Raw genomic sequence first — 57,671 nt, forward strand, 5'->3', positions numbered from 1 at the left:
GACTGAGAGTTCTACGGACCGTGTGGTGAGAGTTTTTGCCCCACTGAACGGAGTGGAATTACTTAGCCGGTGCGGGCCGTTGCGGCGTGCTACTGTCGATCTCAGTTGCAGTTGTGGTTCCCAAAACTTCGAGTGCTCCCACTCGGCTTCTGTCGAGGAGAGTGCTTTTGTATTTCCGGTCATTTTCCGGGCGGGGCAATCATCGCGGCGACACGGTATTCGCACGGTGCGGACGCCGGTGTACTGCCCCACAGGAGATATGACATGGCTGCTGGTACCGTGAAGTGGTTCAACGCGGAAAAGGGTTTCGGCTTCATCGAGCAGGACGGTGGCGGCGCTGACGTGTTCGCCCACTTCTCGAACATCGCCGCCCAGGGCTACCGTGAGCTGCTCGAAGGCCAGAAGGTGAACTTCGACATCGCGCAGGGCCAGAAGGGCCCGACGGCCGAGAACATCGTTCCGGCCTGACGCACACCTGTAGCTGGGGCCCGCATCCTTCGGGGTGCGGGCCCCAGCTGCACGCATTTCCCGCAGTGGTTTCACATGCGGGACAGCTCGGAGGAATCCGCGGTCTCACGCGGCTCCTCCTTCGGGGATGCAGGCACATCCTGAAGAGCTGAACCGTACTTCGACGCCCGGATCTCACGTCCCCGCCGCGTCACCCATTTCAGTATTTGCGCCCGCCGTGGATTCCCCCGTGAATTTCCGTCGGCCGGATTTGCTTTGACATCGGTCCATACTCGTAATTCCGTGCAGCTCATCGCTGGCGCGAATTCCTTGATATGCGCCGCATCGAGGAAGGCTCAGTATGAACAGCACACGTACGAACGACCGATCGACCCGCACCCGTAATGGCAGTACCGACGTGGGAAGGGGCGGCAGCCGCTTCGGCTCGCCGGCAGCGCGCCGTTCCGGCGGTTACGGCCGCCGACCCGCCGCCGTGCAGGGTGAGTTCGCGCTTCCCACGACGATCACCCCCGCGCTGCCCGCCGTCGAGGGCTTTGCCGAACTCTCCATGCCCGGGCAACTTCTGGCCGAACTCGGCAGGCAGGGTGTGAGCACGCCGTTCCCGATCCAGGGCGCGACGCTGCCGAACTCCCTGGCGGGCCGTGACGTCCTGGGCCGCGGGCGCACCGGTTCCGGCAAAACCCTCGCCTTCGGCCTCGCCCTGCTCGCTCGTACCGCCGGACAGCGTGCTGAGCCTCACCAGCCGCTGGGGCTGATCCTCGTACCGACGCGTGAGCTGGCGCAGCAGGTCACCGACGCGCTCACTCCGTATGCCCGGTCCGTCAGGTTGCGACTGGCCACGGTGGTGGGCGGGATGCCGATCGGCAGGCAGGCCGGCGCGCTGCGAGGCGGGGCCGAAGTCGTCGTCGCGACCCCGGGCCGGCTCAAGGACCTCATCGACCGTGGCGACTGCCGGCTGAACCAGGTGGGCATCACGGTGCTGGACGAGGCGGACCAGATGGCCGACATGGGATTCATGCCGCAGGTCACCGCGCTGCTCGACCAGGTGCGTCCGGACGGGCAGCGGATGCTGTTCTCCGCCACCTTGGACCGCAACGTCGACCTGCTGGTGCGCCGCTACCTGACCGACCCCGTCGTCCATTCGGTCGACCCCTCAGCCGGTGCGGTCACCACGATGGAGCACCACGTCCTGCACGTCCACGGCGCCGACAAGCACGCCACCACAACGGAGATCGCCGCCCGCGACGGCCGCGTGATCATGTTCCTGGACACCAAGCACGCCGTCGACCGGCTGACCCAGAACCTCCTAGACAGTGGGGTACGGGCCGCCGCGCTGCACGGCGGCAAGTCGCAGCCGCAGCGCACCCGCACGCTGGCGCAGTTCAAGACGGGGCACGTCAGTGTGCTGGTAGCGACCAACGTCGCGGCGCGCGGCATCCACGTCGACAACCTCGACCTCGTCGTGAACGTCGACCCGCCGACCGACCACAAGGACTACCTCCACCGCGGCGGCCGTACGGCACGGGCCGGTGAGTCCGGCAGTGTCGTCACGCTCGTCACACCGAGCCAGCGCCGCGGCATGGTCCGCCTCATGTCGGACGCCGGGATCCGGCCGCAGACCACCCAGATCCGCTCGGGCGAGGAGGCTCTGCACCGGATCACCGGCGCCCAGGCCCCTTCCGGCGTCCCGGTCGTCATCACCGCACCGGTGGCCGAACGCCCCAGGCGCAGCGCCTCCTCCTCCCGAGGCCGGCGCCGTCCCTCCTCGACGACGCGGCGCGCGCCCGTACGCGAGACCGCCTTTGACGCGGCGGCCTAGAACCTTCGTGATCAGGAAGCTGACCCATCTCTGCAGGAGGCACCTTTTGACGCTGGTTCAGATGCAGCCCCGTCCGGTGGGCGCCGGCCCCGGGCACAAGACGGTGGCTGAGGTCATGGACGCGGCCGGACCGCAGGTCTGTGACGACATGAGCGTCGAGGTGGCGCTGTCCGTGATGGCCGCCGCCCGCACGGGCCGGCTGGTCGTCTGCGACCAGGACGGCCAGTGCACCGGCCTGGTCACCCACGCCGAACTCGCCGCCGTCCGCGACAGCTCCGCCTACACGGACCACGTCCGCTTGCGCGACCTCCTCGGCGGCCACGGGTCGTTCACGTCACCCGTGACCATGATGGCCGACGCCGAGCGCGCGACGCGCACCCACCGGCTCGGTGCCCTGCCGGTGGTCGACGTGCAAGGCAGCGCCCTGGGCGTACTCGCCCTCTCCCGCTGAACCGTCTCACCCCGGCCGGACCGTTCTCCCCTTCTCTCACTGTGAGGTCACATGCGCTGCGTCATCGCCCGCTTCCCCTTCGAGCTCACCAAGAGCAGCGTGCTGGACTCGATGAAGGGCATCAAGCCCGAGCCGGGCACCGGCGAAACGGTGATCATCGGCCGCCGCCACTACCCCGTCAAGCAGGTCGGCCAGGTCATCACCCGCCAGGATCGCCGTGATTTCAGCGCCGGCGAAGTCCTCCGGGCCATGACACAGCTCGGCTTCACCTGCCGCACCCTCCCCAAGACAACACCCGCTCGCATCCTCAACTCGCTCCAGCACGCTTCCGCGATGCTCGGCACGCCCGTGTCCGTCTGACCGACGAGATGGGCAACGAGCCGACACCCGGACGGCGGTGGGGGGCCCGTCCGGCGCGCGTGACGGACCCACACCACACTTGCAGCGGATCCTTGCCGCGTGGTTGCTCAGCGGTCGGAGCAGCTGAAGTCGCCCACGGACGAGCGCCGAGGCCTCGGTCCGCCCCCTGGCGCACCGCGGAGCTGTCGGTACCGCACATCGATGGTGCGTCTCTGTCAGTCGTGGGCCGGATGACGGACAACGCTCGTCATACGCTCGTCCAGGCGTCGAGGAAGGCTTTGCGGCCGACGAGATCGTCCGACCTGCGGTCTGCGTGCAGGACGCGCCAGGCGGTGAGTTCGAGATCCCGGAGCCACAGTTCGCCGATGACCTCTGTCTTGAGGTCGGGAAAGTCGTCGGATTCGACGAGGGCCTGACCGATCACTTCGCCCGCCGCGATGCGCTGGGGCGGGGTCATCTGATCGACGGCCGAGAGGATCTGCCGGGCGAGAGCAGTTCCCTCTCCGGCCAGCGAACGCAGTACCAGGGCCTTGATGTTGGCGGGCAGCAGATACGCGGTCCCCGAAGTTCTCCACAGCTCCGCCCAAAAGCGTTCGCCTGTCTTGGTGGGGGCGGGCAACGCGGCCAGCAGCCCGAGGAGGTGGCCGGTGGCGGCATAGCCGTCGGAGTGGGCAGCCGCGACGACCGCGATGCCGGCGACGCGCTCCACGTCCAGATGACCCGCTTCAAGATGCGGAGCCAGGCCCAACTGGTGTTCCACCTGGTGTACGAGGGGGGCGGATACGTGGGGGCGGACCTCAGGAAGCATCGGCGATCCTTGTGCGTAGGCGGCGAAATCGTCTGTGCGGCAAGTTCTGATCGTTCCCATGGGCTGCCGGTCTACTCGGCTCCGACAGACCCAATTGACACCAGGATCAACGAGGTCGGCGTTCAATCGGTTGTGGAACACCCTGTCGGCGACGGTGCGAGCGGGGTTCGCTACCGACCTCCCGCAATGCTGTTCGGGTGTCGTCTTCTAGCATGCCCTCATGATCACCGGTGACGCCGAGGAGTCCGAGGGAGGACGAGAAGCTGTGTCCCGCGACGCCGCTGAAGCTGAATACATCCACGTCGCCTCAGGGTGCGGAGAGGGTCGTGAAGACGGTTCGCCCGTCGGAGCACAGGACGACGGAGCGGGGAAGATCACTCACTCGGTTGCCGCTCTCGTGGAGCGGGCGGCCGACCTGGCCGAACCGATCAAGCCGAGGTTGCGTGGCTGGCTCCATGCCGCGATGGTCCCCGCCTCACTGATCGCAGGCGTCGCACTTATCTTTCTGGCCCGTACTCCGCAGGCGACCCTGGCCTGCGCGGTGTATTCGGTCACCGCCTGGATGCTGTTCGCAACGAGCGCCATATACCACCGCGGCACCTGGGGACCGCTCGGCGAGGCTCTTCTACGACGTCTCGACCACGCCAACATCTTCCTGATCATCGCCGGCACCTGCACGCCCCTCGCCGTTCTCCTCCTCCCGCCGGACCAGCGGTCCGTGCTGCTGTGGATCGTGTGGGCGGGCGCGTTGGCCGGCGTCGCGTTCCGGGTGCTGTGGGTCGCAGCTCCGCGCTGGCTCTACACCCCGTGTTACCTGGCCCTGGGGTGGGCACCGGTGCGCTACTTGCCCGACTTCCTGCACACCGGCGGAGCGGCCGTACTCGTCCTGATCGTGGCCGGCGGTCTCCTCTACAGCGCGGGCGCGGTGGTCTACGCGCTCCAGCGGCCCGACCCCTCACCCCGCTGGTTCGGTTTCCACGAGGTCTTCCACGCGCTGACCTTGGCGGCATTCACCGCGCACTACATCGCCATCTCACTGGCCGCCTACTGACCACGACTGCGCAGCTTCTCCCACGTGGCCACGGGCATGTTCTTCCTCGAGTCAGTGCCCGGGAGTGGTCGGCACAGTCCGTGATGCCGCGGAGGCATCGGAGAGATCGGCACCGGTGTCGGCGTCACGCTGGGACTGGCCGGTGCCGTGCCAGTCCAGGCACATGACGGTGGCGTCGTCCTCCAGGTGGCCGCCGTTGGTGTCGACGATTGCCGCGATGAGGGTACGGGCGGCCTCGCGGGGATGCAGCTCGCGGGTACGAATGATCAGGTCCGACAGGCCGAGACTGTGGGCGTTGCGCTCAAGCATGCCGTCGGTGAGCATCACCAGCCGGTCACCCGGCTGCAGGTCCAGCGATTGGACCCGGTAGGTGTGGGGGGTGTGGAAGCCGAACGGCAGATCGATTTTCGGAACGATCTCCTGCACCTGTCCATCCCGCATGCGCAGGGGCCAGGGGTGCCCGGCGTTGACGAACTCGGTCGTGCCGTCGATCAGACTGATGCGCAGGAGCTGGCCGGTGACGTAGCCCTGGCGGCCGTGTTCCCGCATGGCCTGGTCAGCCTGGCGAGCCTGCTCGGCGAGGTCCGCACCGGCTCGCCGTGCCCGACGCAGGGCGCCCACAAGGAGGGTGGCGAGCAACGAGGCCTCGACATCGTGCCCCATCGCGTCGGTGACGGAGAGCTGCACGGTGTCCCGGTCGATCACGTAGTCGAAGGTGTCGCCTCCGACGTGGTCGGCCGGTTCCAGCGCCCCGGCCACCGCGAACTGGGCGGCCTCACAGGCCAGCGACGACGGGAGCAGCCGGTGCTGGATCTCCGCGGCCAGGCTCAGGGGGGTGGTGCGGCGGCCCCACTGGTACATGTCGGTGAAAGACCGGTTCGCGATGACGATGTACGCCAAGGCGTGCGCGGTCTCCCCGATCTCCCGCATCACCTCCGCATCCGGAGGTACGGGCAGGAACAGTTCGAGGAGCCCGATGGCGTCCCCCCGGTTGGTCACCGGGGCGACGATCTGCACAAGGGCACCCTCACCTTTGTCCTCCACCCTCGGCTGCTGGGTGCGAATCACATCGTCATAGAGGGTGCCCCGCAGTGTGATGCGCGAGGCGGGCCCGTCGGTATCGATGCTGTTGGCCGCCCCCAGCCGTACGACCGAGCTGCCGGTGAAGTCGGTGATGAGAAACGACACCGACGCGGCCCCGAGACGTCTTCTGAGCATGTGTGCGACAACGTCGAGCGACTCCACGGGCGCCGCGGTCTCAGCCGCCGCCAATGTCCCCGCCAAGGTCATCGCCCCGCCCCGGCCACCCCCATTCGCGGAAGCACGAGTGGTCGGCTCACCCTCGCCGTCAGGTCCGCACACGGTCACGGTGACTCCTCGCTCGCTGGTGCTCCGGGCTCCGTCCCAGGTGTGCGAGGGTCCGACGCCGAACCCGCTGCCGGGCAGAAGCCATTGCATCACAGAGCGCCTGAAGGAGTGCGCCTGTCGGCCAACCGCTCGCGGGCGGACCTGCACCGTCGACATGCGGGACGTCCGGGCCTGTCGGGACACGACCGTCCGTCGCCAGGCACCGCGGGACCGGCGTCGCGGTGGTGAGCGGGACGTCGCGGTGTCAGCCGGCGACTCGGATGACGATTTTGCCGAAGGCGCCGCGTGCGAGGTGCTCGTACGCCTGGTGGGCGTCTTCGAAGGCGTAGACGGTGTCGATGACCGGGTCCAGGCCGTTCTTCTCGATCCAGGCGTTCATGTCGAGGAAGGCGCGGCGGTGGCCGACGGCGATGCCGCGGATGGCGGCCTGGCTGTAGAGCAGGGACAGGACGTCCAGAGAGGCGGTCATGCCGCCGAGGAAACCGACCAGGGAGATGTGGCCGGCGGCCCGGGTGGCGTGCACGGACTGGTTGAGGTTGTCGCCGCCGACAACCTCGATGACCTGGTCCACGCCCTGTCCGTCGGTCAGTTCGCGTACCTTCTCGGCCCAGTCGGGGGTGGTGCGGTAGTTGATGAGGTCGGTGGCGCCCAGGGTGGCTGCCTTCCGCAGCTTGTCGTCGCTGCTGGATGTGGCGATGACGCGGGCTCCGAGCGCGGTGGCGATCTGGATGGCGAACAGGGAGACGCCGCCGGTGCCCTGGACCAGGACGGACTGGCCGGGCTGGAGGTTGCCGTACTCGACCAGGGAGAACCAGGCGGTCAGCGCGGCGATGGGAAGAGTGGACGCCTGTTCGTCGGTCAGGTTGGCCGGGGTGGGCACGGCCGAGTCCGCTTCCAGGATCATGTACTCGGCAAGTCCCCCGTCGATCGGGCCGCCGAGCTGCCAGTCGGGTTCGTCCCGGGCGGGGGCGCCGTCGAGCCAGTGCGAGTAGAAGTGCGAGATGACGCGGTCGCCGACCTGCCACTGGCTTACGCCGGGGCCGACCTCGGCGACCACGCCGGCCGTGTCGTTGACCGGGATGAGGTTCTTCGGCATCTTCTCCGGGTTGTAGACGCCGTCGACGATCGCCTTGTCGCGGAAGTTCAGGGAGACCGCGGAGACCTTGACGAGGATCTCGCCGGGGCCGGGCTTCGGGGTGGGGCGCTCCTTGAGGCGGAGGTTGTCCAGGCCGAAGTCTTCAAGCTGCCAGGCACGCATGACACGTGCTCCTTTTCTCGCGCGTCTGGGGGGAGGGGGGCCAGGGATGGAGGCCGGGGAGTCGGTGGCGGGGGAGCGCGGTGTCTTGCCGCTCCGGCGCGGCCGGGCTCAGGAGTGCCGCTCCGGCGCGGACGGGCTCAGGAGGTGGTGCCGCCGTGAGTGACGGTGACGACGATCTTGCCGACCTGGCCGTTGGCCTCCATGTAGCGGTGGGCCTCGGCGATGTCGGTCAGGTCGAAGGTCTTGTCGACGACGGGGGTGAAGGAGCCCGAGGCGAGTCCGGCGTTGATGAACGCGACCGCGCGGCGGAGCCGCTCCGGGTCGGTGGTGATCTCGAAGAGGGTGTAGGTGCTGCTGTTCAGCGCGGGGTAGGACTGTGCGTTGGGCAGCGGGGTGGTGCGCGGGTCGAGAGCGCCGTAGACGACCAGGTATCCGCCGGAGGCGATGCCCTTGGCGAGGGTTTCGACGCCGGGGCCGGCGATCGGGTCGAAGGCCAGGCGCACGCCCTTGCCGCCGGTGATCTCCTCGATGCGCTCAGGCAGGTCCTCGTCGTCGGTGACGATGACATCGGCCGCGCCCGCGTCCAGGAGGCGCTGCTTCTTGCCCGCGCCGCGGGTGGTGGCGATCGGGATCGCGCCGATGTGGCGGGCGATCTGGATGGCGGCCAGGCCGACGCTGCTGGAGGCCGCGGTGATCAGGACGTGATCACCCGGACGTACCCGACCGCTTTCGGCGAGGGGGCCGTAGGCGGTGATGTAGGCCATCCACATGGCCGCCGCGGTGACGGCGTCCACGTGTCCGGGACGAGGAACCACGGCTGCGGCAGGCAGGACGACGCTCTCGCCGTAGGTGCCGTACTCGCTCTGCAGGAACGCCGGCACGACGGCCACCGGGTCGCCCGCCGAGAAGTCGCTCACGCCCTCGCCGACCGCCTCGACGACGCCCGCGGCCTCGTATCCCAGCGTGGAGGGGAAGACCGGCTGGTAGAAGTAGGTGCCTTCCCGGTACATGATCTCGGCCCGGTTCAGGCCGATCGCGTCGACCCGGATGCGTATCTCTCCCGCGCCCGGAGCGCGGGAGGCGGCATCGCGGAGGGTGAGCACCTCGGGTCCGCCGAGCCGGTCGAACTGTACGAGCCTTGCCATGGTGCACCAGTCCCGGGGTAGAAAACGGGAGAACACCGGATGATCCCGGCGCGCTGTCCACCCTGCCTCAAACTTTGACCACGGTCAAATTACGAGACTCATCGAAATATGTACCTGGTGTACCGCCCCTGGGCAGGCTCAGGCCCCCTCTGCGGCCTCCGCGGCCAGCACGGCTGACAGCAGTCCTGGGAACCTCGTGTCCATCTCGTCGGTGCGCAGCGCGTTCATCTTCGTCGTCCCCACGTAGTACTGGCGGATCACGCCCGCCTCGCGCAGCACATTGAAGTGATGCGTCAGCGTCGACAGCGACACCGGCGCGACGAAGGTCCCGCAGCTCAGGTCCTGCCCAGCGCCCACCAGCTGAGCCACCACTGTCCGGCGTACCGGATCCACCAGAGCCTCCAGGGCCTGCTGCAGAGAGACCTGCGACAGGTCGGGATGCTCCACCGTCCGGGGGGCGGTACGGGGACGGGCCACGGTGACTCCTTGAGGTGGCGAATTGATGCGGCCGTCCCATACTACGACCACCATCAAAGCAAGGGTCGGTCCTTCTGCCCGGCCTGCCGCTCCGGCGCGGTGTCCGTCTGGACGGCCCCGGTCAGTCGTTCGAGTCGTCAGCCCTCCCTGCCTTGTTGATCGGGATCAGCGAACCATTCGTAGGTCGGCTCATCCGGGGGGCGGGTGTGGCTTTCGGCTCTCTGTCACGTGCGGCCGGTGGAATTCTTCTACCGCTCCGCCTTCGACCTGCTCTGCCGGATCCGACGCCGGGCTCTGGAGCGTGGCGGTCACTGGGAAGTGATCTGTGTCCGTCCCTGGCACCTGCGGATCCTCAAATCCGCCAGGCTCGGCACGCTCTTCGTGCTCTTCGCAGCCGTGGAAGACGTCTAGAGAGACGGGCAGTGCCCCCTACGGCTCTCGGCCCAGGAAGAACTCCAGGTCATACTGACGTTCCTACGAAGATCACCAATCTGCCCCGGCATTTTGCCGGGATCGGCTGAATCGCGTGCTGCCCTCATTGCCCCGACCCGGTATACGCTCCCGGCAGGGTCTCCGCACGTTTCGCCGGCTCCGGTCGACGGCAGGCTGTCGGCCCCGTTTTCGGCCCCCAGCCCCCGGGTCTCAGTGACTATCCGACCACTGTGAGCGGCTGGAGCCGCATCGCCGACAACGCAGCTCCAGCCCTTCGTCCTCTCCAGCCTTTTTCGAGACCGGGGTGAACTCCCGCGCACCCCGGATGGGTGGTGAGGACGGTCAGTGTGAGGCGGCGACGTCAAGGCAGCCCGTGCCGTCTCGCACCTCGCGGCCGTCGCTGGTGCTCGCCCACATCCAGCGGCGGCCGTTGTCGACTTCCAAAGCGCCCCGGCACGCGCTTCCGCCTGGGCAATGATCCCAGCGGCAGCCTGCATCCCTCGCGGCTCGCGACCGGGACGTACTCCCGCAACATGGCCCACAGCGCGCCGAGTGCCGTGAGATCGGCACTCACCCCGAACCGCCCCGGCGAAATGCCGTCCCGCAAGTGCCTTCTGGTTCCCCCAGAGCTTCGCAACGGCCCGGGGCCGGACCTCGTCAAACGGCATCTCGCATGTGGCATCGAACGCCACCAGCCGTCATCCTCGCGCCTCCTAGTGTCCTCCTACTCGGCCCGTCGGAGTACTGCTTGACGACAGTTGGCGCAAACAGACGTCATCCAGGGAGATGAGGAAGTCTTTCTCGCCGGCACGCCAGCCGACCAAGCTGTCACGCCAACGATCTTCGGGACACCCGCTTCTCCGCACGTACGGCGTCGTTGGTACGTACGGGGGACCTGACGCATGCGTTCGGAACCCCCTGCCAACTCGCCTCTGGACAGCGGGAGGACCGGAAGTCGTGGCCGTGACCGAGTCTGCGGTGGTGCCGGTTGGACGGGTGCGCGAGGAGACGCGGGAGGGGGCGTGGGATGGCTTGCCTGATGTGCCAGGAGTTCCAAGTGCGCCCGGTGTGAGGGGTGTTCCGGCGGAGTCGCGTGTGCCCTGTGCTTCCGGCAGGGCGCGGGAGGTTGTGTCCCGCGAATCCGAGGCGGCACGCGCGGCGTACGGGGGGATTCCGCGACGCCAGTCGGCGCGCGAGTCGGCGACCCGCACCTGCGCACACGCGTCACTGAATGTTCCCGTGCGGGCACGCGGGTTGACGATCGAGGGTGCCGACGGGCGCCGCAACTTCAACTGCTCTTCCGGAGCGGGGTTCTTGCCCGCCGCCCCCGAACTCGCCGCCGCCCTCCAACGGGAATGCCTCCGCCGCAGCTTGATCGAGGTACCGAGCGGTCGCCACGCCGCCGTCCTCCTCCTCCCTCCACTGACCATCAGCGACGAACAGGTGAGCGCCGTGGTCGACCGGCTCACAGACGCGGTGGAGGCGGTATCGCGAGAGCGCCGAGGGACCTCTTAGGGCCCGCCGCGCCGGATTACTCGAAGGCGCCGTGTCGGAGTCCGAGGCGACGTTTCGGAGTGGGTGCCCGAAGGCGTCGCGCGGCGCCGAGCCTGCCGTACGGCCCTGAGTCTGCTGTACCCGTACGCCGCTGGGGTCACGGGACACAGGCGACGCGGGGCCACGTACCCCGACGCACCGCCGCGCTCCTGCGGGACGCACTCAGTCTGCGCTCACTCCAACCGGTCCTCGGGGCTCCAACTTCCGCTCTCCCCGAACCCCACTTCCACCAGGCCCCACCCGGCCCCGGCCCTACTCAGATCAACCAGGACGCCAAAGGCCCAACGCACCCCATAACGCCCCGGCTTGTCACCGCACAATCCCGAACGACCCCACAAGGAACTCTCGTGAACGCCACCCCCGCCCCCGACGGCCGTCCCCACACCCACGAGCGAGCTGCCCAGGACACGCAGGCGCCGCTCGTACCCGCGGCCGAATCGGTCCCCCGCCAGAAGGGAGGAGCATCGGGGTCGGAGTGGCTGCACGGCGTCACCGCCGACCTGTTGGAGCACCCCGACGCGCATACCGCGGCCCAGGCTGCGGCCGTAGAGAACCTGCTGCGGTGCTGGGTACGGGAGAACAACCTGCCCGCTCCCGAGGACGGCACCCTCCGCATCCCGCTCGCCGCCAGCGGCACCGCCCTCCTCATCCCCGTCCACTACTGGTCTCCCACCGGTTGGCACCGCCTCGGTCTCCCCTACTTCGCCGACGTTCCCGATGAGGCCCCGCCCGCCGACGCGGTCACGGTCGCGGCCCTGTTCGCACGGCAAGCGGTCATCGGCGCGATGACAGGGGGCAGCGCCCCCGCGCCGGTCTCACCGGGCGGACTGACCCGTGAAGCCGGCGCGTCTCGCCCTGAACCGGGGGGCTCGCGCAGCTCCGTCGGTGACGGCGCCGACCTGGTCGGTCGCGTCGCTGATTCCACCCGGCGCACCGCCGTGTTCATCGGTGACCGCAGGGAACACCCCGCCGACGAGCCCGACCTCTTCCTCGCCGCCGAACAGGCGCTCCTGCTCGGCCACCCGCTGCACCCCACACCGAAGAGCCGCGAGGGACTCTCCGAGGCCGAAGCCCGCTCGTACTCACCGGAGTTGCGCGGCTCTTTTCCGCTGCACTGGATGGCTGTGGCCCCGTCGGTGCTGGCAAACGACTCGGCATGGACAGAAGGGGGCCGCCCCGTCACCGCGGAACACCTCACGGCACGGCTGGCCGGCAACGGACTGCCCCTGCCCGACGGATACGCCGCCCTGCCCATGCATCCCTGGCAGTTGCGCGAGGTCCGGCACCGTTCCGAGGCCGCGGCTCTGCTGGACGGGGGACTGCTCCAGGACCTCGGCCCGCACGGCTCCGCCTGGCACCCCACCTCATCGGTCCGCACCCTCTACCGCTCAGGTGCCCCCGCGATGCTGAAACTGTCGCTCGGCCTGCGCATCACCAACTCCCGTCGTGAGAACCTCCGTAAGGAACTCCACCGTGGTGTGGAGGTCCACCGTCTGCTGCGCAGCGGTCTGTCCAAGCAGTGGCGCGCCGTCCAGCCGGGCTTCGACATCGTCCGTGATCCCGCCTGGCTGGGAGTCGACGGCCCGGACGGCGCCCCCTTGCCGGGGCTCGACGTGATGATCCGTCACAACCCTTTCGGTCCGACGGACGACGTCGGTTGCGTCGCGGGACTCGTCTCGCCCCGGCCTCACACCCGACCCAGCGACGCACGGAACCAGGCTGAGGGCAGGGCACCGGCGCGGTCCCGGCTCGCCGAGATCGTCACCCGTCTCGCGGGTCGCACAGGTCGGACCCGCGGCGCCGTCGCCACTGAGTGGTTCCTGCGCTATCTGGAGCAGGTCGTACGCCCCGTGCTCTGGCTGGACAGCGAGGCGGGGATCGCCCTGGAAGCGCACCAGCAGAACACGCTGCTCCTGCTGGACCCCGAGGGGTGGCCCATCGGCGGCCGCTATCGCGACAACCAGGGCTACTACTTCCGCGAGTCGAGGCGCGCGGAACTGGACGCCCGGCTGCCCGGCATCGGCGAGCATAGCGACACGTTCGTCTCCGACGAGGTAACCGACGAACGCTTCGCCTACTACCTCGCGATCAACAACGTGCTCGGCCTGGTCGGCGCGTTCGGCTCCCAGCATCTGGCGGACGAACGTCTGCTGCTCGCCGCCTTCCGCCGCTTCCTCTCCGACGTGGCCACCGGCCCGGCTCGGCTGCGCACACCCCTGCCCGCGTATCTGCTCGACTCGCGCGTCCTGCGCTGCAAGGCCAACCTCCTCACCCGACTGCGAGGCCTCGACGAACTCGTCGGTCCCGTCGACACCCAGTCCGTCTACGTCACCATCGCCAACCCCCTTCATTCCTGAGGAACATGACCCACCCCGTCTCCTGAGAGGAGCGTCGCCGTGCCTCCCACAGATGCGAGCGCCGAAGCCGACGCCGGCACCGCCCCCGTCACCGAACTCCGTACCGCGGTCGTTACCGCACTCGGCACCGAAGCGCAGCCCGGTTCGAACCTCGGCGCGAGCTCGGACAGCGAGGACACCCTGAACCTGCGGCTGCCCGACGAGTTCATCGCGCTCTTCGCCGAGGAAGCCAGGGCGCACGGGGCTACCGGAGGCCATCGGCAGACCACGGCGGAGAAGGCCTGTATCAACCCGGTCGGTGATGACCTGCTCGACCGTGTCGGTCACTGGGGGCCGACCAGTACTCCTGCGGGTGCCTTCCACCTTGTCCCCGTACGCCTGGAGAGTGATCTCCCGCTCATCACCCGTTGGATGAACGACCCTGCCGTCACCGCGTTCTGGGAACTGGCGGGGGCCGAGTCCGTGACCGAAGAGCACCTGCGTCGTCAGCTGGAGGGGGATGGGCGCAGTGTGCCCTGCCTCGGTCTGCTGGAGGGCACGCCCATGAGCTACTGGGAGATCTACCGCGCGGACCTTGATCTCCTGGCACGCCACTACCCCGCCCGACCGCACGACACCGGAATTCACCTCCTTGTCGGTGGTGTCGCCAACCGGGGGCGAGGGCTCGGTTCCACCCTGCTCAGAGCTGTCGCCGACCTCGTACTGGACAAGCGCCCGTCGTGCGCCCGCGTTGTCGCCGAACCCGACCTTCGCAACACCCCTTCCGTCTCTGCCTTCCTGAGCGCCGGCTTCCGGTTCTCCGCCGAGGTCGACCTGCCCGACAAGCGGGCAGCCCTCATGGTCCGAGACCGGGCCCTGCACGATCTGTTGTAGCGCCGTCACATGTAGTACACCGCTCGACCCGATCCGGTTCCCATTCGAGGAGCACCCGTGCGCGATTCGTCCGCCACCCCGGTATCCGGCAGGCCACCAGCTCCGCAGGACCCTCCTGAGCTGCGCAAAGAGCGGTGGGAGGGGGCGGGCTGCGGCCTGCTCGCGAAGATGGCCGGCGAGTTCGCGTACGACGGGATCGTCGAGATGGGGACGGAGCCGAAGCCCGAGCTCGAACCTGAGCCCGAGGTTGAACCCGAGTCCGAGCCGGGACCCGAGCCGATGGTGTCCCGGGCCAGGGACCGGCGCTCGCTCCTGGACCGCATTCATCCATATCGAGCCGCACGCAGAAGGATTCCGCTATCTCGCACCGCTCTGCGAGGAGCAACCCGGCGTCGCGAGGGACGATTTCTCGTCCCTCGTTCGAGCGGAGATCGTCCGCCACCAGACGCGCTTCCCCGAGCTCAGGGCACGCTTCGAGATGGTCAACCCGCTCACCGCGCGTATCGAGCGCCAGTGCCTCAACCGCAACCGACTGCACCTCGACGGCTACCGGAACCGCCCCGAGCGTCCGCCCCCCGCTGTGCACGGCACGGTTCCCAACCCCGTCCACCAGCCTCGATTGCCCGTCCAATGCTCGTCCTGATCACGCCCGTCCTGCTCACCTGGGGAGCCGGGTTGTCAGTGGCGCACCGTAGGGTGGCAGAGCTATGACACAGCCCTCACTTCCCGAACTCCTGCATGCTGCCGTCACTGCCGTCGGCGGCACGGAGCGCCCTGGCCAGGTGACCATGGCCGAAGCTGTCGCGGGTGCCATCGACGACAGCTCCCACCTGCTGGTCCAGGCGGGCACCGGCACCGGAAAGTCGCTCGGGTATCTGGTGCCCGCGCTCGCCCACGGGGAGCGTGTGGTCGTGGCGACCGCCACCTTGGCGCTCCAGCGGCAGCTCGTGGAGCGCGACCTGCCGCGGACGGTGGACGCGCTGCATCCGCTGCTGCGCCGTCGCCCCGAGTTCGCGATGCTCAAGGGCCGGTCGAACTATCTGTGTCTGCACCGCCTGCATGAGGGCGTCCCGCAGGAAGAGGAGGGCGGCCTCTTCGATCAGTTCGAGGCAGCTGCTCCCACCAGCAAACTGGGCCAGGACCTGGTGCGGCTGCGTGACTGGTCGGGCGAGACCGAGACCGGCGACCGGGACAACCTCACGCCCGGCGTCTCCGACCGCGCCTGGGCCCAGGTATCGGTGTCCTCCCGGGAGTGCCTGGGCGCCACAAAATGTGCCTACGGGGCGGAGTGCTTCGCCGAGCTGGCCCGCGAGCGCGCCAAACTCGCCGAGGTCGTCGTCACCAACCACGCGCTGCTCGCGATCGACGCCATCGAGGGCGCGCCGGTCCTGCCGCAGCACGAGGTACTGATTGTCGACGAGGCCCACGAACTGGTCTCCAGGGTCACCGGCGTCGCGACCGGCGAGCTCACGCCCGGCCAGGTCAACCGTGCCGTCCGGCGCGCCGCGAGGCTGGTCAACGAGAAGGCCGCCGACCAGCTCCAGACCGCCGCCGAGGGATTCGAGCGGCTGATGGAGCTGGCCCTGCCCGGGCGCCTGGAGGAGATCCCGGAGGATCTCGGGTACGCACTGATGGCGCTGCGCGACGCCGCCCGTACGGTGATCTCGGCGCTCGGTTCCACGCGTGACAAGTCCGTCCAGGATGAGGACGCGGTACGCAAGCAGGCCCTCGCGGCGCTGGAGAGCGTGCACGACGTGGCGGAGCGGATCACCAACGGCTCGGAGTGGGACGTCGTCTGGTACGAGCGCCACGACCGTTTCGGGGCGTCACTGCGCGTGGCTCCGATGAACGTCTCCGGGCTCCTCAGGGAGAAGCTCTTCACGGACCGCTCTGTGGTCCTGACTTCGGCGACGTTGAAGCTCGGCGGTGACTTCAACGGAGTGGGGGCGTCGCTGGGGCTAGGCCCGGAGGGCGCAGAGGGCGAGGATCTACCGCAGTGGAAGGGCGTCGACGTCGGCTCGCCCTTCGACTATCCGAGGCAGGGCATTCTCTACGTCGCCAAGCACCTGTCACGCCCCGCGCGCGACGGCGATCGCGCGGACATGCTGGACGAACTCACCGAACTGATCCAGGCCGCCGGCGGTCGCACGCTCGGCCTCTTCTCCTCCATGCGGGCCGCCCAACTCGCCGCCGAGGACCTGCGCTCGCGCGTCCCCGAGTACCCCATCCTGCTCCAGGGCGAGGAGACACTCGGCGAGCTGATCAAGAACTTCGCGGCCGACCCGAAGACCTGCCTCTTCGGCACCCTCTCCCTCTGGCAGGGCGTGGACGTCCCCGGCCCGAGCTGCCAGCTGGTCGTTATGGACAAGATCCCCTTCCCTCGCCCGGACGACCCCTTGATGAGCGCTCGCCAGAAGGCGGTCGAGGACAAGGGAGGCAACGGTTTCATGGCCGTCGCCGCGACCCACGCGGCCCTGCTGATGGCCCAGGGCGCCGGCCGCCTCGTACGAGCGTCAGGGGACCGTGGCGTCGTCGCCGTACTGGACCAGCGCCTGGCCACGGCCCGCTACGGCAGTTATCTGAAGGCGTCACTGCCCGACTTCTGGTTCACGACGGACCGTAACCAGGTACGCAGGTCGCTGGCCGCGATCGACGAGGTGGCGCGGAAGTCGGAGGAGGAGGACGCGTAGCGACTGCGCGGCGGGTGCGTGAGATGCCGCGAGGGCGGCCCTATCGGCCGCCGACGTCGGGATCGACCGGACGCGCTGTCGCGTCCAGGTGATGCGCCCAAGCGCCCTTTCGAACAGGGAGGCCGCCCATCGAACTTTCGGGTCCGGGAGCCTCTGTCGGCCGGCAACCACCGCGTCCCAGGGCACGATTCGAACGCAGATCCCGAACCGCATCGGCGTCGTCACGTCGCCGCGCATCGAACGCCGTACGCCATCCTCCCGGGCCAGGAAGCTCAGCAAGACGGAGCCCCGGACCAGGCAGGGTATAGGTCAAAGCACCTCGGCCCGAGACCCAAAGAGCGTCCGTGCTGGGCATGCACGGCCAATGAGCCCGCCCGGGATAGACACCGACCAGGGCCCTTGAAGCGAGGACAGGCACGCCGCAAAGCTCTGGTCTGAGCAGGCGCCCGCTCACGAGCCCTTCAGCCAGGTCATACACCGCACGGGACTCTCGACCTTGAGGGACACCCGCCGCAAACCTCGGCCAGGACGGACACCCGCCGAAGCCTTCAGTCGGGACGGACACCGGCCGCAAACCTCAGCTGGGATGGACACCCGCCCAAGCCCTCAGCCAGGACGAACACCCGCCCAAGCTTCAGCCAGGACGGAATCACCCACGACTCACGGCCAGGTCAGCCACTCTCAAGGCCTCCGGCCAGCCCAGCAACCCCCAAGGCCCCCGGCCAGAAAACGCACAGGGCCCCGGAACCGGCGCAGTTGGTCCCGGGGCCCGGTCAGGGGCGCGGCGGAGTGTTCCGCCCGTACGCGCGTGCTAGATCCGCCGCAGGACTGCCACGACCTTGCCGAGGATGGTCGCCTCGTCGCCGGGAATCGGCTGGTACGCGGAGTTGTGCGGCAGGAGCCACACATGCCCGTCCTCGCGCTTGAAGCGCTTCACCGTGGCCTCACCCTCGAGCATGGCGGCCACGATGTCACCGTTCTCCGCGACCGGCTGGCGGCGGACCGTGACCCAGTCTCCGTCACAGATGGCGGCCTCGATCATCGAGTCACCGACGACCTTGAGGACGAACAGCTCACCGTCTCCCACCAGCTGGCGGGGGAGGGGGAACACGTCCTCAACCGATTCCTCGGCCAGGATCGGCCCACCGGCGGCGATACGGCCCACGAGTGGGACGTACGACGCGGCCGGCTTGCCCGCTGTGTCCGTGGGCTGCGCCGAGGACTGGTCGGAGCCCCGGACCTCGTACGCGCGCGGGCGGTGCGGATCACGGCGCAGGAAGCCCTTGCGCTCCAGTGCCATCAGCTGATGCGCGACGGACGAGGTGCTGGACAGGCCGACCGCCTGTCCGATCTCGCGCATCGACGGCGGGTAGCCGCGCCGCTGCACGGAGTCCCTGATGACCTCGATCACCCGGCGTTGCCTGTCGGTGAGGCCCGAGCTGTCCGCTCGGATACCTGGAGGTCGGCCCGGCAGGGAACGCTTGGGCCCCTCATGATTCGCAGCTTCGTTCATCGCATGCACCGGCTCGAGTCGGCCCTGGGAGCGGTCCTGGGCAGTGATGGTGGCACTGTCTGCGGTGGTGGTCACGTCGGCCCCTCTCGATGGTCTCCCTGCTGGACAACGGTAGTGGCTTTCGAAAGGTTGCGCCAAACACACGTTCGAGTGAAAAAGTGTGGATTAGCTGTCTTGATCATGTGTCTGGGTGTATTGCTAGCGCTGCCCTAGCGGACAAAAGGGCTCATTGCTGTACTCTTCACCGCCGAGGTGACGATCGAGCCGGTCGATCAGGGCCGCTGCCCAGTCTGCCATCCGGTAACCCGTCGTTCGGGAACCGCCCCCTTTGCTGCGCCGGCCACGCTATCTCCGCGTGTCTGGAATCGGTATGGCCGTGCGGCACATGCCAATACGTGGGCGACACGCGCGCCATGGGCGAATTTGCGGGCCAAGCCCCACATGTAGTGGTTGGATTGCGGCAGCAGCCCAGAAGTTGTGGTCCCCCGGGTCTACGGCCCCTCGGTCATCGCCTATGCTTGAGGCTGCTTCGAGGGATCCAAGGGGTCTTTCGAGCTCTATGAGTCGTGCTGTTAAGGAGGGTTGGAGCCATGCACTGCCCCTTCTGCAGGCACCCCGACAGCCGCGTCGTCGACAGTCGTACGACCGATGACGGCACGTCGATCCGCAGGCGCCGCCAGTGCCCCGACTGCTCCCGTCGTTTTACGACCGTGGAGACGTGCTCGCTGATGGTCGTCAAGCGCTCCGGCGTGACCGAGCCCTTCAGTCGTACCAAGGTCATCAACGGCGTCCGCAAGGCGTGCCAGGGGCGGCCCGTCACCGAGGACGCGCTCGCCCAGCTCGGCCAGCGGGTCGAGGAGGCGGTGCGTGCCACCGGAAGCGCCGAACTGACCACCCATGACGTGGGACTGGCCATACTCGGCCCCTTGCAGGAACTCGACCTCGTCGCCTATCTGCGGTTCGCGTCCGTCTACCGGGCGTTCGACTCGCTCGAGGACTTCGAGGCCGCCATCGTGCAACTCAGGGAAGAGACGAGGCAGCGCCCCGCTGCGGACGAGGCGGACGACGAAGACGCCTCCGCGGAGCGCCCGGAAAGCAACCGCGGGTCCGGAGAGGCCGTCCAGGCCTCCGTGCCCGCCAGCGCCGCCGGCTGACGGAAAGGCCGACTCGGGTCGGCCGGTCGGCGGCGACCACAGACCTGCCGCGCCCGCCCGCTCATTGCGGCCCGCGCAGCATCAGACACACACCGTGCCACGGGAAGAACGAGGCACTTCTGGGCGTTTTAGCCCGTTACAGGGAGGCGGCATGACAGAGACGGCGAGCGGTCCGGCACGAGGTTCCCGCACCAAGGGAGCCAAGGCCAGCAAGGGACTGCGCATCGAGCGCATCCACACCACTCCAGGCGTGCATCCGTACGACGAGGTGGACTGGGCGCGCCGTGACGTCGTCATGACCAATTGGCGCGACGGCTCGGTCAATTTCGAGCAGCGTGGCGTCGAGTTCCCCGACTCATGGTCGGTGAACGCGGTCAACATCGTCACCAGCAAGTACTTCCGAGGTGCGCTCGGCACCCCGCAGCGCGAGGTGAGCCTCAGGCAGCTCATCGACCGCATCGTCAAGACGTACCGAAAGGCCGGCGAGGACTACAGGTACTTCGCCTCGCCCGCCGACGCCGAGATCTTCGAGCACGAGCTGGCGTACGCGCTCCTGCACCAGATCTTCAGCTTCAACAGCCCCGTCTGGTTCAACGTCGGGACCCCGCAGCCCCAGCAGGTCTCCGCCTGCTTCATCCTGTCCGTCGACGACTCCATGGAGTCGATCCTCGACTGGTACAAGGAAGAGGGCATGATCTTCAAGGGCGGCTCCGGCGCCGGCCTGAACCTCTCCCGCATCCGCTCCTCCAAGGAACTGCTCTCCTCGGGCGGCAACGCCTCGGGTCCCGTCTCCTTCATGCGCGGTGCCGACGCCTCCGCGGGAACGATCAAGTCGGGTGGCGCCACCCGCCGCGCGGCCAAGATGGTCATCCTCGACGTCGACCACCCCGACATCGAGGGCTTCATCGAGACCAAGGTGAAGGAAGAGGAGAAGATCCGCGCCCTGCGTGACGCGGGCTTCGACATGGACCTGGGCGGCGACGACATCACGTCCGTCCAGTACCAGAACGCCAACAACTCGGTCCGGGTGAACGACACGTTCATGAAGGCGGTCGAGGCGGGCGGCAAGTTCGGCCTGACGTCCCGTATGACCGGCGAGGTCATCGAGGAGGTCGACGCCAAGTCGCTCTTCCGCAAGATGGCCGAGGCGGCCTGGGCCTGTGCCGACCCCGGCATCCAGTACGACGACACGATCAACGCCTGGCACACCTGCCCGGAGTCCGGCCGGATCAACGGCTCGAACCCGTGCAGCGAGTACATGCACCTGGACAACACGTCCTGCAACCTCGCCTCGCTCAACCTGATGAAGTTCCTGAAGGACGACGGCAAGGGACACCAGTCCTTCGACGTCGAGCGCTTCTCGAACGTCGTCGAGCTGGTCATCACCGCGATGGACATCTCCATCTGCTTCGCGGACTTCCCGACCCAGAAGATCGGCGAGAACACCCGCGCCTTCCGTCAGCTGGGCATCGGTTACGCCAACCTCGGCGCCCTCCTGATGGCGACCGGGCACGCGTACGACTCCGACGGCGGCCGCTCTCTCGCCGGCGCCATCACCTCGCTGATGACCGGCACCTCGTACAAGCGTTCCGCCGAGCTCGCCGCGGTGGTCGGCCCGTACGACGGCTACGCACGCAACGCGCAGCCGCACCAGCGCGTCATGAAGCAGCACTCCGACGCAAACGCCGTGGCCCCTCGGGTGGACGACCTGGACAGCCCGATCTGGGCCGCCGCCACGGAGGCCTGGCAGGACGTGCTGCACCTCGGTGAGAAGAACGGCTTCCGCAACGCGCAGGCCTCGGTCATCGCCCCGACCGGCACCATCGGTCTCGCGATGTCCTGCGACACCACCGGTCTTGAGCCCGACCTCGCGCTGGTCAAGTTCAAGAAGCTGGTCGGCGGCGGTTCGATGCAGATCGTCAACGGCACCGTTCCGCAGGCTCTGCGCCGCCTGGGCTACCAGGAGGAGCAGATCGAGGCGATCGTCGCCCACATCGCCGAGAACGGCAATGTGATCGACGCCCCGAGCCTCAAGCACGAGCACTACGAGGTGTTCGACTGCGCCATGGGCGAGCGTTCCATCTCCGCGATGGGCCACGTCCGCATGATGGCCGCCATCCAGCCGTGGATCTCGGGCGCGCTCTCCAAGACGGTCAACCTGCCGGAGACGGCGACCGTCGAGGACGTCGAAGAGGTCTACTTCGAGGCCTGGAAGATGGGCGTCAAGGCGCTCGCGATCTACCGCGACAACTGCAAGGTCGGCCAGCCCCTCTCCGCCAAGACCAAGGACAAGGCGAAGGACGAGGTCACCGCCAAGGCCGAGGAGACCATCCGTACCGCGGTCGAGAAGGTCGTCGAGTACCGCCCGGTCCGCAAGCGTCTCCCCAAGGGCCGTCCCGGCATCACCACATCCTTCACGGTGGGTGGCGCCGAGGGCTACATGACCGCCAACTCCTACCCGGACGACGGTCTCGGCGAGGTCTTCCTGAAGATGTCGAAGCAGGGTTCCACCCTCGCCGGCATGATGGACGCCTTCTCCATCGCCGTCTCGGTGGGTCTCCAGTACGGCGTGCCCTTGGAGACGTACGTCTCCAAGTTCACGAACATGCGCTTCGAGCCGGCCGGCATGACGGACGACCCGGACGTGCGGATGGCGCAGTCGATCGTCGACTACATCTTCCGCCGCCTGGCGCTGGACTTCCTGCCCTTCGAGACGCGTTCCGCGCTCGGCATCCACTCCATCGACGAGCGGCAGCGTCACCTGGAGACCGGGTCGTACGAGCCGTCCGACGACGACGTGGACGTGGAGGGCCTCGCCCAGTCCGCGCCCCGCGCGCAGGAACTGAAGGCCGTCGCCGCCCCCAAGGTGGAGGTCGCGGTGTCCGAGGCGGCCAAGCCCGCCCCGCAGCAGGCCCACACCAGTGCCGAACTGGTGGAGATGCAGCTGGGTATCCAGGCGGACGCCCCCCTGTGCTTCTCCTGCGGCACGAAGATGCAGCGGGCCGGTTCCTGCTACATCTGCGAGGGTTGCGGCTCGACCAGCGGTTGCAGCTGATCCGAAGCACTGAAGGGCGGCGCGGCCACAGGCCGTGCCGCCCTTCGGCATTTCCGGGTCCCTACAGGAGTCCCCGGAGAGTTATCGCTGTCCTACGGAGAGGCCTGTTTCGAAAACATGGCCCCCAGGGAGCCCTGTTTTCGAAACGCGGTCCCCAGGGAGTCCGTTTCAGGAGTTCTCCGCGGTTCCCATGACCCTGGCGAACGTCGCCGGGTCCGTGTCGTATCCACGGATGCCGGGGTGGAAAGTCCACTCCCCGGAGTCGTCGCGTAGGAACTCCCCGACGGTCGCGGCCGTGGACCCGAGGACGTCCCCGAAGTCGTCCTCGGCGAGCACGGTGTAGCCCTCGCGCATGCGCAGGTTGGGATTGGCCACGCCGACGAACGTCTTGTGGCCGCCGCGCTGTTGGATGAGCACGCCGACCACCACGCGCCCGTAGCGCCTGTCCAGGCGGTTGAGCTCGAGTGTCATGACCTCGTCCCAGCCGAAGCCCTTGCCGTCCTTGCTGTCCCGGTTCAGATAGATGGTGCCGTCCGGGGAGCGGCTGTCGAAGTGCACTACGTAGTCGGGTTTTCCCAACGGGTCGGCAGCCACGTAGGTCGCCGCGATGATGTCCAGATCGGTCGGGGGCTCCCCTACGGGACTCGGATCCCACTTCACCGAGAGCTCGACCTTGCGGATGCCCTTATTGAGACCGTTCACCGGATCTCCCCTCCCCGTTCCCCATGTGCTTCCCGACTCAACTGCTTTGAAATCAGCGCTGGTTGCCCATCGTGCCACGCGCGCCGGGGCGCTCGCGCGGGTGTACTCCGCCGGAGCGTGACCGGCGCCACGTTCTGTGGCCTTACGATGGCGCGGTGCTGGTCAAGTGGATTCGCTGCACCGTGGTCGACCGCCGCGGTTTCGAGCGGGGGCAGCGAAAGTGGGCGGGGCTTCTGGGAGAGCCGGGTTTCCGGGGACAGGGCGGGGGATGGAGCCGGGGGCGGCCCGGCGTCGCGCACGTTTTCGCCTTCTGGGAGAGCCGTGCCTTCTACGACTCCTTCATGGCCCGCTCCCACGACAGGCTCGCGGCGACGCAGTCGGGCACCTTCAAGGATTCCCAGGTCAAACTGTTCGACCACCGTTTCGACGTGAAGACGGGCTTCGAGCCGCGCTTCACGGACACCGACCTGGTGCGGGTGGCCCACTGCCGTATCCACGAGGAACGGGCCGAGCACTTCGCGCTGATGCAGGAGAAGGTGTGGAACCCGGCGATGGCGGGCTCACCCGGCATGGTGCGGGGCCTGTTCGGGGAGGCGCCGGGCCACGAGTTCCTGATCCTGTCCATGTGGCTGTCGGCGGCCGAGCACGGCAAGTACCGCTCCGAGCGGGTGGAACGCCTCGCGCTGCGCGCGCAGACCGAGGCCGACGTGGCCGCCCTCGCGGGCGACATCGTGGAGCTGGAGCCCGCCTGGACGGTCTGACCGGGGCACCTGGCGTGCGCCCGGATATGTGCCGGTCCAGTGTGACGTACGCCGTATGGAGCCCGTAGGAGTGCTCGATCTGGGGTCACCCCATTTAGGGTCTTGGCATGGTTCGACCACGGCGCATCGTCCTTGTCCGGCACGGCGAGTCAACGGGCAACGCCGATGACACCGTGTACGAGCGCGAGCCCGACCATGCCCTCGGGCTCACCGAGCTGGGCTGGCGGCAGGCGGAGGAGACCGGGAAACGGCTGCGGGAGGTGTTCGGGCGCGAAAGCGTAAGCGTTTACGTCTCCCCGTACCGCCGCACGCACGAGACCTTCCGTGCCTTTCACCTGGACCCGGAGCTCGTACGGGTGCGCGAGGAGCCGCGGCTGCGTGAGCAGGACTGGGGCAACTGGCAGGACCGCGACGACGTACGCCTTCAGAAGGCCTACCGGGACGCTTACGGGCACTTCTTCTACCGCTTCGCCCAGGGTGAGTCCGGCGCCGACGTGTACGACCGGGTCGGCGGCTTCCTGGAGAGCCTGTACCGGAGCTTCGAGGCGCCCGACCACCCGCCCAACGTGCTCATCGTGACCCACGGCCTCGCCATGCGGCTGTTCTGCATGCGCTGGTTCCACTGGACGGTCGCCGACTTCGAGTCGCTGTCGAATCCGGGGAACGGGGAGACGCGGATGCTCGTTCTCGACGAGGACGGCAGGTACACGCTTGACCGGCAGTTCGAACGCTGGCGTGATCCGGAACCGTACGGAATCACCGGATAGAGTGGCAGAGCGATGACCGCTGACACTTCTCCCCCCGGACGCCTGGACCGTGCCATGGCCAGCCTGCGTGGACTCGCGGTGGGGGACGCGCTGGGCTCGCAGTTCTTCGTGCCCGCGAACTACCCGCTGCTCAAGCGCCGTGAGTTGCCGCCCAGGCCCTGGCAGTGGACCGACGACACCGAAATGGCCTGCTCCGTAGTGGCCGTTCTGGCCACGCACGACCGTGTGGACCAGGACGAGCTCGCCCGCTCCTTCGCCGAGCACCACGACTTCGACCGGGGCTACGGGCCCGCGGTCAACCGGCTGCTGAGGCTGGTCCGGGAGGGCGGCGACTGGCGCGAGCTGTCGTCCGCGCTCTTCAACGGACAGGGCTCTTGGGGCAACGGGGCCGCGATGAGAATCGCCCCTCTGGGGGCCTGGTACGCGGACGATCCGGAGCAGGCCACGCACCAGGCCGAGATCTCCGCGTATCCCACCCACCAGCACCGCGAGGCCGTGGTCGGCGCCATGGCCGTCGCTGCGGCGGCGGCGCTGGCAGCCGATCCGGCCGGCCAGCCGAGCCCGTCGGCCCTGCTTGACGGCGTCATCGCGCTCGTCCCGCGCAGCGCCGTCGGCGCCGGGCTGCGGCGTGCCCGGGACATGCTCGACTACGCCGACACCGCCACCGTCGCCGCCGTTCTCGGCTGCGGCCGACGCACCACGGCCCACGACACCGTGCCGTTCGCACTCTGGTCGGCGGCCCGGGCCCTCGGCGACTACGAGGAAGCCTTCTGGGCGACCGCCCAGGTGGGCGGCGACATGGACACGACCTGCGCCATCGTGGGCGGCGTCGTCGCCTCCGGGAAGGCCGGGACACCGCCTGGGGCATGGCTGGAGCGGACGGAAGCTCTGCCGGACTGGATGCCGCGGGCGGCTTACGGGCGTTTCTCACCCGGAGCCTAGGAGCGGTCCGTAGTTCGCGGTCCGCGTAAGCGGACCTTCGGGGCCGCCGGGTGACAGCAGGTCGTTTTCTGCCCGCGCCTTTGTGGCCGTTCTGGACGTGGTCCCCCGGGGAGAGCCTCGGGGTTTTGGGGGTCCCCTGAAGGTGGGGCGTTGGCCCGTGTGGACGGCCGCGTAGGGTGCGGCCTCCACTGTCACAGGCTTGCTACAGCGCCACCGGCACGGCCTGGAGCAGGTAACCCGTGGATACCCTTTCGGCCACGCCGCCTGTTGATCATGCCGGGCGGGCGCCGAACAAGACACCGGTCACCAGCCCTTCCGCCGCAGCGGCGTGTTGTGGGCTGCGTCAGGGCCGGCAGGGAGGGGGTTCCGTGTCCGACATACCGTCCACGCCCGAGCCGAGAGATCAGGGGGCCACGCGGCCGGGAGAGGCCGAGCCCGATGCGCCGCAGAGTGCCGGTTCGAGCGTAAAGAGTGATCCTGAGGACACTGTCCCCGAGTCCGCCTCCAAGTCAGGCTCGAAGAGGGTCGCGAACGAGGGCACCTACCGGGTGCAACCGCCGCCCGCCCCTGTTCCTTGGCTGGCCGAGCTCCAGGTAGCGGCACCCGCTCCGGTGCGTACGGCCACACTGTGGGCCGTGCTGGCCACCGGCCTGCTCAGCATGCTGCTCCTGGGGGAGGGGCTGGCGGTCAACCTCGTGCTCGTCGCGGTCCCGGCCGCGCTCGCCGCGTACTTCGCCGGCCAGGCCGCGGGACGACGCCCGCGCGCGTGGGCGATCGTCTGGGGCATCGGCGGAATCGGGCTGCTGACCGTGCCCGCCCTGCGCGACGCGGGCTGGGCTTCGTTCCTGGCGGTGGTCGCCGCGGTCGCCCTGGGCTCGATGGCGCTGCACGGCGGTCGCACCTGGCCCGCCGTCCTGCTGGGCCCCATCGGGATACTCAACGCTCTCGTCACCGGCCCCACGTGGGGGTGGCGCGGGCTGCGCGAACGGTCCGGTGGGAGCCGCGGCAACGTGGGCGCCGGACTGCGCGCACTCGCCGTGACCGCGGTGCTGCTGCTGGTCTTCGGAGCGCTGTTCGCGGGTGCTGACGCGGCCTTCGCGGATCTGCTCGGTGATCTGGTGCCGGATACCTCCGTCTCCGGCGGACCCTGGCGTCTCCTGCTCCTGGTGCTCGGTCTGGTCGGCGCGCTCGCGGTGGCGCACACGGCCGCCGCGCCCGTCCAGTGGGACCGGGTCGAGGTCCCCGCGGGCAGGCCCCGCGGCCGAGTCGAGTGGGCGCTGCCGCTCATCGTGCTGACCGGGCTCTTCGCGACCTTCAACGCCGTCCAACTCGCGGTGCTCTTCGGCGGATACGACGCCGTACTGAAGAAGACCGGCCAGACGTACGCCGAATACGCGCGCCAGGGCTTCTGGCAGCTGCTTCTCGTCACGCTCCTTACCCTGCTCGTCATCGTCTTCGCCCTGCGCTGGGCACCACGTGACGGAGGGCAGGACCGGAAGCTGGTACGCGCTGTCCTGGGAACTCTGTGCGTGCTGGCGCTCGTTGTCGTGGCATCGGCGGTGCGGCGTATGGACATGTATGTGGAGGCTTATGGACTGACGCGGCTGAGGGTCTCCGTGATGGCCGTGGAGCTCTGGCTGGGCCTCGTCATCGTGCTCATCATGGCGGCGGGAGTGTGGGGCGCACGGTGGCTGCCCCGGGTGGTCGCGGCGAGCGCGGCCGCGGGGGTGCTCGCGTTCGGGCTGATGTCACCCGACGGCCTGATCGCCGAGCGCAACGTCCAGCGGTACGAGGACACCGGCGACTTCGACCTCTACTACGCGCTGAACCTGTCCGCCGACGCCGTACCAGCCCTCGACGAGCTGGAAGAACCGTTGCGGTCGTGCGCGCTGCTGTCCATGGCGGCCGAGCTGGAGGAGGACGACGCACCCTGGTATGCCACCAGTTGGGGCGAGACGCGTGCCCGGGATATCCTCCGCGAGCGGCCGGTGTCGAAGGACGCGGACTGGAGTTCGTGCACCACACTGGCCGACGAGCTCATGTACCGGTGAGTTCAAGCATCGGTGACCTGAGTCTGTGTACACGTGACCGCGTGCGCCGGTGACTCGATGCGGCGGTGAGGCTGACTGCGGATGGCCGGACCGGTGTCCTCACCGGTCGATCTCCGGGACCCCGGCCCGGCCTCCGCGGTCCGCGTCAGCCTCCGGATGGTCCTGCCGTGGCTGCCGTCCCGGAGAGGGCCTCCAGGTCGCTCTTGCGGACCTTGATCACCACCGTCGCGGTGATCAGGGCCAGTACGGTCATCGCGACGGCCGGGATGAAGGCGGTCGAGATGCCGTTGGCGAGCACCTCGTGCCCCCATGGGGCCGGCAGTTGCTGTGTCTTGGCGAACTCGGCCTTCTGCCCGGCCGAGGCGTTCGCCATGAAGTCCGGGACCTGCTTCGCCGCCTCGTCCCGGCTGGCCGAGCCGAAGACGGTGGTCAGGATGGAGAGACCGAGCGAACCGCCCACCTGCTGCGTGGCGTTGAGCAGGCCGGAGGCCGCGCCCGCCTCGTGGACGGCGACACCGGAGACCGCGGTGAGGGTCAGCGTCACGAAGTTCAGCCCCATGCCGAAGCCGAAGAGGAGCATCGGGCCGAGCACCCCGCTGGTGTACGAACTGTCGGGGTTGATGAAGGTCAGCCAGCCGAGCCCGAGCGCGACGAGCGCCGAGCCGCCGAGCATGAACGGCTTGGGCCCGAGGACGGGCAGGAACCGCTGGGACAGACCCGCACCGGTCACGATCGCAACTGTCACCGGAAGGAAGGCGAGGCCCGCCTCGATCGGCGTGTAGCTCAACACGTTCTGCACGAAGAGGACGATGAAGAAGAACATGCCGAACATCGCGGCGGCGAGACTGAGCATGATCACGTACGTGCCCGAGCGGTTTCGGTCCAGGAACATCTTCAGAGGGGTGATCGGTTCCTTGGCCCGCATCTCGATGAACACGAAGGCCACCAGCAGAACCAGCGCGGCGCCGAAGGACCCGATGGTGAGGCTGTCGCGCCAGCCCTCCTCCGCGGCGCGGATGAACCCGTAGACCAGTGCGGCCATTCCGAGAGTCGAGGTCAGCGCGCCGGAGATGTCGAAGCGTCCGGGATGGCGTTCGGACTCGCTGATGTACAGCGGGGCGAGTACGGCGATGAGGACGCCGATGGGCACGTTGACGAAGAGCACCCAGCGCCAGTCGAGCCACTCGGTGAGCATGCCGCCCGCGAGGAGCCCGATCGCGCCACCGCCGGCCGAGACGGCGGCGAAGACACCGAAGGCCCGGTTGCGTTCCGGGCCTTCGGGAAACGTGGTGGTGATGAGCGCCAGCGAGGTGGGCGACGCGATCGCGCCACCCACGCCCTGAAGGGCGCGCGCGGCCAGCAACTGCCAGGGTTCCTGGGCGAATCCGCCGAGCAGCGAGGCGAGCGTGAAGAGCAGGATGCCGGTCATGAAGACCCGGCGCCGACCGAGGATGTCACCCGCGCGCCCGCCGAGGAGCAGCAGTCCGCCGAAGGTGAGGGTGTACGCGCTGACCACCCAGGTGAGATCGGTCGTGCTGAACTTGAGCGCGTCTTGAATATGCGGGAGGGCGATATTCACAATCGTCGCGTCGAGTACCACCATGAGTTGGCAGGCCGCGATGACGGTGAGCGCGATGCCGGGATGCCCCTCCCGGCGGGCCGCTCCTGGCTTTGGGCCGTCCTGTATCAACTGAGAGGTTGTCACTATGGGTCCCCCACAAGTGCGTTAGTGAACGCTCGCGTTCACTGTTGCGTCAACGGTAGTGAGTCCCCGACAGTGAACGCAAGCGTTCACTGAAGTCTCTGCCGCGTGGCGTCACACGACCGCTCTCCCCTCCCCGGAAATCCCGCTCCCTCAGGCTCAACGGAGACACTCAGATGGCTACTTCGCGTTGGACGGCCGCCCCCGCACGGACGGCCTCCCCACGTCGACGCGGTGCCGTACTCGAACGGGCGATCCTCGACGCCGCGCTCGACCAGCTCAGTACGGTCGGCTGGAACGGCCTCACCATGGAGGGAGTCGCCGCGCGCGCCCAGACCGGCAAGGCCGCCGTCTACCGGCGCTGGCCCTCGAAGGAAGAACTCGTCGCGGACGCGCTCCGGGCCGGCCTGCCGAGCCTGACGGACTCGCCCGACCTCGGGAGTGTCCGGGACGACCTCCTGGAACTGTGCCGACGTGCGCGTGAGGCGATGTACTCCCAGTCCGGGTTCGCGCTCCGATCCGTGCTTTACGAATGCGATGCCTCGCAGGCCGAGCGCTTCCAGGACGTCATTCTCGGCGGGGTCGTCGAGCCGACCCTGCATGTCCTTCGCGAGGTCATCCACCGGGGAATCGAGCGCGGGGAGGTGCGGCCCGAGGCTGCGAACGCGTACGTCTTCGACGCGATCCCAGCCATGATGATGTACCGCTCGAAGGTGTGCGCGAGCGAATGGAACGACCGTGACATGGAGGAGATGATCGACCAGTTGATGGTCCCGCTGCTGCGGAGGCAGACGACCTGATCGGCATTGGCCGGAAACAGCCCGGTCGAAGTCGGCATCGGCATCGGACGGCCTGCCCGGCGGACCTTGGACAAGATGTCCGACCGGCCTTGTGGAGGAGGTCGTGGCCGCGCCGGGAACCTGGGTGTCGCGAGGGGCTCCGGGCGGCGTAGTCTGAGGACGCCATGCCGTACGAACCTCCCACCCACACCGTCGAGCGCTCCCTCCGCGCCACGACCGGAGCGAAGATCATTGCCGGTGTCGACGAGGTGGGGCGCGGTGCTTGGGCCGGCCCGGTCACCGTCTGCGCCGCCGTCACGGGTCTGCGCCGTCCCCCTGAGGGGCTCACCGATTCCAAGCTCCTGACCGTCAAGCGGCGGACAGAGCTCGCCGCCCAGTTGGAGAAATGGGTGACGTCGTACGCCCTCGGTCATGCCTCTCCGGAGGAGATCGACAGCCTGGGGATGACGGCCGCCCAGCGACTCGCGGCAGTGCGTGCCCTCGAGGCCTTGCCGGAGCGCCCGGATGCGGTCATCCTCGACGGGAAACACGACTATGTCGGCGCTCCCTGGCAGGTCCGTACGGTGATCAAGGGCGACCAGTCCTGTGTGTCCGTCGCGGCGGCCTCGGTGATCGCGAAGGTACAGCGCGACAAAATGATGGCCGAACTGGGTATCGACCATGCAGACTTCGGTTTTGCGGCCAATGCCGGGTATCCGTCGCCGGTGCACAAGGCCGCACTCGAGGAACGGGGCCCCACCCCCTACCACCGGCTGTCGTGGGCGTATCTTGATGCGCTGCCCCAGTGGCGGCACCTCAAGAAGGTCCGCAGCTGGGCGAATGGAAGCGCTCCGGAGATCGAGGGCCAGCTCGGCTTCGATTTCTGACGGTTCCGTTCGCACTCATGTGCCACCCGCCGATGCGAGTCGTACCGGCGTTTGATAAAAATCAGCTCATGCCTCTCATTCCCGAGGAGCCTCAGATTCACGAGAGTGCCCAGGGTCCCCGCGCTACTCCGGCCAGTGGCCGCGTCGCGCCGACCCCCCGTCCCGTACCCGGCCCCCGTCCCGCGGCTCCGCCGCGTCCCGGCCGTCCTGGTCCTGTCCGGCCGATGCCGGCCCAACGCACCCCACACGAGCCGGTCATGGCCGCTCCGGGGCCGTCCGTCCCGGCGGTTGCTCCGGCTGCCGCCGCCACTCCGCAGATCCAGCTCATCCCGGCCTCGGTCGAGGGCGCGCTGGACGCCGCCGAAGGAGCCGTCGACCTGCTGTTGGAGTCGGGCCGTGCCCCTGGTGAGGTGCTGGTGCTCACCACCGGCGATCCGCACCCGTGGGCCGCGCACGAACTCTCCTTCGGCGAGCCCGCGTACTGGGCGCAGCACGACGCGGGCGACGACGTCTTCTACGCCGATGCCTCAGCCGTGGGCCGCGCCGCGTCCCGACCGGTCGTCGTGGTCGCCGTCAACGGCGGTCCCGAAGCTGTCGCCGCCACCGCGCTGCCACTGGCCCTTGGCCGGGCCGGTGCCCTGTTGATCGTCTGCGGGGACTCGCAGACGATCAACTCAGTACTGGGCGCGGGGGTCTGAGCCCGCTCCGGACATCGTCCGGGGCTCGCTCGGGCGGACGTTGAGGGTGCCGCCGCGGCGGCACCTGTCCGGCGGTCATCTTGACGTGCGCCGACGACTTCGTTTTCGCGCGGGGCGTTTCGTCGGCGATGCGACGCAGTTGTCCTCAGGAGGATTTGCTCCGGAAGCGGCGGCGTTCAACGCGGGCGCGGCGTGCGTCGTCGGCCTGTCGGCGGCCTCGGCTCACGACGGTGCTGTTCGTCCGTCCGCGCCCTCACGAGCGGTACGAGTCTGGGCTCGCGACGTGTGGTCGAGATGTGGGTCTGCCTCGGCCCGCGCGGCCCTGCCGGTCTGTGTGCGCTCTTCTTCCTCGCTGTGCTCTGCTGCACGTCTTTTCAGCGTGCGGGGCAGGTCATCGCCTCGGCATCGGCCGATGTCGGCGGCGGGTGACTGTCCTGGGCTCGGCCGGCTCGGTGGACTCGCGGACTCAGCGGGCGGCTGCCCGGCGCAGCACATCTGAGGCACTGCCACCGGTGCGCGGCATCGGCGGCAGTGCCTCCGCCGCGGTGAAGTACTCCGGGGGCGAGGCGGTGTTCGGACGGCGACCGCCGCGGCCCTCACCGAGGACCTGCCAGCCGTCACGCGTCAACGTGATGTACGCCCCACATCGCAGCCCATGGAGCGTGCAGGCGTCCCGCAGCCCCCACATCCACGCCCCGTCCTCCTCCGTCCAACGCGCGTCGCCGTCACGGCAGTAGAGCAACACGGCCGTACGCACCGGAGTGCGGCGTCGCAGGTCGTGCGGGATGACCCGGCGCAGCTGCGCCAGCAGCGCGTTGCGGAACATCCAGCCGTCGGCCGGCGCCGAACGCCGGGTGAACGAGGCGCTCGCGCTCAGTCGCTCGTCCGGATCGAGGACGGCCACCACCGCGGTCGCGGGTCGCGGCCGATGCCGCTCGTGCAGTCCGCTGACCACCTCACGGGGGTTGCGCAGCAACGGAATACCGGCGGAGGCCCATTCGGCGGGTTCGAGCATCCGGGCCAGTGGGTCGGCGGAAGCGGCGGACAGATCGGCAGACGTCGACATGGATGCCGCCGAGGACGGAGAGAATCCGAAGGTCACGTTCCTCCCTTCGGCTACGCGCCCACACTGCGGGCGGGGGTCGGATTTGGGGGAGTGCGCCGCGGCACAGCCCTACCGGACCACCGATGAGGCATGCGGGGAGCGATCCCAATTCTTCCTGCCGAACTGGGATGCGGCAACGAGCAATTGGGGCCACCGACCGTATTCCGGCGATACGTCGCGTATATCCCTGCCCACTGTTCCTGGCGGCGACACAAGAGTCACGCTTGCACGGCGAGGACCAGCGGCAACACCCCCTGAGCACCGGCTCGTCGAAGCATGCGCGCGGCCACGGCGAGTGTCCAGCCGGTCTCCGTCGCGTCATCCACCAGCAGGACGGGACCGCCCGCTTCTTTGAGAGCGGCAGCCAACTCGGGCGGCACGGTCAGTGCCCCGTCGAGCGCCTTGAGCCGCTGAGCGCTGTTGCTCCGGGAGATCTGGGAGGTCTCACCGACATACTCCACAGAACCCAGCAGTGGAAGACGGCCGATCTCCGCGATCCGCGCGCCCAGCGACTGGATCAGCCGCGGACGCGTCCGCGAGGCCACGGTGACGACACCGGCCGGGCGAGGCCCCGCGTCCGGCTGCCCCGAGGCCCAGCCGCCGGGTCCCCTCGCCCAGTCGGTCAGCACATCTACGACGGCTTTGGCGACATCGTCAGGGACAGGTCCGTCCGGGGCCTGGCGTGCGAGGATCGGCCGCAGCCGGTTCCCCCAGCCGATGTCCGAGAGCCGCCCCAAGGCACGCCCCGTCCCGGCCAGTTCGCCGGCCGGGATGCGCCCCTTCAGGTCGACGCCGACGGCGGGCAAGCCCGTCGGCCACATCTTCCGGGGCTCGACCTCGACACCCGCGCGGCCGAGTTCGCCATTGGCCGTGTCCAGTGCGGCGGGGGACACGGACACCTCGAACCGGGCCCCCGCGCAGTTGTCGCAGCGCCCGCACGGCGCCGCTCCCTCGTCGTCCAGCTGCCGCCGCAGGAACTCCATGCGGCAGTCGGTCGTCGTGATGTAGTCGCGCATCGCCTGCTGCTCGGTGGCCCGCTGCTTGGCCACCCAGGCGTAGCGCTCGGTGTCGTACGTCCACGGGTTGCCGGTGGAGATCCACCCGCCCTGGACGCGACGCACCGCTCCGTCCACATCGAGAACCTTGAGCATCGTTTCCAGCCGGGACCGCCGCAGCTCCACCAGCGGTTCGAGAGCGGGGAGGGAGAGCGGCCGGCCGGCCTGTGCCAGGACGTCGAGCGTGCGGCGCACCTGCTCCTCCGGAGGGAAGGCGATCGACGCGAAGTACTGCCAGATCGCCTGGTCCTCCTTGCCCGGCAGGAGCAGTACCTCCGCATGCTCCACCCCGCGCCCCGCACGCCCCACCTGTTGGTAGTAGGCGATGGGGGAGGAGGGCGAACCCAGGTGCACCACGAATCCGAGGTCGGGCTTGTCGAAACCCATGCCGAGCGCGGAGGTGGCGACCAGGGCCTTGACGCGGTTCGCGAGCAGGTCCTCCTCCGCCTGCTGGCGGTCCGCGTTCTCCGTCTTTCCGGTGTACGACGCCACTGTGTGCCCGCATTGGCGAAGGAACGCGGTGACCTCCTCGGCGGCGGCCACGGTGAGCGTGTAGATGATGCCGGAGCCCGGCAGGTCACTGATGTGCTCGGCGAGCCAGGCCATCCGGTGGGCGGCGTCCGGGAGCCGCAGGACGCCGAGGCTCAGGCTCTCCCGGTCCAGTGGCCCGCGCAGGACGAGTGCGTCCGTGCTGGCTCCGGTGCCCAGCTGCTCGGCCACATCGGCCGTCACGCGCGCGTTGGCCGTCGCGGTGGTGGCCAGGACGGGAACGCCGGGCGGAAGGTCGGCGAGCATGGTGCGCAGTCGGCGGTAGTCCGGCCGGAAGTCGTGGCCCCAGTCGGAGATGCAGTGCGCCTCGTCGACGACGAGCAGCCCGGTCGCCGCGGAGAGCTTGGGCAGTACCTGGTCCCGGAAGTCGGGATTGTTGAGCCGCTCAGGGCTTACCAGGAGGACGTCGACCTCGCTCGCCGCGACCTCGGCCTGGATCGTCTCCCACTCCTCGGTGTTGGACGAGTTGATGGTCCGCGCGCGGATTCCCGCGCGAGCCGCCGCCTCCACCTGGTTGCGCATGAGCGCGAGAAGGGGCGAGACGATGACCGTGGGCCCGGCGCCCTGTTCGCGCAGCAGTGCGGTCGCGACGAAGTACACCGCGGACTTGCCCCAGCCGGTGCGCTGCACGACCAGGGCTCTGCGCTTGTCGGCTACCAGGGCCTCGATGGCGCGCCACTGGTCCTCGCGCAGCCGGGCCTCGCCGGGCCGGGCGCCGACAAGGCGGGCCAGCACGGCATCGGCCGCGATACGCAGGTCTTCGTCGGCCGTGGGTCGCGGGTCTTCGTTGGTCATGGCCCCATGCAACCCGATGGGTCGGACATAACGCGAACGAGGCCAGCGGGCTGTGGGCAATTCTTGTCGTGGTCATGGCCATGGTTATCCACAGGCCAAAGCGGAAGATTGAGATCCGCGAGATGGTCACGGCATGACGAATCATGACGAAGCGACCGGCTGGTCCGGCGACATGTCCGACAACGGTTTCGATGGTGAGGGCGCAAGCGGGATGGGCGAGCGCGGTGAGCAGGGCGGGCGCAGCGACCGGCTCGCGCAGGACTCAACGGGCGAGCCCCGCTATGACGAGTCCTCCGCGTGCGCCGGAACGGATGAGCCCGCGGACGGGGAGGAGCGAAGCGAGCCCACGCGACATGCGGGGCTTGACGGGGCCGCCGGTCGCGCGGGCAGTGGCGGGACCGGGCTGCGCGCGGGGCACGGTCTCGTCGGGCACAACTCACAGCGCGGCGCCCTCGAGCCGGACTCGGGACTCGACCTCCCCGGGCAGCGTGCGGGGCACAGCACCCCCGACGGCCCGCGTGGCGAGCGCCAGGTGACCCTGCGCACGCCGGCCGAACTGGCGGACGCCCTGCCGTACCTGCTCGGGTACCGGCCCGAGGACAGCATCGTGCTGGTCGCCCTGCACGACGGGGAGCGGCGCGGCCGCTTCGGTGGACGGGCACGGCTGGGCATCCCCGCCAACACGGACGACTGGCCGTCCGTGGCCGAACAGTTGGCGCAGGGCCTGGTGAAGGGCAGCGAACGCAGGGGCACCCGGCCCGAGAGCATGGTCGCCTACCTCTGCCAGGAACCGGCGCGCGGCGAGTCGGGGCGGCAGGTCATGGAACGTCTGCGTCCACTGGCGCAGTTGCTGCGTACAGCCTGCGGTCGCCTCGATGTGCCGGTGATTGAGGCGCTCTGCATCTCCGACGGGCGTTTCTGGTCGTACTGCTGCCCGGGCCAGGGATGCTGTTCGCCTGAGGGGGAGTCGATGGGGCTGCCGGGTACGTCGGTTCTGGCTGCCGCCGCGACCTATGCGGGCCTCCAGGTTCGGGGCAGCCTGAGGGAGTTGACGGCTCGGCTCATTCCTTGGGAGACCGTGGGCGCGTTGGAGCAGGAGGCCGCGCTCGACGCGGCGAGTGTGGCGCTGGTTCCCCGGATTCTGGACGACGAGAATCGTGCCGCTGTGGCCGAGGAGACCCTCAATCTCGCCCAGAAGATCATGGTCCGCCTTGCCGACGCTCCACCGGTCTCCGGCACACGTCCGGCGGACCTGCGTGACGACGGCCTGCTCGAGTACGAGGAGGCGGCCACCCTGATTCTCGGCCTTCAGGACCGCACGACTCGCGACCGCGCCGCCGAGTGGATGGAGGGCGACGAGGCCGGGCCCGCCCTGCGACTGTGGCGGGCGTTGGCACGCCGCTGCGTCGGTTCCTACCGCGAGCACGCGGCAGCTCCTCTTACGCTCGCCGGGTGGGTTGCCTGGTCGACCGCTGACGAGCTTGAGGCGCGGGAGGCTTTGGCCATGGCTCTCGGCGTCGACCCCGACTATCTCTTCGCCCGCCTCCTGCACCAGGCGTGCAACGAGGGCCTGGACCCGGAGTCGGTCCGCCGCTGTCTGCGCAGGGAGCGCAGCGGCCGTGTCCCGGAGGGAAGGGAGCCGGCGAGGGATCTCGCGGCACCCTTCCAAGCAGCTGAACCGGCGCCGGGCCCCGGCACGTCCAGCCCCGTGGCCCGGGTGCAGTCACCAGACGGTGTGATGTCCATGGTCGGCTCCGATTTCGCCGGCTCCGATGCGGCCGAAATCGAGGCCGCGCCGCTGGTGGCCGCATCCCGTCGCCGACGCCGGGCGCGACCGGCAGGAAGCGGCCAACCGCGACCGAGTCGGCGGAGCCCCGGGGCAGGTAGTGCCGGACGGCGACGGGCCATCGACGGGGCCGCGCCCGGCGGGGACGGACCAGGGCGTGCGGCCGAGAGCTCGAGTCGTCGGTCACGGACGCGCCGTGAGGGCGGTCGGCACGGTGCGGAGGAGGACTCGTGAGCGTCGGGTCCCGTCGAACTGGCGGCGCACGGCGCCTGCGTCAAGCCGACGTCATCGCCTGCGCGGTCCCTGTCGCGACTCCCGACCGGGTGATCCGGGTGAACCGCGCCAGCGTTCCTTGTCGTAGCAGCCGTGTCAGCCACGCCTGCCGTGCCGGCCACGCCTGCCGTGCCGGCCACGCCTGCCGTGCCGGCCACGCCTGCCGTGCCGGCCACGCCTGCCGTGCCGGCCACGCCTGCCGTGCTGGCTACGCAAGGCACGTCCGGCTCGCCCGGCCCGTCCACAACGCACCCACGTGCTGTATCGCCCCCTGCCCCGCACCCCACCGCCATTCGGTCGCCATCCCCAGCGCAGGGCGTGACCCTGAGTGGGGCCGTTCCGTTCACCTGAGCACCGGAACCGTGGCCGGGCCGCGCCGCCGTACTGCCCTCGCCCCTCCGGAGCCCCCCACCTGGCGCCGAGTGCGCTCAAGGCGCGCCGAGCGCGGAGGAAACCGCCCCAGGGCCTTGCCCACTCCGCCGTAGGGAACCGCGCGGTCGCCGTCGCGGGGCTGGCGGCCGCCGGCTACGAGAAGGAGGCGGGCTCCCTGCTGCGCGGCGTGCTGGCGGCGGCCGAGGCCTTCGACCACCGACTGCCCGAGATGTACGCGGGGGAGCAGCGCGCCCAGGGCACTGCCCCGCTGCCCCACTCCGCGGCCTGCCGACCGGCGTCCACCGCCGCGGCCGCCGGCGTTCTGCTCCTCGCCTCCCTCGCGGGGATCCGCCCCGACGTCCCCGCCGGGACGGTGCCCCTGCGTCCGGTCCGCAGCGCCCCGCTGGGCGAGATCGGGCTCACGGGATTGCGCATCGCGGGCGCCCCCTTCTCCGTACGGGTCAGCAGACTCGGCCTGGCCAGGGGCGAGGAGGCGGTCGAAGGGCTCCAGTTGGGAGTGTGACCTTGCGTGACAAACCTGCGGACGATGACCGGCCGCAGGCGGGGAGACGCAAACCGGAGGGAAGGAGATCAGCCGGGGAAGCGGCCGGCGAAGGGCGTGTTTATCGTCAGGAAGACGACTATGATCGCGGCATGCCCTACGACCCGTCAGCCTTTCCGCCCTTCGCCGTGACCGTGGACCTGGTTGTGCTGACCGTGCGACGTCACGCCCTGTGCGCGCTGGCGGTCCGGAGGGGCGAGCTGCCGTTCCAGGGGCGGTGGGCACTCCCCGGCGGCTTCGTGCGGACCGACGAGGATCTGGCGCAGGCGGCGGCGCGCGAGCTGGTCGAGGAGACCGGGCTGTGCGCCCACGACCCCTCCGCTCCCGCACAGGACAACGGCGCACACCTGGAGCAGCTCGCGACGTACGGCGACCCCAAGCGTGACCCGCGGATGCGGGTGGTCAGCGTCGCCCATCTCGCCCTCGCCCCGGACCTGCCCGCGCCCAGAGCCGGCGGCGACGCCAGGAGCGCGCGCTGGGCACCTGTCGAGGAGTTGCTGCAACAGGGTGGTTACGGCCGTGACGGTGAGCAGGCGGCACCCCTCGCCTTCGACCACGCGCAGATCCTCTCCGACGGCGTGGAGCGCGCCCGTTCCAAGATCGAGTACTCCTCGCTGGCCACCGCCTTCTGCCCGACCGAGTTCACCGTCGGCGAGCTGCGCCGGGTGTACGAGGCCGTGTGGGGTGTGGCACTCGACCCGCGCAACTTCCACCGCAAGGTGACGGGCACGCCGGGCTTCCTCGTGCCTACAGGCGGTACGACCACCCGCCAGGGCGGGCGCCCGGCCCAGCTTTTCCGCGCGGGCGGCGCCACGCTGCTCAATCCGCCCATGCTGCGCCCCGAGGTCTGACGAAGAGCGGCGAACACAGGTCCGGGCTTGAGGGCCGGAGTCTGCTCGCGGGCACCTCGGGTCCAGTCCGAGACGAAGGTCAAGATGCCCAAAGAAACGGACATATAGCGCTATCTTGCTTTGGGTGATCCAGGCCATCGGACTGACCAGCAACCCTCGCAAGGAGCTTCCGCCCGCCGTCGACGACGTGTCTTTCGAGGCGCGCGGGGGCCGGGTCACAGCGATCGTCGGGGCCCCGGGCGCGGGCAAGACGACGGCGCTGAGGCTCATGCTCGAACTCCAACAGGGCCGCGGAATCACCTACTTCAGAGGCCGCCCGCTGCACCGGATCGCTCATCCCTCACGCGAAGTCGGCGTCCTCCTGGGCGAGGTGCCCGGCCATCCGGCGCGGACTGTCCGCGGGCAGCTCCGCATGCTGTGCGCCGCCGCCGGTGTGCCCGTACGGCGGGCCGACGAAGTCCTCGAAGTGGTCGGGCTCGTCAGCCTGCGCGACGAGCGACTGGGCACCCTGTCACGTGGCATGGACCGCCGCCTCGGTCTCGCGTGTGCGCTGTTGTCCGACCCGCACACGCTCGTCCTCGACGGCCCGGCCGACGGTCTGTCCGCCCGCGAAGGCCGCTGGCTGCACGGGATTCTGCGCGCCCACGCGGCCCAGGGCGGCACGGTGCTGTTCACCACGGCCGACCCCAAGGAGGCCGCGCACACCGCCGACCGGGTTGTCACGCTGGAAGCGGGCCGCCTGGTCGCCGACCAGGAAGTCGCCGACTTCGCCCGCACTCGGCTGCGCCCACGAGTGGCGGTCCTCAGCCCGTACGCCACCCGGCTCGGCGCCCTGCTGACAAAGGAGGCCCGCACCGCGAGGCGTTCCGTCGAGATCGTGCGCGAGGACGGCAACCGGCTCTCCGTGTACGGCAGCACCTGCGCGGACGTAGGCGAGACCGCCCACAGGCACGGCATCCTCGTACACCAACTCGCCGACGAGATCGGAGACATGGGGCCGCTCGCCACGCCGCCCGCCGGGGGAGAAGCGCGAACGGGCGACAAGCCGCACACGGCGGAAGAGCCGAACGCGGACGGGCACTCCCCGCTCCCGCCGCCCATCGCCGTACGCCAGGCACCGAGCCCCCTGCGCCCGCTGCGCTACGAACTGCGGCGCGCGGCCGGAGTCGGCACCGGCTACCTCACCGCCGTTGCCGTTCTCGTCGTTTCGGCCCTCCTGTCCGTGCTGCTCGCCCGAATCGGCCACACGCCCCAGCCGCGCCTGCTGGCCGCGTGGCCACAGGAACTTCCGCTGCCGCCCGCCGCACTCGGTGCCGGACTACTCGGCTCACTCGCTTTCGGCGACGAGTTCCGCCATCCCGCGCTGGCCGCGGACCGCGGCACCGTCCCCCGCCGCCTGGGGCTGCTCGCCGCCAAGCTTCTCGTCGCATCGGTCACCGCGCTGGTGCTGGCCTTCCTCACCGTGGGCTGCGACCTCGAAGCGCTCTATCTCGTCTACGGACGGGAGCTCACCGGAGTTCCCACCGACTGGTTGCCCCTAAGCGCGAGTTGGATCGGGCTCGTGGTGGGCTGTGCCTGGGCGGGTGTGCTCGCCGCGGGCATCTTCCGGTCCACGGCCGCCGGGCTCGCGGCGGTGCTCGCCGTGCCGATCGTCGTCGTACCACTCGTACAAAAGGCCTTGGAGGGGCCGTCTGTGCGGACCGCGGCCGGGTTCTCCGGGAGGCTGCGCGAGCTGGTGCTGATGCAGTGGCCGTTCGGCGGCGAGCGCTACCTGGCGGCTGGGGTTCGGATGGTCGCCCAACCTGTCGGCGGCGCGCTGATGTTGTCGCTGACCGCCCTGCTCTGCGCATATCTGCTCACGACCCTGCGAAGCAGGGTCCGATGACGACCGACGGCGCCCTTCCGGTTCCAGGGTGCGCACAACTCCCCGGAGAACGCCCATTTCTTTCCGATAAGGCGTCAATTGCGACGGGGTGAGCGATCACCCTTTCGTGTGCTTTTCACCAAAGACCTCAAGGGAGTTGGAAACAGCGCCGACAAAGGTTTCGTGAGTACCCTTGCGCAGACCATGATGACCGCCGCCCGCTCCGCAGACTCCGGCCTGTCCGGCCCGGGCGAACTCAACCGCTACCCCTATGCCGAGGCCCCCGGCGCCGGCCGCGTGGGTCCCCCCGCGTGGGAGGGCGCGGACCCGGAGCTGGGCCGCATGGGCCGTCGCGCCGCCGGCAGCCGCGGACGCGGGCTGCACGGTCAACTCGTCCAGCAGCTTGGCCAGATGATCGTCTCCGGCGACCTGGGCGCGGACCGCCCGCTCGTTCCCGAGGAGATCGGCCAGCGGTTCGAGGTCTCCCGTACCGTCGTTCGTGAATCCCTCCGTGTCCTGGAGGCGAAGGGGCTGGTCAGCGCCCGCCCCAACGTCGGGACGCGGGTGCGCCCCGTCAGCGACTGGAACCTCCTCGACCCCGACATCATCGAATGGCGGGCCTACGGACCGCAGCGTGACGACCAGCGACGTGAGCTGAGCGAGCTGCGCTGGACGATCGAGCCGCTCGCCGCGCGGCTCGCAGCGGGACGCGGGCGCGAGGACGTGCAGCAGCGGCTCGGCGACATGGTCGAGATCATGGGCCATGCCATGGCGCAGGGTGATTCGCTCACCTTCTCGCGGGCCGACGCCGAGTTTCACGCACTGCTCATCCAGCTCGCGGGGAACCGGATGCTGGAGCACCTCTCCGGGATCGTGTCGTCCGCACTCCAGGTCTCCGGTAACCCCCTCACGGGCTGCGACCGGCCGACCGAAGCCTCCCTGGGACACCATGCCCGGATCGTCGACGCCCTCGGCGCGGCCGACGGCACGGCGGCCGAGGTGGCCATGCGCCAACTGCTCACCGTCCATCCCGAGGTGGAGCGCGTCGTGCCCGCGCCGCGCGAGCACTGACCGCGTACCGAGGGCCGCGCGGCCGAGGGCGCGTGCCCTCTCGTCGCATCGCCTGGCCGGTGCACCATCTTCCGCGGGGCCCCGTCGGATCCGTTCCGGACCTGGCGGGGTCCGGCGGTGTGATGGGGCGGTAGGCCCGTTGGCTGACCTCTTCTGACCGTATCTGGCCGCTTTTGCGCGCTTACGGGGTGTGACTCGGGCCACGCAGATTGGGCGTAACGCTCTTCGAGGCAGCGCGATGACCTAAGAGGTGGCAGCCGAGGAAGGAATACAGACGCCGTTCATGGCGCTGTGCATCTTCCCGGCCCCCGCCCGCGCCGTCGGCCCATCCCCAAGTCGGCGGTCGTCGGTTCCTGTCCGTACCGGACGGGGCCGGAAGCCGTTTTCCAACGTTCCGAGAGGTTGTTCGTGTCGGCCAGCACATCCCGTACGCTCCCGCCGGAGATCGCCGAGTCCGTCTCTGTCATGGCGCTCATCGAGCGGGGAAAGGCTGAGGGGCAGATCGCCGGCGATGACGTGCGTCGGGCCTTCGAAGCTGACCAGATTCCGGCCACTCAGTGGAAGAACGTACTGCGCAGCCTCAACCAGATCCTCGAGGAAGAGGGTGTGACGCTGATGGTCAGTGCCGCGGAGCCGAAGCGCCCCCGCAAGAGCGTCGCAGCGAAGAGTCCGGCCAAGCGCACCGCCACCAAGACGGTCGCGGCGAAGACGGTGACCACCAAGAAGGCCACCGCCACCGCCGCCCCGGCAGTGCCCGCCGACGAGGACTCGGCTGAGGACGCGACCGCCCAGAAGACCGCTGCCAAGAAGACGGTCGCGAAGAAGGCCGTCGCGAAGAAGACGGTCGCCAAGAAGGCCGTCGCGAAGAAGACCACCGCCAAGAAGGACGACGCGGAGCCGGTCGACGACGAGGCGGCCGAGGAGACCTCGGGTGCCAAGCCGGGCGACGAGGAAGAGGAGGGGTCCGAGAACAAGGGCTTCGTCCTCTCCGACGACGACGAGGACGACGCGCCCGCCCAGCAGGTCGCCGTCGCCGGTGCCACCGCTGACCCGGTCAAGGACTACCTCAAGCAGATCGGCAAGGTCCCGCTGCTCAACGCCGAGCAGGAGGTCGAGCTCGCCAAGCGCATCGAGGCCGGTCTGTTCGCCGAGGACAAGCTGGCCAACGCCGACAAGCTCGCGCCGAAGCTCAAGCGCGAGCTGGAGATCATCGCCGAGGACGGCCGCCGCGCCAAGAACCACCTCCTGGAGGCCAACCTCCGTCTGGTGGTCTCCCTGGCCAAGCGCTACACCGGCCGCGGAATGCTCTTCCTGGACCTCATCCAGGAGGGCAACCTCGGTCTGATCCGCGCGGTCGAGAAGTTCGACTACACCAAGGGCTACAAGTTCTCCACGTACGCCACCTGGTGGATTCGTCAGGCGATCACCCGCGCCATGGCCGACCAGGCCCGCACCATCCGTATCCCGGTGCACATGGTCGAGGTCATCAACAAGCTCGCGCGCGTGCAGCGTCAGATGCTCCAGGACCTGGGCCGTGAGCCCACCCCGGAGGAGCTGGCCAAGGAACTCGACATGACCCCCGAGAAGGTCATCGAGGTCCAGAAGTACGGCCGCGAGCCCATCTCGCTGCACACCCCGCTCGGCGAGGACGGTGACAGCGAGTTCGGTGACCTCATCGAGGACTCCGAGGCCGTCGTCCCGGCCGACGCGGTGAGCTTCACGCTCCTTCAGGAGCAGCTGCACTCCGTACTCGACACCCTGTCCGAGCGCGAGGCGGGCGTCGTCTCGATGCGCTTCGGTCTCACCGACGGTCAGCCGAAGACCCTCGACGAGATCGGCAAGGTGTACGGCGTGACGCGCGAGCGGATCCGCCAGATCGAGTCCAAGACGATGTCGAAGCTGCGTCACCCGTCGCGTTCGCAGGTGCTGCGCGACTACCTCGACTAGGCCTTCGCCGTACGTCACGAAGGGCCCGGCCCCCACGGGGGAGCCGGGCCCTTCGTGTGCGCGCGGGGTGCGAGCACCTGTGTACTGGATCACTCTGGGTTTTCGACGACCATCCCAGAGTGAGGAGCGCGCATGCGCCGTCCCCTTGTCCCGGCACTGGCCCTCGTGGCCGCCGTGGCCGCGATACCGCTGGCGTCACCCGCCCCAGTGGCGGCCGACAGCATCATCATCGGCGGCTATCCGGTCGAGATCTCGGAGAGTCCGTGGACGGTGGCGCTGTCCAGCCGTGACCGGTTCGGGGGTACCCGCGCGGGGCAGTTCTGCGGAGGCGTCGTGATCGGCCCGTCCACGGTCCTGACCGCGGCCCACTGCCTGGGCACGGACGTGCTGGGGGCGTCGCCGCGGCAGGTCCGTGACCTGAAGGTCATCGCCGGCCGGGGAGACCTGCTGTCGAGCGACGGCAAGGAGATCCCGGTGAGCGGGATCTGGGTCAATCCCGAGTACGACAGTGACACGAACGCCGGGGACTTCGGCGTGCTCACCCTCTCGGCCCCGCTTCCGCAGAGCTCGGTCATCCCCATGGCGCCCGCGGGAGACACCGCGTACGAGCCGGGTACGGCCGCCACGGTCTACGGCTGGGGCGACACGACGGGGGGTGGCGACTACGCGCGCAGTCTGCGGGCCGCGCGGGTGAGCGTACTCGCAGACGCGGCCTGTGAGCGGGCCTATCCGGGCAGTGCGGTCGGCACCTATGAGGCGACGTCCATGTTGTGTGCCGGAGAGCTCACAGGCGGGCGGGACGCCTGTCAGGGGGACAGTGGCGGGCCCCTGGTCGCCCAGGGGCGGCTCATCGGTCTGGTGTCGTGGGGGAGCGGTTGCGGGCGGGCTGGGAGCCCCGGCGTCTACACGCGGGTCTCCGAGGTCGCCCGGGCGCTCGACGGCGCTGGGGCCGTTAGGGCGCGGGACACCGGCCGTCGAGTGCCCTGACGGGCGCCTGGCAGGGGCGCTGAGCGCGACCTGCCTGGCGATACGAGTGCGGGCGGCCACTCCCTGTGTCCAGGGAGTGGCCGCCCGCAGACCGGCCTGATGCCGGCACCCGCTCGTCGTTGATGCGAAGTGTCAGCGTTCTTCTTCGTTGACGCTTTCCGGAACGGACGTCAGTCGCTCCGTCTCGTCCTGTATCTCAGCGGCGATCTTCTTGAGTTCCGGCTCGAACTTGCGACCGTGGTGGGCGCAGAAGAGCAGTTCTCCGCCGCTCAGGAGGACGACGCGCAGATATGCCTGGGCGCCGCAACGGTCGCAGCGGTCTGCGGCCGTCAGCGGGCTCGCGGGGGTCAGAACAGTAGTCACGTCGCCTCTTCTCTAGCTCGACGAGCTGTCGTACCAGGGTCAACATCCAACCAGGCCGAAAACGTTCCCGCTCGTGGCCTTTCCCTGAAAATTTCTCTCCGGGGCGGTTGTCTGCTGCCAGGTGGCGGCGAATGGGCCGTATTACGTGTCTTCGTGTCTTACGGGTTCGCGCTGTCTGTCAGGGGGTCGGTCCTCCCGGCTGGCTTGCCGGTTGTTCTTGAGGACGTGCCCGGAGCCTAAATGGTTCATGCCCCGAAGGGAACGTGATATGTACTTCACTCCATCGAGGGATCGAACACCCATACGACCCTGGACTAGTGTGAGTTCGTGCGAGGGTGGCGTTACAACGGCTCTACCAGGCCTCGGTACCCTCTGAGCGGCGACCGAAGCCTGGCCTTACCCAAAAGGGCCCTATCTGAAATTCAGCGAGGAGCGAACTGCGTGACCGCCGAGACGTCCGTGCCGTCCACAGCGTTGCTGACCGGAGCAGACCGGGACGGTTCCAACTACACCGCGCGGCACCTGCTCGTCCTTGAGGGGCTCGAGGCCGTACGCAAGCGCCCGGGCATGTACATCGGGTCCACCGACAGCCGCGGTCTGATGCACTGTCTCTGGGAGATCATCGACAACTCCGTGGACGAGGCCCTTGGCGGCTACTGCGACCACATCGAGGTCATCCTGCACGATGACGCCTCGGTGGAGGTGCGGGACAACGGGCGCGGCATTCCGGTGGACGTGGAGCCCAAAACCGGCCTTTCCGGTGTCGAGGTCGTGATGACCAAGCTGCACGCCGGCGGAAAGTTCGGAGGCGGCTCGTACGCGGCCTCCGGCGGTCTGCACGGCGTCGGTGCCTCCGTGGTGAACGCGCTCTCCGCCCGCCTGGACATCGAGGTGGACCGCAGCGGCAACACCCACGCGGTGAGTTTCCGGCGCGGCACCCCGGGAGAGTTCAAGGGCGCCGGCTCCGACGCCGCCTTCGAGGCCGCGAGCGGGCTGCGCAAGCTCAAGCGGATCCCCAAAAACCGCACCGGCACGCGCGTGCGCTACTGGGCCGACCGCCAGATCTTCCTCAAGGACGCCAAGCTCTCCCTGGACAACCTGCACCAGCGTGCCCGCCAGACCGCCTTCCTGGTACCGGGGCTGACCATCGTCGTCCGCGACGAGTACGGGCTGGGCGAGGGCGGCAGCAAGGGCGAGGAGTCCTTCCGTTTCGACGGTGGCATCAGCGAGTTCTGCGAGTACCTGGCCACCGACAAGCCGGTCTGTGACGTCCTCCGCTTCTCCGGACAGGGCAGCTTCAAGGAGACGGTCCCGGTCCTCGACGACCACGGGCAGATGACGCCGACAGAGGTAACCCGGGAGCTGGGTGTCGATGTCGCGATGCGCTGGGGCACCGGGTACGACACGACCCTGCGGTCCTTCGTGAACATCATCGCCACGCCCAAGGGCGGCACCCACGTCGCCGGCTTCGAGCAGGCCGTCGCCAAGACGATGAACGAGGTGCTGCGGGTCAAGAAGCTGCTGCGCGTCGCCGAGGACGACATCGTCAAGGACGACGCGCTGGAAGGGCTGACCGTCGTCGTGACCGTGCGCCTCGCCGAGCCGCAGTTCGAGGGCCAGACGAAGGAGATCCTCGGCACCTCGGCGGCGCGTCGCATCGTGACGAACGTGGTGTCCAAGGAGCTCAAGGCGTTCCTGACCTCCGCGAAGCGGGACGCCGCGGCACAGGCCCGGGTCGTCATGGAGAAGGCCGTCGCGGCGGCTCGTACGCGGATCGCGGCCCGTCAGCACAAGGACGCCCAGCGCCGGAAGACCGCCCTGGAGTCCTCCTCGCTCCCAGCCAAGCTCGCCGACTGCCGCAGCGACGACGTGGGGCGCAGCGAGCTGTTCATCGTCGAGGGCGACTCCGCGCTCGGTACGGCCAAGCTCGCCCGGAACTCCGAGTTCCAGGCTCTGCTGCCGATCCGCGGCAAGATCCTCAACGTTCAGAAGTCGTCCGTGACGGACATGCTGAAGAACGTCGAGTGCGGGTCGATCATCCAGGTCATAGGAGCCGGGTCCGGCCGGACCTTCGACATCGACGCGGCGCGCTACGGGAAGATCATTCTTCTCGTCGACGCCGACGTCGACGGTGCGCACATCCGCTGCCTGCTGCTGACGCTGTTCCAGCGCTATATGCGGCCGATGGTCGAGGCCGGGCGGGTGTTCGCGGCGGTGCCGCCGCTGCACCGCATCGAGCTCAGCCAGCCCAAGAAGGGGCAGGACAAGTACATCTACACGTACTCGGACCGTGAGCTGCGGGAGACGCTGCTCGAGCTCCAGCGCAAGAACGTGCGGTACAAGGACTCGATCCAGCGTTACAAGGGCCTCGGCGAGATGGATGCCGACCAGCTGGCCGAGACCACGATGGATCCGCGCCACCGCACTCTGCGTCGGATCAACATCTCCGACCTGGACGCGTCCGAGCAGGTGTTTGATCTGCTGATGGGGAACGACGTCGCTCCGCGCAAGGAGTTCATCTCCAGCTCGGCGGCCACGTTGGACCGGTCTCGGATCGACGCGTAGGCGCTGCCGCTGGGCATGCGGCCTCCTGCCTTATGAGCGCGTCGGTTCAAGGTGGGCGGAGGCCCCGCGTACGGGCTGGGATGACGGCGGTTCTGTGCGGGCCTCCACCCACGGGTGGAGGCCCGCTTCGGCTGGAGATCCACCCGTGATCCACCCTGGATCCGATCCGCTGACCAGCCATTTTCCGTAGCGTCGAAGACGTCGACAGCTCCCGCTGTCGGTACCCGTTCTTCTCGCCCACGGAGGCCGTGATGTCTGGGCTGGTCAATGCCTTGGCGATCTTCGCCGTTGTCGTTCTGGTGATCGTGCGCCAGTTCCGCGCGCAAAGGATCAGCGCGGACAAGCGCTGGTGGGTCCTGCCTGCCGTGCTGGGCTTCATAGCTCTGCGTGAGCCCGGGGTGATCGACGTGCACCACCAGGCCGAGGCCGTTCTCCTGCTGGGTATGGAGTTGCTCATTGGTCTGGCCACGGGAGCCGGCTGGGCGTGGACCACCCGGATATGGGCGGCGCCGGACGGCTCGGTGTGGGGCAGGGGCACCAAGGCGAGCGTGGCCGTATGGATCGTCGGCATAGGTCTCCGCGTGGGTCTGTTCGGCATCGGGGCCCTGCTCGGCGTGCACCAGGACACCACCGCCATGGTGCTGGTGGCTCTCGCCGCCACGCTCCTGGTCCGCTCCGGAGTTCTGGCCTGGAGGTCGCGCTCCCTGCACCCGGCGAGTCCTCAGGGCGCGGCGTACGGTGACGGCGTGCCCGGAGCCCCGTGGAAGGAGCGTGTGTGACGGAGAACGTCTGGACACGCTGGCCCTCCCGCGAGGCACTCTCCCGGGCGGAGATGGCCCGGCCCCGGCGCATGCTCGCCTGGGCCACGCGTGCCGGTGCCCTCGGCATCCTGCTGGGGACGACCTTCACCGACAGTGACCTGCACGGCTGGGGTATCGCGGCGGGTGTGTTGGGAGTCGTCGCGTGCGGAGTCGCGGCGTGGGCCTTCTGGCGGACCACGCTCGCGCACCGTCTACTGCCCTCGCTGGGGCTGCTCACCCTGCTGCTGGGGATGGCGACGGCTGGGCAGGGTGTCGGATTCCGGATCCCGGCCCTCGTCCTGTGGTGCGGGTGCGCCGTCAGCGCCATCGAACGGTTGCCTCTCGCGGCGGCGCTGCCCGCCACCTCCGTGGCGCTCGGGGCCTACGCGGTGGTCAACGACGATGTCTGGTTGACCACCGCGGCCACGACGGCGGGGCTCGTTCTGCTCGGCTACGTGCTGCGCCTCGACGCGGAGGCGCGAGGGAGTGCACAGCGGCTGCTGGCGCAGGAGCGTGCGGCGCATGTGGCGGAGGCGGAGTCGGCGGCACTCGCGGAGCGGGCCAGGATCGCGCGGGAGATCCACGACGTGCTGGCACACAGCCTCTCGGCACAGCTGGTGCACCTGGAGGCGGCCCGTCTGCTCATCGAGCGGGGTGCCGACCGGGAGACGATCCTCGAACGGGTCGTGGCGGCACGGGGAATGGCGCGTGAGGGGCTTGCCGAGACCCGGCAGGCACTGTCCGCCCTGCGTGGCGAGATGTCCCCCGTGGAGGACTTCCTGAGCGAGCTCGTCGCGACGACCGAAGGCGCCGATGTCACCGTGACGGGTGAACGACAGCCGTTGGGCGCCGAGGCTTCGCAGGCGGTGCGCAGGGTCGCGCAGGAAGCCCTGACGAACGTCCGGAAGCATGCTCCGGGCGCCAAGGTCCAGGTACGGCTGGACTACGGCGAGCACGAACTGACCCTGGATGTGCGGGACTCGGGCGGGTCGCCGGGGGAACTCAGCGGCTCCGGCGCCGGGTACGGTCTGCTGGGCATGCGCGAGCGGGCCGAGCTGCTGGGCGGCTCGCTCGAGGCCGGGCCGGACGAGGAGGGGTTCGTGGTGACGTTGAAGGTGCCCGTATGACGGAGGCGGAGGAGGGGGAGAGGAAGCCGGCCCGGGTCGTGGTGGTGGACGACCAGACCGTGGTACGCGAGGGCATCGTGATGCTGCTGGGGCTGTTGCCCGGCATCGAGGTCGTCGGTGCGGCAGGGGACGGACACGAGGCCGTGGCGCTCGTCGCCGAACTCGCCCCGGACGTCGTGCTGATGGACCTGCGCATGCCTCGTTGCGACGGTGTCGAGGCAACCCGGCGCATCCGTGCCGAGTACCCGGGAACGCAGGTCGTCGTGCTCACCACGTACGAGGACGACGAGTCGCTGTTTCCCGCGCTCAGAGCGGGGGCCCGGGGCTATCTGACGAAGGACGCGGGGGGCGACGAGATCGTCAGGGCCGTGCGGAGCGTGCTCTCCGGGGAGGCGGGGCTCTCGCCGAGTGTCCAACGACGACTGCTGGAGCGGCTGTCGGAGCCGGAGCCGTTCGCACCCGCGGAAGCCCCGGACGGGCTCACCGCGCGCGAGACCGAAGTGCTGCTGTTGATCGCCGAGGGGCTGACCAACCAGGAGATCGCCCGTGAGCTGCATGTCTCCACCGCGACTGTGAAGACCCATATCAACAACCTCTTCGCCAAGACGGGTGTCAAGGACCGAGCTCAGGCGGTCCGTTACGCCTATGGGAAGGGTCTCGTACGGCCACCGGCAGGCTGAGTCACCTGATGGAGTGAAGAGCGCGGAGAGAAGAGTCCGGGATCTTCCCGATCTGCACATCCTTGGGTACGCGGCCGAAACGGGTCGCGGACAAGGAGAGTTCGGTGGAGAAGCACGACGGTCGTGACACCGGGAAGGTCCGGTTCGACGACCCCTGGTACGACGCGCTTGCCTCCGGCTGGGGTGAGTTGGACGGCACGGGTGCCCCTGCTCCCGCCGTGCCGCCCGCGCGCCCCGAGCAGGAGCGTCGGACGGGCGGGGCGGGCGACGTCTATCTGGAGGTGCAGCGCAGCGCGGCCTTTCAGGAGGTGCGCAGCCGCTACCGGAGGTTCGTGGTCCCGGGCGTCGCAGTCTTCTTCACCTGGTACGTGGGTTACGTGGTGACTGCGACGACGGCACCTGGCTTCATGGCCCGGCCCGTCGCCGGCGCGGTGAACGTGGCGATGGTCGCGGGGCTCGGACAGTTCGTCACCACATTCCTGTTCACCTGGGCGTACGCGCGGCATGCGCGGCTGCGCAGGGACCGGGCCGCGCTCGATCTGCGCTGGGACACTCAGGAGCTGACCCGGAGCGCCAGAGGTGGTGAGCGATGAGCGGCAACCATCAGACGCTGGCGCTGCTGCTGTTCAGCGTGTTCATCGCGGTGACGCTGGCGATCACGACGTGGGTGAGCCGTAACCGGCATGGTTCGGCGGAGGAGTTCTACGCCGGCGGACGATTGTTCTCGCCTATGGAGAATGGTTTTGCCATCTCCGGTGACTACATGTCGGCGGCGTCCTTCCTGGGCGTCACGGGTCTGATCGCGCTCTTCGGCTACGACGGGCTCCTGTACGTCGTGGGCTTTCTGGTGGCCTGGCTCGTGGTCCTCTTCCTGGTGGCGGAACTGGTGCGCAACTGCGGGCGGTTCACGCTCGCCGACGTCGTCGCGGCCCGGATGGACGAGCGGCCGGTGCGGATCGCGGCGGGAACTTCCTCGGTGACCGTGTCCGTTCTGTACCTGGTGGCGCAGATGGTGGGCGCGGGCAGTCTGGTCGCGTTGCTGCTCGGGGGCACGAGTGAGGCGGCGCGGAACTGGACAGTGATCGGCGTGGGCGCGCTCATGGTGATCTATGTGTCGATGGGAGGGATGCGGGCCACCACGTGGATCCAGATCGTCAAGGCGGTCCTGTTGATGGGCGGGGCCATCGCTCTGACCGTGCTCGTCATGGTCCGTTTCCACGGGGACTTCAACCAGTTGCTGCGTTCGGCGGCGGACCGAAGCGGACACGGTGACGCGTTCCTGGCACCCGGGCTGAGGTATGGCGGGGACTGGACAGCACGGTTCGACTTCATCAGCCTGGGTCTCGCGCTGGTGCTGGGCACGGCTGGGCTGCCGCACATCCTGTCGCGGTTCTACACCGTGCCGACGGCGCGGGCCGCGCGGCGTTCGGTGGTCTGGGCGATCGGTCTCATCGGCAGCTTCTACCTGATGACGTTCGTGCTGGGGTTCGGCGCGGCCGCGATCGTCGGTCCGGAGGCGGTGCGCCGGTCGAACGCGGCGGGTAACACGGCGGTTCCGCTGCTTGCCCTCGATCTGGGCGGCGGCGCGAACTCGACGGGAGGAACGGTTCTGTTCGCGATCGTCGCCGCCATCGCCTTCGCGACGATCCTCGCGGTCGTCGCGGGAATCACCCTCGCGTCCTCAGCGTCCGTGGCCCACGACCTGTACGCGTCGCTGAGACGAAAGCGCGCCAAGCCGCGCAGCGAGGTCGCCGTGGCGCGCACCGCGGCGGTCGGTATCGGTGTGGTCGCCATCGCGTTCGGACTGCTCGCCCGCGATCTCAACGTGGCCTTTCTGGTGGGCCTCGCCTTCGCGGTGGCCGCGTCCGCGAACCTGCCGGTGCTGCTGTACTCGCTGTTCTGGAAGGGCTTCACGACACGCGGTGCGGTGTGGGCCGTATACGGAGGGCTGGTGCCCGCGCTGGTGCTCGTGCTGCTGTCACCGGTGGTGTCGGGGAGCCCTGAATCGCTGTTCCCGGGCGCCGATTTCCAGTACTTCCCGCTGCAGAACCCGGGCCTCGTGTCCATCCCCCTGGGCTTCCTCGCGGGCTGGCTGGGCACGGTCACCTCGGCGGATCCACCGGACGAGGCCAAGCACGCGGAGACCGAGGTGCGGTCCCTCACGGGGGCCGGGGCGGTCTGAGGGGGCGGTGTGGCCGAGAGTGCTGTCGATGGCTGGCGGGAGGCATCCTCCTGCGTGTCCTCAGGTGTGGGTCGACCAGATGTAGCGATGCTCCGGGCGGCCCGCGTCGCCGTACTTCAGGGTCAGTTTGGCCCGCCCCGTGCGCTCCAGGAGCTTCAGATAGCGCTGGGCGGTCTGCCGGCTCAGTCCGGTCTGGTCCGCGATCTCCTGGGCCGACAGCGGGCCCTCGGAGTTCACCAGCGCGCGGCGTACGAGCTCCGCGGTCGTGGGGGAGTGGCCCTTGGGCAGGTCTGTCTCCGTAGTCGCCGACAGGGCGCCGAAAATCCGGTCCACCTCCGCCTGTTCGGCCTCACCGCCGCCGTCCAGGGTGCGGCGCAGATCCGCGTACGCCTCCAGTTTGGCGCGCAGGCCCCCGAAGGCGAACGGCTTGACCAGGTATTGGAGGGCGCCTTGCCGCATCGCCGCCTGGACGGTCGAGATGTCTCGGGCGGCGGTCACCATGATGACGTCGGTCTGGTGGCCGCGCCGGCGCATCTCCTGGACCACCGCCAGGCCCGTGCCGTCCGGCAGGTAGTGGTCCATGAGGACCAGGTCCAGGTGGGGAAGCGTCTCCATCCGGCTCAGCGCCTCGGCCGCGCTGTGGGCCTCGCCCGCCACATGGAAGCCCGGCACCTTCGCCACGTACGCGGCGTTGACCCGCGCGACCCGGACGTCGTCGTCCACGACCAGAACCTCGATCATCGCGACCCTTCCCTGGCGTCCAAGGCGGTGGTGTCGGGGGTGGGGGATACCGGAGAGGGGTGCGGGTCAGGAACGGCATGAGCATCCGTCGCCGGTGCGAGGCCGGCTTCCGGTGTGGACCCCGGCCCCGGTGTGGACCCCGGCCCCGGTGTGGACCCCGGCTCCGGCGCGGACCCCGCCCCCGGGTCCAGCCCCGCCCCCGGCTCGAGTACTGGTTCCCTGAGCGCCTCAGGCAGTACGACGGTGAACTCCGCGCCCCCGCCGTCCGCCTCGGCCACCCGCGCGCTGCCGCCCTGCCGCTCGGCGAGACGGCGTACCAAGGGGAGACCGATTCCCCGCTTGCCATGGGCGGGGGGCTTCTTGGTGGACCAACCGTCGGTGAAGATCAGTTCCCACCGGTCCGGCGGGATTCCGGGCCCCGTGTCCCGTACTCGGAGCACGGCGGTACGCCCCTCGGCGCGCAGCTCGACCTCCACGCGCGCGTGGAGCGTGCCCGCGACGGCGTCGAGGGCGTTGTCGACCAGGTTGCCGACGACGGTGACCAGTCCCCCCGGGTCGACCAGACGGTCCGGCAGGTGAGTCGTGTCGGAGATCCACAGGGCCACGCCGCGTTCGGCGGCGACGGAGGACTTGCCGACCAGCAGGGCGGCGAGCAGCGGATCATGGACCTTCTCGGTGACCTGTTCGGCGGTGACCCTGTGGTCCCCGACCACCTCGCCGGCGAACTCCTTGGCGTCGTCGTACATCTCCAGTTCGAGCAGCCCCAGGAGTGTGTGCATCCGGTTGGCGTGCTCGTGGTCCTGGGCGCGCAGGGCGTCGATCAGGCCGCGGGTGGAGTCGAGTTCGCGGCCGAGCTGCTCCACCTCCGTGCGGTCGCGCAGCGTGGCCACGGCACCGCCGTCGTCCGTGGGCATGCGGTTGGCGACCAGGACGCGTTCGCCGCGGACGGTGAGCAGGTCGGTTCCGGTGACGCGGCCGGCCAGCACATCGGTCGTCCGGCCCGGCCCGAGCGCGTCGTCGAGCGGTCTGCCGATGGCCTCACCGTCGAGTCCCAGCAGACGCTGCGCCTCGTCGTTGAGGAGGCGTACACGGCCGCCGCGGTCCAGCGCGACGACGCCCTCCCGGATGCCGTGCAGCATCGCCTCGCGCTCCGCGAGCAACGCCGAGATGTCGGAGAAGGCCAGGTCACGGGTCTGCCGCTGGACCCGGCGGGAGATCAGATACGCGGCCAACGCACCCACGGCCATGGCTCCGCCCGCGTACGCCAGCAGCCCGGGGATCGCGTGGATCAGCCGGGCCCGCACGCTGTCGTACTCGATGCCCACCGAGACCGCGCCGACGATGTCGCCGTCGGCGTCGCGCAGCGGAACCTTGCCGCGTGCGGAGCGGCCCAGCGTGCCGTCGTCGATCTCCATGACGTCCTTGCCCGCGAGGGCCTGGCTGGGGTCGGTCGAGACGACCTTGCCGATCTGTGTGGTGTCGGTGTGCGACCAGCGCACGCCGTCCATGTTCATCACCACGACGTACTCGGCCCCGCTGGCCTGCCGTATCCGCTCGGCCTCGGCCTGAACGGGCCCGTTCGCGGAGGGGCGGGTCGCCCGGAGGTCCTCGGCGATCTGCGGCTGGACCGCCGTGGTCTGCGCGATAGCGAGTGCGCGGCGCATCGCCTGGTCGTCCAGCTGGGCGCTGAGCGGGGCGAGGAACAGACCGGTCGCGAGCACGGCGACGCCGGCGGCGATCGCCACCTGCATCAGCAGCACCTGCGAGAACACCCGCCGCGGCAGACCGAGGCGCAGTCGTCGCGCGGGGGGAGTGGGGCTCATGCCCATGACGGTACGGCGGTGACCGGGTTCCGCCGTAGGGGGTGTGGCATGGATCTCCTGAGCGCCGGGTTCGAGAGGCGGGACGGCACGGACCCTCACGCCGCCGCGTGTGAGCGCCGCGGTTGGCGAGGCACGGGAGAGCGGGATGGGGGCGCAGCTCGGGTGGCGTCGCACTGCGGAGAGGTGACTGTCGGTGGAGCGCCCCTGGACCGGATGTCCCGCAAGGCCAGTCGCAGTCCCCATGACCTGACCTGACCTGACCTGACCTGACCGGGCCGGACCACCTGACCGTCTCCGACATCCCGGCGCGGCAGGCGATCGCCTGCCGTGGAGCTGATCAGCAGGGCAGGGGAAGCGCCGCCGGGACCAGTTCCCGTACCGCCACGACGTCCATCCGGGCCGGTGATCCCAGGGCCGAGCCGCAGCTCTCGGGGCGCGGCGGGAGCGAGGTGCCCTGGGCGACGACGACGCGCCAGACCCGCCCGTCGACGTGGGCGACGGTCACCTCCCAGCGCGGGGCCGCGCCGTCGGTGCGCACGACGCTCAGGACGTCCGCGGCGTGCTCCCGGGCAGCCGTACGAACGGCCAGCTCGGCTGCCTGCCCGGGCCGCTCCCACGCGGAGTTCCCGCGACAGCCCTCGGTGACGACACGCCCCTCCCGGACGCCCTGAAGGATCTCCTTGACGGCGTGGGCCTCCGCCCGGCCGTAGGCATACCCGTACGGCAGGACGAGCAGGGTGGGCGAGAAACGGTGGCCGCCGAGGTGGGTGACCTCCCAGGCGCCGTCCACACCGGAGGCGGCGAGTTCGGCGGCGAGGGGGCGGCCGAGCAGGGCACAGCAGCGGTCACGCTTGCCGTTGGTGCAGACGAGGGCGAGTGGGTCGCCGGGATGGGATCCGCCCCCGAGAGCCGCGTCGAAGGTGTGCGGGGCGCCTTTGCCGAGCGCGGTGAAGTCGAGGTCGAGCAATTGTTCGGGATCGCATGTCGTGGCGCTGTGCAGCCAGACGTTCCCCGGAGCGGTGTGGGCCGCGTACACCCGGCGCTCGGCGGGCGGGCCGAAGTCGGCGTGCCGCCCGGGGCGCCGGATGAGGGCGATCCGTACGCCGGTGTCCGCCGCGGCGGCTTCGAGGGCACGGCCGAGTGCGGGGTCCAGGTGGCTCGAAGTGAGCGCCTTGGCACCCCAGGGACCGGGCTGCTCGAGCAGCAGCCAGGTCCTCGCGGTGGCCGCGGTCCCCGCGAGGGGCTCGTCGAGGTGCCGGGACGCGGTCGTGCACGTACTCACAGAGGCGAGCCTAACCTGAGTTGGGTCAGGGCGACTTCCGGCCGGGTGATCGGGGGCGTGTCTTGGGTGCGTTCGGTGTGCTTCGGCGCGCGAGGCCGCTCAATTGGGGAGCGGCTGCGGAGGCCGGGCGCCTGCGTAACGACCGCTGGGACGCATGCGCAACGGGCGCTCCCCGTACTCCTCAAGGATGTGGGCGATCCAGCCCGCCGTACGGGCGACGGCGAAGATGGTCTCGCCCGCGGAGGAGGGCATGCCGGAGGCGACCGTCAGGACGCCGAGTGCCAGGTCGACGTTGGCGTGCAGCGGCCTGTGGCGGGCGGTGGTGGCCACGATGTCGTCGGCCGCCGCCAGTGCGGGCGCCGCGCCGGGGACCGCCTCCAGAAGGCCGAAAAGGGCACGCGCGCGTGGATCCTCGCCGGGGTAGAGCCGGTGGCCGAGCCCCGGGACGCGACGCCCGGCGCGCAGTTCGTCGGCGATCACGGGGGCCGCGGTGCCCTGTTCCAGGACGTCGAGGAGCAGCCGGTGCGCGAGTCCGCTGGCCGCGCCGTGCAAGGGGCCCTCCAGGACGCCCAAGCCCGTCGACACGGCCGCGTACGCGTGCGCCCGGGCCGACGCGGCGACCCGGACAGCGAGCGTCGAGGCGGCCAGGTCGTGGTCGACCAGCAGTCCAAGTGCCGCGTCCAGCGCGCGCAGTGATGCCTCGTCAGGCGTACGGCCGCTGAGTCGCGTCCAGAGGCGGCGGGCCAGCGGGCCGTCGTCCCGCGGGTCG

Annotated in this window: 45 protein-coding genes and 4 pseudogenes (1 of these 49 only partly in view); 34 read left to right on the forward strand and 15 right to left on the reverse strand. The window is 69.4% G+C overall.

Annotation, left to right across the window (positions count from 1 at the left end; translation table 11 throughout):
* Positions 1–264: 264 nt before the first annotated feature.
* From ACIBLC_RS00240 to ACIBLC_RS00255, 4 genes are all read left to right on the forward strand, one after another.
* On the forward strand, positions 265–468 hold the full coding sequence (locus ACIBLC_RS00240) for a cold-shock protein (RefSeq protein ID WP_383679353.1): 204 nt from the start codon (positions 265–267) through the stop codon (positions 466–468).
* A gap of 340 nt (positions 469–808) precedes the next feature.
* On the forward strand, positions 809–2,287 hold the full coding sequence (locus ACIBLC_RS00245; RefSeq protein WP_399208301.1) for a DEAD/DEAH box helicase: 1,479 nt from the start codon (positions 809–811) through the stop codon (positions 2,285–2,287).
* 46 nt (positions 2,288–2,333) lie between these two features.
* On the forward strand, positions 2,334–2,738 hold the full coding sequence (locus tag ACIBLC_RS00250; protein WP_399208302.1) for a CBS domain-containing protein: 405 nt from the start codon (positions 2,334–2,336) through the stop codon (positions 2,736–2,738).
* A gap of 51 nt (positions 2,739–2,789) precedes the next feature.
* Positions 2,790–3,098 (forward strand): SCO5918 family protein, encoded by a 309-nt coding sequence (locus ACIBLC_RS00255; protein ID WP_399208303.1) that lies wholly within the window; start codon positions 2,790–2,792, stop codon positions 3,096–3,098.
* A 247-nt stretch (positions 3,099–3,345) separates the two neighbouring features.
* Here the strand turns inward: ACIBLC_RS00255 and ACIBLC_RS00260 are convergent, their stop codons facing one another.
* Positions 3,346–3,906: a hypothetical protein gene (locus ACIBLC_RS00260; RefSeq protein ID WP_399208304.1), complete on the reverse strand. Its 561-nt coding sequence runs from the start codon at positions 3,904–3,906 to the stop codon at positions 3,346–3,348.
* 220 nt (positions 3,907–4,126) lie between these two features.
* Between ACIBLC_RS00260 and ACIBLC_RS00265 the strand changes: the two genes are divergently transcribed.
* The gene (locus tag ACIBLC_RS00265; RefSeq protein ID WP_399208305.1) at positions 4,127–4,957 is read left to right on the forward strand and encodes a hemolysin III family protein; all 831 of its coding nucleotides are present in this window, start codon (positions 4,127–4,129) and stop codon (positions 4,955–4,957) included.
* A 51-nt stretch (positions 4,958–5,008) separates the two neighbouring features.
* On the opposite strand, the gene ACIBLC_RS00270 is transcribed toward ACIBLC_RS00265, so the two are convergent.
* From ACIBLC_RS00270 to ACIBLC_RS00285, 4 genes are all read right to left on the reverse strand, one after another.
* Positions 5,009–6,247 carry a PP2C family protein-serine/threonine phosphatase gene (locus ACIBLC_RS00270; protein ID WP_399208306.1) on the reverse strand — a complete coding sequence of 413 codons (1,239 nt, stop codon included), beginning with the start codon at positions 6,245–6,247 and terminating at the stop codon, positions 5,009–5,011.
* Between the two features lie 322 nt (positions 6,248–6,569).
* Positions 6,570–7,583 (reverse strand): NAD(P)-dependent alcohol dehydrogenase, encoded by a 1,014-nt coding sequence (locus ACIBLC_RS00275; RefSeq protein ID WP_399208307.1) that lies wholly within the window; start codon positions 7,581–7,583, stop codon positions 6,570–6,572.
* A gap of 137 nt (positions 7,584–7,720) precedes the next feature.
* Positions 7,721–8,728, reverse strand: a complete 1,008-nt coding sequence (locus tag ACIBLC_RS00280) for a zinc-dependent alcohol dehydrogenase family protein (RefSeq protein ID WP_399208308.1) — start codon at positions 8,726–8,728, stop codon at positions 7,721–7,723.
* 138 nt (positions 8,729–8,866) lie between these two features.
* Positions 8,867–9,205: an ArsR/SmtB family transcription factor gene (locus tag ACIBLC_RS00285; protein ID WP_399208309.1), complete on the reverse strand. Its 339-nt coding sequence runs from the start codon at positions 9,203–9,205 to the stop codon at positions 8,867–8,869.
* A 228-nt stretch (positions 9,206–9,433) separates the two neighbouring features.
* Between ACIBLC_RS00285 and ACIBLC_RS00290 the strand changes: the two genes are divergently transcribed.
* From ACIBLC_RS00290 to ACIBLC_RS00320, 7 genes and pseudogenes are all read left to right on the forward strand, one after another.
* Positions 9,434–9,616 carry a hypothetical protein gene (locus ACIBLC_RS00290; protein ID WP_399208310.1) on the forward strand — a complete coding sequence of 61 codons (183 nt, stop codon included), beginning with the start codon at positions 9,434–9,436 and terminating at the stop codon, positions 9,614–9,616.
* A 1,116-nt stretch (positions 9,617–10,732) separates the two neighbouring features.
* A pseudogene (locus ACIBLC_RS00295) lies at positions 10,733–10,954 on the forward strand (aspartate aminotransferase family protein); the annotation flags it as partial.
* Positions 10,952–11,152, forward strand: a pseudogene (locus tag ACIBLC_RS00300) (aspartate aminotransferase family protein); the annotation flags it as partial. The pseudogenes ACIBLC_RS00295 and ACIBLC_RS00300, both read left to right, overlap by 3 nt.
* Before the next feature lie 386 nt (positions 11,153–11,538).
* Entirely contained in the window at positions 11,539–13,548 is a 2,010-nt protein-coding gene (locus tag ACIBLC_RS00305; RefSeq protein WP_399208311.1) for an IucA/IucC family protein, read from the forward strand.
* Between the two features lie 39 nt (positions 13,549–13,587).
* Positions 13,588–14,421, forward strand: coding sequence for a GNAT family N-acetyltransferase (locus ACIBLC_RS00310; protein WP_399208312.1), 834 nt, complete (start codon positions 13,588–13,590; stop codon positions 14,419–14,421).
* 316 nt (positions 14,422–14,737) lie between these two features.
* Positions 14,738–15,064: pseudogene (locus tag ACIBLC_RS00315) on the forward strand (IucA/IucC family siderophore biosynthesis protein); the annotation flags it as partial.
* A 64-nt stretch (positions 15,065–15,128) separates the two neighbouring features.
* Positions 15,129–17,111, forward strand: coding sequence for an ATP-dependent DNA helicase (locus ACIBLC_RS00320; protein WP_399208313.1), 1,983 nt, complete (start codon positions 15,129–15,131; stop codon positions 17,109–17,111).
* An 811-nt stretch (positions 17,112–17,922) separates the two neighbouring features.
* On the opposite strand, the gene lexA is transcribed toward ACIBLC_RS00320, so the two are convergent.
* Positions 17,923–18,699, reverse strand: a complete 777-nt coding sequence (lexA, locus tag ACIBLC_RS00325; RefSeq protein WP_266833573.1) for a transcriptional repressor LexA — start codon at positions 18,697–18,699, stop codon at positions 17,923–17,925.
* Between the two features lie 515 nt (positions 18,700–19,214).
* Here lexA and nrdR point away from each other — a divergent pair.
* Positions 19,215–19,778, forward strand: a complete 564-nt coding sequence (nrdR, locus tag ACIBLC_RS00330) for a transcriptional regulator NrdR (RefSeq protein WP_399208314.1) — start codon at positions 19,215–19,217, stop codon at positions 19,776–19,778.
* A gap of 151 nt (positions 19,779–19,929) precedes the next feature.
* Positions 19,930–22,833 (forward strand): vitamin B12-dependent ribonucleotide reductase, encoded by a 2,904-nt coding sequence (locus ACIBLC_RS00335; protein ID WP_399208316.1) that lies wholly within the window; start codon positions 19,930–19,932, stop codon positions 22,831–22,833.
* Between the two features lie 168 nt (positions 22,834–23,001).
* Here the strand turns inward: ACIBLC_RS00335 and ACIBLC_RS00340 are convergent, their stop codons facing one another.
* Positions 23,002–23,535, reverse strand: a complete 534-nt coding sequence (locus ACIBLC_RS00340; protein ID WP_399208317.1) for a TerD family protein — start codon at positions 23,533–23,535, stop codon at positions 23,002–23,004.
* A 155-nt stretch (positions 23,536–23,690) separates the two neighbouring features.
* Here ACIBLC_RS00340 and ACIBLC_RS00345 point away from each other — a divergent pair, with 155 nt between their 5' ends.
* The 4 genes from ACIBLC_RS00345 to ACIBLC_RS00360 all read left to right on the forward strand — a co-directional run bounded on the left by ACIBLC_RS00345 (position 23,691) and on the right by ACIBLC_RS00360 (position 28,056).
* Positions 23,691–24,296: a YdbC family protein gene (locus tag ACIBLC_RS00345; RefSeq protein ID WP_399208318.1), complete on the forward strand. Its 606-nt coding sequence runs from the start codon at positions 23,691–23,693 to the stop codon at positions 24,294–24,296.
* 107 nt (positions 24,297–24,403) lie between these two features.
* A complete protein-coding gene (locus ACIBLC_RS00350; protein ID WP_399208319.1) occupies positions 24,404–25,063 on the forward strand; it encodes a histidine phosphatase family protein in 660 nt (219 codons plus the stop codon).
* A 12-nt stretch (positions 25,064–25,075) separates the two neighbouring features.
* The gene (locus tag ACIBLC_RS00355; RefSeq protein WP_399208320.1) at positions 25,076–26,005 is read left to right on the forward strand and encodes an ADP-ribosylglycohydrolase family protein; all 930 of its coding nucleotides are present in this window, start codon (positions 25,076–25,078) and stop codon (positions 26,003–26,005) included.
* A gap of 578 nt (positions 26,006–26,583) precedes the next feature.
* Positions 26,584–28,056, forward strand: a complete 1,473-nt coding sequence (locus tag ACIBLC_RS00360) for a DUF4153 domain-containing protein (protein WP_399209238.1) — start codon at positions 26,584–26,586, stop codon at positions 28,054–28,056.
* Between the two features lie 145 nt (positions 28,057–28,201).
* Here the strand turns inward: ACIBLC_RS00360 and ACIBLC_RS00365 are convergent, their stop codons facing one another.
* Positions 28,202–29,761: an MFS transporter gene (locus ACIBLC_RS00365; RefSeq protein WP_399208321.1), complete on the reverse strand. Its 1,560-nt coding sequence runs from the start codon at positions 29,759–29,761 to the stop codon at positions 28,202–28,204.
* 173 nt (positions 29,762–29,934) lie between these two features.
* Between ACIBLC_RS00365 and ACIBLC_RS00370 the strand changes: the two genes are divergently transcribed.
* The 3 genes from ACIBLC_RS00370 to ACIBLC_RS00380 all read left to right on the forward strand — a co-directional run bounded on the left by ACIBLC_RS00370 (position 29,935) and on the right by ACIBLC_RS00380 (position 32,122).
* A complete protein-coding gene (locus ACIBLC_RS00370; protein WP_399208322.1) occupies positions 29,935–30,558 on the forward strand; it encodes a TetR/AcrR family transcriptional regulator in 624 nt (207 codons plus the stop codon).
* Positions 30,559–30,722: 164 nt separating this feature from the next.
* Positions 30,723–31,424, forward strand: coding sequence for a ribonuclease HII (locus tag ACIBLC_RS00375; protein ID WP_399208323.1), 702 nt, complete (start codon positions 30,723–30,725; stop codon positions 31,422–31,424).
* A gap of 68 nt (positions 31,425–31,492) precedes the next feature.
* Positions 31,493–32,122 carry a hypothetical protein gene (locus ACIBLC_RS00380; protein ID WP_399208324.1) on the forward strand — a complete coding sequence of 210 codons (630 nt, stop codon included), beginning with the start codon at positions 31,493–31,495 and terminating at the stop codon, positions 32,120–32,122.
* Between the two features lie 466 nt (positions 32,123–32,588).
* On the opposite strand, the gene ACIBLC_RS00385 is transcribed toward ACIBLC_RS00380, so the two are convergent.
* The gene (locus ACIBLC_RS00385; protein WP_399208326.1) at positions 32,589–33,224 is read right to left on the reverse strand and encodes a hypothetical protein; all 636 of its coding nucleotides are present in this window, start codon (positions 33,222–33,224) and stop codon (positions 32,589–32,591) included.
* Positions 33,225–33,445: 221 nt separating this feature from the next.
* The gene (locus ACIBLC_RS00390) at positions 33,446–35,626 is read right to left on the reverse strand and encodes a RecQ family ATP-dependent DNA helicase (protein WP_399208327.1); all 2,181 of its coding nucleotides are present in this window, start codon (positions 35,624–35,626) and stop codon (positions 33,446–33,448) included.
* Positions 35,627–35,759: 133 nt separating this feature from the next.
* On the opposite strand from ACIBLC_RS00390, the gene ACIBLC_RS00395 reads away from it, so the two are divergent.
* The 7 genes and pseudogenes from ACIBLC_RS00395 (at position 35,760) to ACIBLC_RS00425 (ending at position 45,339) form a co-directional block, all read left to right on the forward strand.
* Positions 35,760–37,646, forward strand: a complete 1,887-nt coding sequence (locus ACIBLC_RS00395; protein WP_399208329.1) for a DUF4192 domain-containing protein — start codon at positions 35,760–35,762, stop codon at positions 37,644–37,646.
* A gap of 520 nt (positions 37,647–38,166) precedes the next feature.
* A pseudogene (locus tag ACIBLC_RS00400) lies at positions 38,167–38,580 on the forward strand (glycogen debranching protein); the annotation flags it as partial.
* 131 nt (positions 38,581–38,711) lie between these two features.
* Positions 38,712–39,470, forward strand: a complete 759-nt coding sequence (locus tag ACIBLC_RS00405; protein ID WP_399208330.1) for an NUDIX domain-containing protein — start codon at positions 38,712–38,714, stop codon at positions 39,468–39,470.
* Positions 39,471–39,594: 124 nt separating this feature from the next.
* A complete protein-coding gene (locus ACIBLC_RS00410; RefSeq protein ID WP_399208332.1) occupies positions 39,595–41,355 on the forward strand; it encodes an ATP-binding cassette domain-containing protein in 1,761 nt (586 codons plus the stop codon).
* A 162-nt stretch (positions 41,356–41,517) separates the two neighbouring features.
* A complete protein-coding gene (locus tag ACIBLC_RS00415; protein ID WP_399208333.1) occupies positions 41,518–42,405 on the forward strand; it encodes a FadR/GntR family transcriptional regulator in 888 nt (295 codons plus the stop codon).
* Positions 42,406–42,813: 408 nt separating this feature from the next.
* Entirely contained in the window at positions 42,814–44,352 is a 1,539-nt protein-coding gene (locus tag ACIBLC_RS00420; protein ID WP_399208334.1) for an RNA polymerase sigma factor, read from the forward strand.
* 132 nt (positions 44,353–44,484) lie between these two features.
* Positions 44,485–45,339, forward strand: a complete 855-nt coding sequence (locus ACIBLC_RS00425) for a serine protease (RefSeq protein WP_399208336.1) — start codon at positions 44,485–44,487, stop codon at positions 45,337–45,339.
* A gap of 132 nt (positions 45,340–45,471) precedes the next feature.
* Here the strand turns inward: ACIBLC_RS00425 and ACIBLC_RS00430 are convergent, their stop codons facing one another.
* Positions 45,472–45,702 carry a hypothetical protein gene (locus ACIBLC_RS00430; protein ID WP_365426120.1) on the reverse strand — a complete coding sequence of 77 codons (231 nt, stop codon included), beginning with the start codon at positions 45,700–45,702 and terminating at the stop codon, positions 45,472–45,474.
* A gap of 441 nt (positions 45,703–46,143) precedes the next feature.
* Between ACIBLC_RS00430 and ACIBLC_RS00435 the strand changes: the two genes are divergently transcribed.
* From ACIBLC_RS00435 to ACIBLC_RS00460, 6 genes are all read left to right on the forward strand, one after another.
* Positions 46,144–48,267, forward strand: coding sequence for a type IIA DNA topoisomerase subunit B (locus ACIBLC_RS00435; protein WP_399208337.1), 2,124 nt, complete (start codon positions 46,144–46,146; stop codon positions 48,265–48,267).
* Positions 48,268–48,518: 251 nt separating this feature from the next.
* Positions 48,519–49,046, forward strand: a complete 528-nt coding sequence (locus ACIBLC_RS00440) for a DUF1453 domain-containing protein (RefSeq protein ID WP_399208338.1) — start codon at positions 48,519–48,521, stop codon at positions 49,044–49,046.
* Positions 49,043–50,194 (forward strand): sensor histidine kinase, encoded by a 1,152-nt coding sequence (locus tag ACIBLC_RS00445; RefSeq protein WP_399208339.1) that lies wholly within the window; start codon positions 49,043–49,045, stop codon positions 50,192–50,194. Before ACIBLC_RS00440 ends, ACIBLC_RS00445 begins: the two co-directional genes overlap by 4 nt.
* Positions 50,191–50,874 carry a response regulator gene (locus ACIBLC_RS00450; RefSeq protein WP_399208341.1) on the forward strand — a complete coding sequence of 228 codons (684 nt, stop codon included), beginning with the start codon at positions 50,191–50,193 and terminating at the stop codon, positions 50,872–50,874. The genes ACIBLC_RS00445 and ACIBLC_RS00450 overlap by 4 nt, the downstream gene beginning before the upstream one ends.
* 104 nt (positions 50,875–50,978) lie before the next feature.
* The gene (locus ACIBLC_RS00455) at positions 50,979–51,467 is read left to right on the forward strand and encodes a DUF485 domain-containing protein (protein WP_399208342.1); all 489 of its coding nucleotides are present in this window, start codon (positions 50,979–50,981) and stop codon (positions 51,465–51,467) included.
* Entirely contained in the window at positions 51,464–53,056 is a 1,593-nt protein-coding gene (locus ACIBLC_RS00460) for a cation acetate symporter (protein WP_399208343.1), read from the forward strand. Before ACIBLC_RS00455 ends, ACIBLC_RS00460 begins: the two co-directional genes overlap by 4 nt.
* 60 nt (positions 53,057–53,116) lie before the next feature.
* On the opposite strand, the gene ACIBLC_RS00465 is transcribed toward ACIBLC_RS00460, so the two are convergent.
* From ACIBLC_RS00465 to ACIBLC_RS00480, 4 genes are all read right to left on the reverse strand, one after another.
* Complete coding sequence (locus tag ACIBLC_RS00465; RefSeq protein ID WP_399208345.1) at positions 53,117–53,797, reverse strand: response regulator; 681 nt, start codon at positions 53,795–53,797, stop codon at positions 53,117–53,119.
* Positions 53,794–55,620 carry an ATP-binding protein gene (locus ACIBLC_RS00470; protein ID WP_399208346.1) on the reverse strand — a complete coding sequence of 609 codons (1,827 nt, stop codon included), beginning with the start codon at positions 55,618–55,620 and terminating at the stop codon, positions 53,794–53,796. The genes ACIBLC_RS00465 and ACIBLC_RS00470 overlap by 4 nt, the downstream gene beginning before the upstream one ends.
* 337 nt (positions 55,621–55,957) lie before the next feature.
* Positions 55,958–56,902, reverse strand: coding sequence for a sucrase ferredoxin (locus ACIBLC_RS00475; protein ID WP_399208347.1), 945 nt, complete (start codon positions 56,900–56,902; stop codon positions 55,958–55,960).
* Positions 56,903–57,001: 99 nt separating this feature from the next.
* Positions 57,002–57,671, reverse strand: partial view of a citrate synthase gene (locus ACIBLC_RS00480; protein WP_399208348.1) — the 3' portion only. It continues 590 nt past the right edge of the window; 670 of the gene's 1,260 nt are visible here — the last part of the coding sequence; its start codon lies beyond the right edge, outside the window; it ends in the stop codon at positions 57,002–57,004.

The sequence above is a fragment of the Streptomyces sp. NPDC050535 genome (assembly GCF_044457665.1).
In the GTDB taxonomy this organism is placed as follows: domain Bacteria; phylum Actinomycetota; class Actinomycetes; order Streptomycetales; family Streptomycetaceae; genus Streptomyces.

Bases quoted from the DNA above. Each gene is read 5' to 3' on its own strand.
- ACIBLC_RS00240 (WP_383679353.1), top strand. From the start codon at position 265: ATGGCTGCTGGTACCGTGAAGTGGTTCAACGCGGAAAAGGGTTTCGGC.
- ACIBLC_RS00245 (WP_399208301.1), top strand. From the start codon at position 809: ATGAACAGCACACGTACGAACGACCGATCGACCCGCACCCGTAATGGC.
- ACIBLC_RS00255 (WP_399208303.1), top strand. From the start codon at position 2,790: ATGCGCTGCGTCATCGCCCGCTTCCCCTTCGAGCTCACCAAGAGCAGC.
- ACIBLC_RS00260 (WP_399208304.1), bottom strand. From the start codon at position 3,906: ATGCTTCCTGAGGTCCGCCCCCACGTATCCGCCCCCCTCGTACACCAG.
- ACIBLC_RS00265 (WP_399208305.1), top strand. From the start codon at position 4,127: ATGATCACCGGTGACGCCGAGGAGTCCGAGGGAGGACGAGAAGCTGTG.
- ACIBLC_RS00270 (WP_399208306.1), bottom strand. From the start codon at position 6,247: ATGACCTTGGCGGGGACATTGGCGGCGGCTGAGACCGCGGCGCCCGTG.
- ACIBLC_RS00275 (WP_399208307.1), bottom strand. From the start codon at position 7,583: ATGCGTGCCTGGCAGCTTGAAGACTTCGGCCTGGACAACCTCCGCCTC.
- ACIBLC_RS00280 (WP_399208308.1), bottom strand. From the start codon at position 8,728: ATGGCAAGGCTCGTACAGTTCGACCGGCTCGGCGGACCCGAGGTGCTC.
- ACIBLC_RS00320 (WP_399208313.1), top strand. From the start codon at position 15,129: ATGACACAGCCCTCACTTCCCGAACTCCTGCATGCTGCCGTCACTGCC.
- nrdR (WP_399208314.1), top strand. From the start codon at position 19,215: ATGCACTGCCCCTTCTGCAGGCACCCCGACAGCCGCGTCGTCGACAGT.
- ACIBLC_RS00335 (WP_399208316.1), top strand. From the start codon at position 19,930: ATGACAGAGACGGCGAGCGGTCCGGCACGAGGTTCCCGCACCAAGGGA.
- ACIBLC_RS00350 (WP_399208319.1), top strand. From the start codon at position 24,404: ATGGTTCGACCACGGCGCATCGTCCTTGTCCGGCACGGCGAGTCAACG.
- ACIBLC_RS00355 (WP_399208320.1), top strand. From the start codon at position 25,076: ATGACCGCTGACACTTCTCCCCCCGGACGCCTGGACCGTGCCATGGCC.
- ACIBLC_RS00370 (WP_399208322.1), top strand. From the start codon at position 29,935: ATGGCTACTTCGCGTTGGACGGCCGCCCCCGCACGGACGGCCTCCCCA.
- ACIBLC_RS00375 (WP_399208323.1), top strand. From the start codon at position 30,723: ATGCCGTACGAACCTCCCACCCACACCGTCGAGCGCTCCCTCCGCGCC.
- ACIBLC_RS00380 (WP_399208324.1), top strand. From the start codon at position 31,493: ATGCCTCTCATTCCCGAGGAGCCTCAGATTCACGAGAGTGCCCAGGGT.
- ACIBLC_RS00390 (WP_399208327.1), bottom strand. From the start codon at position 35,626: ATGACCAACGAAGACCCGCGACCCACGGCCGACGAAGACCTGCGTATC.
- ACIBLC_RS00395 (WP_399208329.1), top strand. From the start codon at position 35,760: ATGACGAATCATGACGAAGCGACCGGCTGGTCCGGCGACATGTCCGAC.
- ACIBLC_RS00405 (WP_399208330.1), top strand. From the start codon at position 38,712: ATGCCCTACGACCCGTCAGCCTTTCCGCCCTTCGCCGTGACCGTGGAC.
- ACIBLC_RS00425 (WP_399208336.1), top strand. From the start codon at position 44,485: ATGCGCCGTCCCCTTGTCCCGGCACTGGCCCTCGTGGCCGCCGTGGCC.
- ACIBLC_RS00440 (WP_399208338.1), top strand. From the start codon at position 48,519: ATGTCTGGGCTGGTCAATGCCTTGGCGATCTTCGCCGTTGTCGTTCTG.
- ACIBLC_RS00450 (WP_399208341.1), top strand. From the start codon at position 50,191: ATGACGGAGGCGGAGGAGGGGGAGAGGAAGCCGGCCCGGGTCGTGGTG.
- ACIBLC_RS00460 (WP_399208343.1), top strand. From the start codon at position 51,464: ATGAGCGGCAACCATCAGACGCTGGCGCTGCTGCTGTTCAGCGTGTTC.
- ACIBLC_RS00465 (WP_399208345.1), bottom strand. From the start codon at position 53,797: ATGATCGAGGTTCTGGTCGTGGACGACGACGTCCGGGTCGCGCGGGTC.
- ACIBLC_RS00470 (WP_399208346.1), bottom strand. From the start codon at position 55,620: ATGAGCCCCACTCCCCCCGCGCGACGACTGCGCCTCGGTCTGCCGCGG.